Below are 57,229 nucleotides of genomic sequence, written 5' to 3' on the forward strand. Positions count from 1 at the left end.
GTCTTCTGCGAGCACAAGTTCGCCCAGCAGGGTCGCCAGATCCTCGCCCAGGCAGGCATCGACGTCGGCAGCCACGGCGGCTTCGGAAGCGCGCCCGTCACCCCGCCGCCGAGCGCCTCGGTGCCTCCAGCGCCCCCGCTGCCACCGGCGCGCCAGGCGCCGCCGCCGTCGACCACCGACGAGCCTGGTCCGCCGCCGGCCGTCTGAGCGCACGCAACGAACGCCGTCGCTCACGTGTCCTTCCGGGTGACGGATCCCCGGCGAAGGAGTGCGTGATGCAGACCCGCAGGCCGATGTCGTATGCCGTGCGCCCCCTGCTCGTGGCGGCGCTCGGTGCCGCGGCCCTGACGGCGTGCGGCACCACCCCGTCACGGGTCCCGGGCGGTGACCCGGTGGGAACCGTGCGCCCGGTCGCGAGCCAACCCGTGTCGGCAGACGGCGCCCTCGCGTGCCCTGCGAGCCTCGCCTCGGCCGAGGCCATGAGCGTGCCGAAGAAGCCCGAGGGTGTGGTGGGTCAGGCGAGGCTGCTGCCCGACCGGCTGCCCAGCAGCCTCGTCGTCTGCGGCTACCCCGTCATGGCCGTGAGCTCGACCCAGCCGCTCACCGCGCCGTTCCGGATGCACGAGCGCACCGTGGTCACCGGCGCGCGCAGCGGCAGGACGTCGTGGACCTGCTCGCGTGGGCGCCGCGGTGGAACGGGCGGGAGCGTGCGTGCACCATGATGGCCGGGGACGAGACGGCATACCTCGTCGGCGCGGCCTACGGCGACGCGGTCGTGTGGGTGGCGGCCAAGGCGGACGCCAACGCGTGCTCGCGAGCGACCAACGGCGACTTCGTCTCCGGCGCACCGGTGGGAGTGACGCTGCGCGAGCTGCTCGCCCACATCCCGCAGCCCGACCGGGGAGTGGCCGCGTGCGGCACCCGCACGTGGGGACGGCTCGGCGACGACACCACGCTCGCGCCGCCCGGTGACCCCGCCGTCACTGTGTGCCGGTCGGCCACCGACGGGACGACCAGGCCCACGCCCCTCGACGCGGACCGGTCACGTCAGGTGGTCGCCGCCCTGCGCGCCCTCGACACGAGAGCCACCGACGGGGCCTGTCAAGGGTCGGGGAAGGCGTCGGATGCGCGGTTCGGCCTCGTGCTCGCGTATGCGGTGGGGCCGGCCGTGCGGGTCGGCGTCGATCCGGAGTGCGCTCCCTCCGTGCTCGGCTCGAACCTCGAGGCGGACGATGCAGCCCCGCTGGTCGACCTCGTCGAGAGGTGGAGCCCACCCGTCCCTGCACCCGACCCGAACGGCTCGGTCTCCTCGCCGTAGCAGGGTGACTCCGCCGGGAGACCCGTCGGGGACTGCGCGGTCGAGGGGTGACAGTCGAGTGCCCACCCTCCGACGTCGGAGAGTGGGCACTCGAGGTGCGGAGGCGGTGGCGTCAGGCGCGAGCGGCCCAGATGCCGGCGATCCACTGCTCGACCTCGGAGGAGCTGCGCGGCATCGCGGCCGAGAGGTTCTCGCAGCCGTCCTCGGTGATGAGGACGTCGTCCTCGATGCGCACGCCGTTGCCGCGGAGCTCGACGGGGACCAGCTCGTCGTCGGCCTTGAAGTAGAGGCCCGGCTCGACGGTGATGATCATGCCCGGCTCGAGCTCGGCGTCGGAGTACTGCTCGCGGGTCGCGAGCGCGCAGTCGTGCACGTCGATCCCGAGGTGGTGGCTCGTGCCGTGCACCATCCAGCGGCGGTGGTACTGCCCGTGGTCGGCGTCGAGGGTGCCCTCGACGTCGACGCCCTCGGGGAGCAGGCCCCACTCGTGGAGGTGCTCGGCGATGACGCGGATGGCAGCGGCGTGGACGTCGCTGAACTTGTTGCCCGGCTTGCAGGCGGCGATGCCCGCCTCCTGCGCGGCGTACACGGCGTCGTAGATCCTGCGCTGCGCGTCGGTGAAGGTGCCGCTCACCGGCAGGGTTCGGGTGATGTCGGCGGTGAAGAGGGAGTCGACCTCGACGCCCGCGTCGAGCAGCAGCAGGTCGCCGTCCTTGATGTCACCGGTGTTCTTGATCCAGTGGAGGGTGTTGGCGTGGTCGCCGCTCGCGCAGATCGAGTCGTAGCCGACCCCGTTGCCGTGGTGGCGGGCGTGCAGGCCGAAGACGCCCTCGACCCAGCGCTCGCCGCGGCCCCGGCGGACCGCCTCGGGCAGGTCGGCGATGACGGCGTCGAAGCCCTTGTGGGTGCCGTCGACGGCGTCCCGCATCTGCTCGACCTCCCACTCGTCCTTGACGAAGCGGAGCGTCGAGAGGAAGGCCGCGAGCTGCTCGTCGGCCTCGCGCTGGCGGTCGACGCGCGTCTCGGCCTCGGCGGCCTCCTGCGTCCCGGCTGCGGCGGCGCGGGCCTTGTCGACCCCTGCGGCGATCTCGGCGTCGGCGTCGCGCACCACGCGGATGGTGACGTCGCCGGCGTCCTTGCCGACGGCCTCGCCGAACTCGTCGATGTGGCGGGCGGTGAGGCCGAGCTCGGACTCGATGTCGGCGAGGGTCGGGCGGGCCCCGACCCAGAACTCGCCGTAGCGCGAGTCGCCGAAGAACTCCTCGGTGTCACGGTCGGCGAGCGGGCGGAAGTAGAGGACGGCCTCGTGGCCGGTGCCCTCGGCTCCGTCGCTCTCGCCATCGGTGGGGCGGCGCGGCTCGAGGACGAGGACGGCATCGGGCTCGCGGTCGCTGCCCAGGCCCGTCAGGTGTGCGAAGGCGCTGTGCGGCCGGAAGACGTAGTCGCAGTCGTTGCTGCGCACCTTGAGGCCGCCGGCAGGGACGACGAGGCGCTCACCGGGGAAGGCGGCGCTCAGCGCGTCGCGACGCCGGGCGGCGTGGTCGGCGGCCTCGGACCGAGGGGTCACCTCGGTGCTGCGTGGCGCCCAGCCGCTCGCGACGAACGCCCGGAACTCGTCGGTCGTCGGGGGCTTGCGGCTCGGTGAGGTCTTCTGCTCTTCACTCATCACCGCGACATCGTGACACGGCATTGCACCACCGTCACAACCAGATTGCTCGTACCTTCTCCTCATGGGTCCCTCAGCCACGGTCAGTCGCCGCGCCCTGCTCCTCGGCGGGACGTCCCTCGCCGTTCCGACCGCCTCACTCGTGGCGGCCGGCCCCGCGACCGCCTCGGGCATCGACACGCCGGCCGCCCTCAAGGCTGCGCTCACGAACTACCTCCACGGCCGGGTCGGCACCGTGGGGCTGCTGCTCCACGACCACCACACCGGACGCGAGGTGGCCTACAACACCTTCCGCAACGAGACGCTCAGCACGATCAAGGTGCTCGTGCTGGTCACCCTCCTGCGGCGCAGCCAGGAGCGCGGGGTGGCCCTGACATCGACCCAGAGGACGCTGGCCAGCAGGATGATCCGCTACAGCGACAACGCGGCCACCGACTCGCTCATCGCGCAGGTCGGCCGGACCTCGATCCTCCGGGTGGCCCGCGACGTCGGGATGAGCTCGACCACGGTGCAGACCGGCTCGTACGGCGCCTCGTGGTGGGGCTACTCGACGACGGTCCCGACCGACCTCGTGCGCGTGCTGCGCAGCATCGTGCTTCCCACCGGCTACCTCACGACGGCCAGCCGGACCTACGCCCGCGACCTCATGGCCACCGTCACGGCGAGCCAGCGCTGGGGCGTCTGCGACCCACCGCTGCCGACGTCCGTCTTCACCGCCGTCAAGAACGGCTGGGGGCCGCGCACGGGTGGCTACCGAGTCAACTCGCTCGGATACGTCCACGGCAACGGCCGCTGGTACTCCCTCGCGATCCTCTCCCGGAGCCCCAACGGGTTCACCTACGGTCGCGCGACCGTGAACGCCGTCTCGACGCTCGTCTACTCGGCCCTGGACGTGCCGCTGACCTGAGGGCAGCAGAGCCCCCCGCGCAGGGGGCGTGCGGGCCCGGTGGCATACGGTCTGGGGGTGGCCCGCACCGACCGAACCGCCCGGCCGACCACCGCCCACCGGAGCCTGCCCTCGCTGAGGGCGAGCACCCGGCGGGCCATGAGACCGAGCGGGCCGCCGACCGACGAGATCCCGATCTGGACGGCGCCCGACGGGGTCGACTCGGTCACGGCTCAGGCCGTCATCGACCTGGCCATGCGAGCCGGCGTCGCGATGATCGCCACGGGCGCCGCGGCCGCGGACGTCACTGCGACCGTGCTCACCCTGACGAAGGCGTACGGCCTCAGCGGGGTGCACGTCGACGTCACCTACACCTCGGTCACCGTCTCCTACCACCGCGGCCCGAACGCCGACCCCATCACGGTCATGCGCATCGTGCGCTTCCGCGTGCAGGACTACACCCGCCTCGAGCGCCTGCGGGGGCTCATCGTGGAGCTGTCCCAGGAACCGGTGCCCGTCGACGAGGCGCGGGTCCGCTTCGACTCGGTCATCACCGCGCCCCACCCCTACCGTCGTTGGCTGGTCACGGTCGCGGGCGGCGCGCTGGCGGCGGGCGCCGCGGGGCTCGTCGGCGCCGGCCCGTTCATCATCCTGATCAGCTTCCTGACCGCGACCGTGGTCGGGCGCGTCCTGACGTGGCTCACCGGCGCCGGCGTCGCCGCCTTCTTCGCCCAGTGCGTCGGCGCGGCGATCCCGACAGCCGTCGCGACCCTCGTCGTGGTGGCCCAGCCGGCCGGCCTCACGTACGTCGGCGACGTCTCGCCGTCGTTGGTGGTGGCTTCCGGGATCGTGCTGCTGCTGTCGGGGCTCTCGGTGGTCGGCGCCGCGGAGGACGCCCTGGAGGGCTACTACGTCACGGCGGGTGCGCGCGCCTTCGAGGTCATCGTGCTCTCGCTCGGCATCGCGGTCGGCATCTCCGTCGTGCTCTCGCTCGGCAAGCGGCTGGACTACCCGATCGCGATCAGCTCCCAGACGCTGCTCAGCGACGACGTGGTCGTGCAGGTCGTCTGTGCCCTCATCATCTCCGTCGCCTTCGCCGTCATGTCCTACGCGACCGGGACGGCGGTGGTCGTCGCTGGCCTGGCGGGCGGCGCGGGCTGGGTCGTGCTCGCACTGGCCGAGCGGACCCTCCAGCTCGGGGCGGTCACGGCCTCGGCGACCGCGGCCCTCGTCATCGGCTTCGCGGCCCGGCTCGTCGCGCGCCGGCTGGCCATCTCGCCGCTCGCCGTCACGACCGCGGCGATCGTGCCCCTGCTGCCCGGCCGGATGGCCTACGAGGGCATCTCGCAGCTCGTGACGAACCCCGACGGCAACGGTTTCGCGGTCGGCGTGCCGACGCTGCTGCAGGCGTTCGGGCTCGGGCTGGGCCTCGCCGCCGGGGTGTCCCTCGGCACGTACTTCGCCGGCCTGCTCGTCGCCAAGAGCCAGGGCGTCCGGCCGCGTCCGGCTGCCGGCGCCACCCTGCCCACCGACCCCGACCCGGCGGCCACGGGCAGCACCGCGCCCGTGCTGTCCGAGACGCGCGACCTGCCCGTCGTGCCGGACGACGCGGTCGGGCTCCGGGCACCGTGAGCAAGCACACGGCATACGACCATGGGCGTATGCCGCGTGCTCGGGCAGGCTGGTAGCCGCTCGTCCCAGCGGGGCCGGGCGATCACTCTCGACGAGGAGCGGCAATGCAGTTCGGACGCAGCTACGAGGAGTTCGAGGTCGGTGCGGTCTACCGGCACTGGCCGGGCAAGACGGTCACCGAGTACGACGACCACCTCTTCTGCCTGCTGACGATGAACCACCACCCGCTGCACCTCGACACGCACTACGCCGCGGGGTCGACCCAGTTCGGCCAGAACGTCGTCGTCGGCAACTACGTCTACTCGCTGCTGCTCGGCATGTCGGTGCCGGACGTGTCGGGCAAGGCCATCGCCAACCTCGAGATCGAGTCGCTGCGCCACGTCGCGCCGACCTTCCACGGCGACACGATCTACGGCGAGACGACCGTTCTCGACAAGTGGGAGTCGACCTCCAAGGACGACCGCGGCGTCGTGCACGTCGAGACGATCGGCTACAAGCAGGACGGCACGGTCGTGTGCATCTTCCGCCGCAAGGTCATGGTGCCCAAGGACAACTACCTCGAGGCGCGCGGTGGCGAGCAGCCCGGCCGCCCGGTCCCCGTGCCTGACAAGAACTGGCCCGGCCACGACGCCCCGGCTCCCGAGTCCACCCCGTCCTGACCCACCACTCCCCGCCCCCCTGCCTGACCCCGCAACACACCGAGCAGTCGCCAACCGCTGCGGTTGCAGCCGTCCCATCCGGCGGTTGCTCGGTGTGTTGCCGGGTGTCCACATCCCCCGCCGCGGGGTCAACGCCGTCCACAGTCGTGGCACTGGACGTGGTGGCCGTGCCCCGGTTGATCCGACGATCACGCCATGGACGCACGCATCCGGGCCCTGGCCGACGCGCAGGACGGCGCCTTCTCGGCGGCGGAGGCCGCAGCTCGCGGCATCGACGCCACGGCGTTGCGCAGCGCCTCCCGCGCGGGCCAGATCGTGCGCGTCCGGCGGGCGGCCTACGTCGACCGGGCGGCGATGCTCGCCGGTGACCCCGATGAGCGGTTTCGACTCGTCGCGATGGCCGTGATCCGCACGAGGCCGGGGGACGCCCTCAGCCACCACGCGGCGCTGGCCCTGCACGGGCTTCCGCTCTGGGGTCATGACCGGGCGCGCATCGATGTCCTGGGCGATGCCCGCCAAGTCGTCCACAGGGCCGGTGTCAGTGTGCGGCCGCGCGACGGGGCTCACGTCGAGCAGGTTCGCGGCCTACCCGTCGTGAGCGTGGCCCGCGCCGTCGTGAGCACGGCACTGACGATGGGCCCCACGTGCGCGGTCGTCGCCGGCGATGCCGCGCTCCACCACGGGCGTGTGCGGCTCGACGACCTGCTGCACGAGGTCGCGCGGGTCTCGCCGCACGAGGGACGGCAGCGCGCTCTCGATGCGGTTCTGCGGATGGATGCCAAGGCCGAGTCCGTCGGCGAGTCGCGCACGCGCCTGATCCTGCAGGACTTCGGACTCCCTCACGAGAGCCAGCACGTCATTCGGGACGAGTTCGGCTTCGTCGCCCGAGTCGACTTCCTCGTCGACGGTGTCGTGCTGGAGTTCGACGGGAAGCTGAAGTACCAGCGCTGCCGCGACCGGGAGGACGGGCCCGAGGTGGAGCCCGGAGAGGTCGTGTGGCTCGAGAAGCGGCGCGAGGATCGGGTGCGCCGGCTGGGCCACCCGTTCGAACGCGTCGTCTGGGAGGAGCTCGCCCGACCGCTGGTCCTTGCCCGACGGCTTCGAGAGGCGAGTCGGAACGTGCGCAGCGCCTGAGCCCCGCAACACACCGAGCACTCGTCGATGCCGGCGGCTGGAACCGCAGGGGTTGGCGGCTGCTCGGTGTGTTGCGGGGGGGCGGCCGCTGAGGGTCGCGCGCTGGAGCCGGAGAGATGGCCCATCACGGGGTGGGCGGACCCCAGCCGGCCAGGGTCTGGGTCTCTCCGCCGCCCGTGACGGTGACCGTGCCCCTGACAGACGGGTTCGTGGCCCGGGCGACGAAGGGGGTGCGGCCACCTTCCGGCTTGCCGTAGGTGACGGTGAACGCGTCGGCAGGATCGGTCGAGGTCAGCTCCACGAGGCCGGACGAGACCCACCCGACCGCGAGATCGTTCTCCCGACCCGGGCCGGTGCCGGTCCGCGGGGCGACGGCGACCTGGAGGTCGCCCGGGTCCGTCTCCACCGGTCCGCCCGGGACCCCGAACGTCCGACCGGACGGGTCGCGCCAGAGCATGACCGAGGTGCGCGGGCTCAGCGTGACCACCGTGGCAGTGACCCCTCCGGCGCGGCCGAGCCGAAGAGCCGCGCCCTCGCCGAGCGAGGTGCCGGCCAGGGGTGTGACCTTCTCGCGGCTCCACGTCACCCCGATGACCGTCTCCGCGTCGACACCGCGGATCTCCCAGACGAACACCGAGCCGACGACCCGCCTCGTGCGGACGTCCCGAAGCGCGGCCAGGGTGCCGGACCCAGGTTCGGTGCTCGGCGCCGTGACGACTCTCGTCAACACGTGAACATCCTGCTCGTCTTCCGGGCCGGTGAGTGCGTATCCCTAGACGACGCCCTTCTGACCCGACTCCACCGGCATCAGGAAGCTCACCTGCCCCGCACCGGAGGCGGCTGCGAGGCGCGTGATGGTTCGGCGGACCGTCGCCCCGTCGTACAGGGTCCAGGTCTCTCGCACCCTGCCGTCACTGTCTGGTGTGACCGTGACGTCGACGCCCAGCCCATCCCGTATGCCGTCGCTCGACGTCGTTCCGGTGAGCGGGCCGGTGGCGACAGGGGCCGTGATCTGCGTGGCGCCGGGAGGCAGTGCTGGGAGGGCCCGGGGCTGGTCCGTGCCGAGCCGGACCGCGACGACGGCGATCACGGCCGTCGCGGCCGCGACGAGACCCGTCGCGGCTGCGCGACGACGGCGGACGACACGGTGCCCTTCCGACAGCACGGCCTCGGTGCTGAACGTCAGACCGGCGACGTCGCTCGCGTCGGCGAGCGCCGCCCTGATGTCCGTGTCCGGTGTGGCATTCATCGGGCGCTCCTTCCAGCGTCGGTGCGTGTCCGGTCCGGGCGCGGGCCGTCTGGCTGCGTCGCCGACTCCTGCTCGGCGACGGCCTCGGCTCGCTGCGCGGTGGAGAGGGCGGCTCGCAGGGCGGCCAGGCCGCGCGAGCCTGCACTCTTGACGGCCCCGACGGAGATGCCGAGCGCCTCGGCCGTGGCCTGCTCGGACAGGTCGGTGTAGTAGCGCAGCACCACGACGGTGCGCTGCTGCTGTGGCAGGGTGCGCAGCAGTCGGACGACCTGGTCGCGGTCGTCGCTCGTGCCCTCGGCGTCTCGCTGCCGCCCACTCGAGGGCCTGCGCCCGGGCAGCTCCGGTGGGTCGTCCGTCGACACCTCGCGCCGGGTCGCGCGCCACACGTCGGTTCGGTGGTTGACCAGCACGCGTCGTGCGTAGGCCAGCGCCTCGCCTTCGCGGACGCGTGGCCATGCGACGTAGGTCTTGACGAGCGCGGCCTGGTCAGCTCCTGAGCCCGGTGGTGGTCGCCGGTCAGGAGCCACGCGGTGCGCAGCAGGGCCGGGCCGGCCTGCTCCATGAACATCGTGAAGTCGGCATCTCGCGCCTCGCTGCGACGGCTCACGTCGTCCCCCTGGTCTCAAGCCTCATGCCGGTGTCTACGGACCGGACGGCCCAAAGGTTGCCACGCCCCGCAACACACCGAGCACTCGTCGATGCCGGCGGCTACAACCGCAGGGGTTGGCGGCTGCTCGGTGTGTTGCGGGACTTGGGGCTGGGTGGGGAGCGGGGCAGCCCTAGTGTGGGGGCGTGGGAGCGACCGGGACAGGAGCGGGTCCGGTCATCGACCTGCACACCCACTCGACGGTCAGCGACGGCACCGAGACGCCGACCGAGCTCGTCGCGGCGGCGGCCGAGGCAGGCGTCGACGTGCTGGCCATCACCGACCACGACACGGTCGCCGGCTGGGCCGAGGCGACGGAGGCGGCTCGGCTGCACGGGGTCGGGCTGGTGCGCGGCATCGAGATCTCGTGCGCGTGGCGCCACTCCTCGATCCACCTCCTGGGCTACCTCACCGACGCCGAGAACGCGTCCCTGGGGGAGGAGCTCGCCCGCGCCCGGGACTCCCGCACGACCCGGCTGGAGCGGATGGTGGCGCGCATGGCGGCGGACGGCATACCCCTCGGCTACGACGAGGTGCTCGCCCAGGTTGGCCCCGGCGCCACGCCCGGACGTCCGCACATCGCAGACGCCCTCATCGCCAACGGCACGATCAGGCACCGGGACGAGGCCTTCCGATCGTGGCTCGGTGACGACTCGCCCTACTACGTCGGCCACTACGCACCCGACCCCGTCCGGGCCGTCGAGCTGGTGCGCGCCGCGGGCGGCGTGCCGGTCATCGCCCACCCGTTCACCCGCACCCGTTCGGGGGCGCTGGACGACTCGCTCGTCGAGCGGATGCGCGAGGCCGGTCTCGTGGGCCTCGAGGCCTACCACCGTGACCACGGGCCTGCGGAGGTAGCTCGGGCGACGGCGCTCGCCGAACGGCTCGGGCTGCTCCTCACGGGATCGAGCGACTACCACGGTGAGGGCAAGCTCAACCGGCTCGCGGAGAACACCACCGCACCGGACGTGCTCGACGCGATCGAAGCCGCGTCGAGCGGGGTCACCCAGGTACTGAGGCCGTGACGTTTTCGAGTCGCCGGAGAGGGCTGAGAACGGTCTCGTCGCTCCCCGGAGTGACTCTGTCAGCTGTAGTACCGTGCCGGTGAAGGCAAGCTGGGCACCGGCGGCAGCGTCGGGAGCGGAGGCAGACATGAGGGCCGGCAGCCCGAACACGCCCCGGACTGGAGTCTGGGTGCTCGGAGGGTTCCAGACGGACTTCGCGCGCAACCTGACCCGTGAGGGGCGCGACGTGTCCCACCTCGTGGCGCAGGTCGTCGACGGCACGCTGGAGGCGAGCCACACCGCCTCATCGGACGTCGAGGTCATCCACGTCGGCAACGCGTTCGGGCAGCTCTTCACCGGGCAGGGACACCTCGGCGCCATGCCGGCGACCGTCCGCCCGGAGCTGTGGGGCCTGCCCGCGGCCCGCCACGAGGCCGCCTGCGCGTCCGGCGGCGTGGCCGTGCTCGCCGCGATGGCCGACCTGCGGGCCGGCAACTACGGCTGCGCCCTCGTCCTCGGCGTGGAGCTGGAGAAGACCGTGCCGGGCGACGAGGCCGCCACGCACCTCGGCGCCGCAGCCTGGGTCGGGCACGACGGTGAGGGCGCTCGGTTCATGTGGCCCCATGTCTTCAGTGCCGTCGCCGACGAGTACGACCGACGCCACGGCATCGACGCCGCCCACCTGAGGGCCATCGCGTCCCTCAACCTCGCCAACGCGCGCCGCAACCCCAACGCCCAGACCCGCACGTGGGACGTGCCCGACCTCACCGGCCCGGACGCGATCGACGACGCGTTGAACCCCGTCGTCGACGGTCGCCTGCGACGCTACGACTGCAGCCAGGTCACCGACGGCGCTGCCGGGGTCGTCCTCGTCTCGGACGCGTGGCTGCGTGACCACCCCGGCCGTCGACCCGTCGCCCGCATCGACGGGTGGGGGCACCGCACCGTAGGGCTCGGACTGCGCCAGAAGCTCGAGCGCGACCGGGACGAGCTCTACGTCATGCCGCACGTGCGTCAGGCGGTCACCGACGCCTTCGACCGGGCCCACGTCACCCTCGATGACCTCGACGGCTTCGAGGTGCACGACTGCTTCACGCCGACCGAGTACCTCGCCATCGACCACATCGGCCTCACCGGCCCCGGTGAGTCCTGGAAGGCCGTCGAGGACGGGTCCATCGCGCCCGGAGGCCGCCTGCCGATCAACCCCGGCGGCGGTCTCATCGGCGGCGGCCACCCGGTGGGGGCCACCGGCATACGCATGCTCGTCGATGCGGCCAAGCAGGTCAGCGGCGCCGCGGGTGACTACCAGGTCGACGGCGCGCGCACCTTCGGCACGCTCAACTTCGGTGGCAGCACCGCCACCACCGTCAGCCTCGTCGTCGGCGCCGTCGACGACTGAACCAGCACCTGCGAAACCCACTGCGAGGCAAGGAGAACCGAATGGATGTCGACATCGTCGGTCGGATGCTCTCGACCCTGCCGGCAGACGACGACCACCCCTACCGCACCGGCCCGTGGCAGCCACAGACCACCGAGTGGCGGGCGGACGACCTCGACGTCGTCGAGGGGGAGGTGCCGACCGACCTCGACGGCGTCTACCTGCGCAACACCGAGAACCCCGTGCACCCGTCGCTCAAGCACTACCACCCCTTCGACGGTGACGGCATGGTCCACGTCGTCGGTTTCCGCGACGGAAAAGCCTTCTACCGCAACAGGTTCGTGCGCACCGACGGCCTCCTCGCCGAGCAGGAGGCGGGGCAGTCGCTGTGGGCCGGTCTGGCCGAGCCGCCCTACCTGTCGCTTCGCGATGACGGCTGGGGCGCCAGACGGCAGATGAAGGACGCGTCCTCGACCGACGTCGTCGTGCACCGGGGGACGGCGCTGACGAGCTTCTACCAGTGCGGCGACCTCTACCGCCTCGACCCGATGTCGGCCGAGACCCTCGGCAAGGCGACCTGGCACGGCCGGTTCCCCTTCGACTGGGGCGTGTCGGCCCACCCCAAGGTCGACGACCGCACCGGTGAGCTGCTCTTCTTCAACTACAGCAAAGAGGCGCCGTACATGCACTACGGCGTCGTCGACGGGTCCGACGACCTCGTCCACTACATCGACGTCCCGCTGCCCGGACCCCGCCTGCCGCACGACATGGCCTTCACCGAGAACTACGTCGTCCTGAACGACTTCCCGCTCTTCTGGGAGCCCGAGGCGCTCGCCAAGGGCGCGCACGTCGCGCGCTTCCACCGCGACATGCCGAGCCGGTTCGCCGTCATCCCGCGCCGCGGGCAGACGGGCGACATCCGCTGGTTCGAGGCCGACCCGACGTACGTCCTCCACTTCGTCAACGCCTACGAGGACGGCGACGAGATCGTGCTGGACGGCTTCTACCAGGGCGACCCGGAACCGAAGGACAACGGCATGGGCAACCGGTGGGAGCGGGCCTTCCGCTTCCTGGCCCTGGACCGCATGCAGGCCCGCCTGCACCGCTGGCGGCTCGACCTGCGCACCGGGCTCGTCAGGGAGTCGCCGCTGTCCGACAGCATCACCGAGTTCGGCATGATGAACGGCGCCTACGCCGGCGGGAAGTACCGCTACGCCTATGCGGCCACCGGCAAGCCTGCCTGGTTCCTCTTCGACGGCCTCGTCAAGCACGACCTCCACACCGGCACCGAGGAGCGATATGCGTTCGGCGACAACGTCTACGGCAGCGAGACCGCGATGGCTCCACGAGTGGGGAGCGCCGGCGAGGACGACGGCTATCTCGTGACCCTGACGACCGACATGAACGAGGACGCCTCCTACTGCGTCGTCTTCGACGCAGCACGGGTCTCCGACGGACCGGTCTGCAAGCTGCGGCTGCCCGAGCGGATCTCGAGCGGCACCCACTCGACGTGGGCCCCGGGGGCCGAGCTGCGTCGTTGGAGCACGGCCGAGACGGCAGCCGATGCCATCGGTCTCTGAGCCGACGGTCGACGACGTCGACCTCGGCACCGTGCCCACGCAGCTCGACCCTGGGTCGACGAACGCCATCGGACGCATGCTCGGTCTGCTCGGCGACGAGTGGACCCTCCTCATCCTCCAGCGGGCGCTGCGCGGCACGACCCGCTACGGCCAGTTCCTCGACGAGGTCGCCATCTCCAACGCGGTGCTCACCTCCCGCCTCGCCACCATGGAGCGCGAGGGCGTGCTGCACCGCGTCGTCTACCAGGAACGCCCCGTGCGCGCCGAGTACGTCCTGACCGCGCGCGGCCGTGGCCTGTGGCCGGTCACCATCGCCATCTGGGACTGGGAGCGTCGGTGGGTGCCGGGCCATGCACAGACGCTGCCGGCGATGCGGCACGCGCTGTGCGGTCAGGACTTCGCCCCGGTCCTGACGTGCCGGAGCTGCCGTGAGGCCGTGCGGTCCGGCACCGTGCACGCCGAGTGGGGGCCCAGCGGCTCGTGGGAGCGCTCCGTGCCCGAGTCGGCGACCCGGCGTCGGTCGGACCCCCGCGCGGCCGACCGGTCGTTCGCGGGCCTCTTCCCGGAGACGATGTCGATCTTCGGCAACCGCTGGTCCTCGGCCCTCATCGGAGCCTCCCTCCGTGGCCTCACCCGCTTCGGCGACTTCGTGGACGCCCTCGGCGCGCCGCCCAGTCTCGTCGCCGAGCGGCTGCGGGCCTTCTGCGACATCGGCGTGCTCGAGGCGCGTGGGCGCCGCGGGCCCGGACGCGTGGGTCGGGCGGAGTACCACCTCACCGAGAAGGGGCACGCCTTCTACCCCGTCGTCGCCGTCGCCATCGACTGGGCCCAGCACTGGTATGCCGCCGACGAGGGGCCCGCGCTCGTCCAGGAGCACGTGCCGTGCGGGGCCCCGCTCGTCGTGGCTCTCGCCTGCGACCAGTGCTCGGCAGACCTCCACGGCAGCGACATCGAGATCGTGCCGCGCACGGCGCGTCGAGCGGCAAGGTAGGCCGCCGTGGTCGACGCACAGGGACACGCGCACGGACACGCGCACGGACACGCGCACGGAGACTCCCGGGGACGGGCCCGCGGCCTGCACCCGCCGGAGAAGGTGGCGGACTACCGGTCGAAGGGATGGTGGGGCGAGCAGACGCTCGACGGCCTCTTCGCCGACCAGGTGACGGCGCGCGGCGACGCCCTCGCCGTCGTCGACCCGGCCAACCGGGCGGCGCTGCTCGGCTCGTCACCGCGCCGGCTGACCTGGCGCGAGCTCGACTCCGAGGTCACCGCCCTCGCGGCCCGCCTCCTGTCGCTCGGCCTCGGCCGGGGCGACGTGCTCGGCGTGCAGCTGGCCAACAGCGTCGAGCTCGTCGAGGTCTACCTCGCGGCCTGGCGTCTGGGCGTCGTCGTCTCGCCGCTGCCCGTGCAGCTGCGGGAGCGCGAGGTGGCCGCGATGTGCGCCCGAGCCGACGTGACGGCATACATCAGCTGTGCACGGTTCGGCGACCGCAGCCTCGCAGCGGAGGCCGCCACGGCGCTCGCCGACGTGGACTCGGTACGCGCGGTCGTCGCGTACGGCCCCGAGGACGAGACGGCCGACGTGCCCATCGGCGTCCGCGTGTGGCAGCCGGAACGGGCGACGCAGGCCGACCGCGAGGTCGTGCGGGCGTATGCCGTGGCCGACCCCAACGAGGCCAACGACGCCGTGACGATCTGCTGGACCTCGGGGACCGAGAGCGCACCGAAGGGCGTCCCGCGCTGCCACATGGACTGGCTCGCGGTCGGCGTCGCGACCACCGAGGCGCCCCAGGTGACGGTCGACGACGTGCTGCTCAACCCCTTCCCGATGATCAACATGGCCGGCATCAGCGGGATGTTCCTGCCGTGGCTGCTCACCGGATGCGTCCTCGTGCAGCACCACCCCTTCGACCTGCCGACCTTCCTCGGGCAGGTGGCCGGCGAGCGCGTCACCTACACCTGCGCGCCGCCCGCGCTGCTGTGGATGCTGCTCGGCAACGAGCAGCTCATGGCCTCCGTCGACGTCAGCAGCCTGACCCGGATCGGCTCCGGTTCGGCGCCCCTGCAGCCGGCCATGGTGCGCGGCTGGCAGGAGGGTCACGGCATCAGCGTCATCAACTTCTTCGGCTCCAACGAGGGGATCGGGCTGCTGTCGAGCCCGGTCGACTTCCCCGACCCGGACGAGCGCGCGCAGTTCTTCCCACGGTTCGGGGCGCCCGGGGTCACGTGGTCGACGCGGGCGGGCGAGTGGACCGACACCCGGCTCGTCGACATCGTGACGGGCGAGGACGTGACCGAGCCGGGCCGCCCGGGGGAGCTGCACATCAGCGGGCCGAGCGTGTTCGCCGGCTACCTCCACGGCGAGGAGCTGCCGAGCCCGTTCGACGACCGGGGCTACCTCCGCACGGGCGACCTCTTCGAGATCGCCGGTGAGCGCGGGCAGTACCTCCGCTACCTCGACCGCGCCCGGGACCAGGTGATCCGGGGCGGGATGAACATCGCCCCGGCCGAGCTCGAGGGACTCATCGCCGACCACCCGGCCGTCGCCGACGTGGCCGTCATCGGGGACCCCGACGAGCGGCTCGGGGAGCGCGTCGCCGCCGTCGTCGTGCTGCGGCCGGGGCAGGCACTGACGCTCGAGGAGCTCGTCGCGTGGTTGCGTGAGCGCAGCATCGCCTCGTTCAAGCTGCCCGAGCGCCTCGAGGTGCGTGACGAGCTGCCCCGCAACGCCGTCGGCAAGGTGCTGAAGCGGATGCTGCGCCGCCCCGGGACGGCCGAGTGACGCCGGACGAGCTGCTCCGCTCGCTGCGCCTGCCCGTCGTCGCCGCCCCGATGTTCCTCGTGTCGGGGCCCGAGCTCGTCGTCGCCGCAGCCCGCGCCGGCATCCTCGGCGCCTTCCCCACCCAGAACTGCCGGACGGCCGAGCAGCTCGACGAGTGGCTGGGGACGATCGCCTCGGGTGCGGGCACGGCGCCCTGGGCGGTCAACCTCATCACCCACCGGACCAACCGCAGACTCGCCGACGACCTCGCCCTCGTCGCGGAGCACCGGCCGCCGGTCGTCATCACCGCGCTCGGTTCACCGCGACCGGTCATGGAGGTCGTCAAGGGGTACGGCGGCCTCGTCGTGGCCGACGTCATCGACCTCGTGCTCGCCCGCAAGGCGGTCGAGGCCGGGGTCGACGGGCTCGCCTGCATCAGCGCCGGGGCCGGTGGTCACACCGGGCACCTGTCGCCCTTCGCGTTCGTCTCCGCCGTGCGCGAGCTCTTCGACGGGCTCGTCACCGTCGGTGGCGGCATCGCGGACGGGGCCGGTGTCGCAGGGGCCGTGGCCGCGGGCGCCGACCTCGTCTACATGGGGACGCGGTTCCTGGCCACCACCGAGAGCCGGGCGGCCGACGCCTACAAGCAGATGGTCGTCGAGCACGGACCGGACGACCTCGTCGTCAGCGACGGCATCACCGGCGCGGACGCGTCGTGGCTGCGCCCGAGCCTCATCGCGCACGGTCTCGACCCCGACCGTCTCAGCGGGGACGCGGTGCGCGACTACGACGTCGCCGTCTCCGAGGCCAAGCGCTGGTCGCAGCTGTGGGCAGCCGGGCAGGGACTGCAGAGCATCCGCTCGGTGTCCCCGGTGGCCGAGGTCGTGGACGAGCTGGAGCGCGAGTTCCGTACGGCCGCAGACCGGCTCGGGCGCATCGCGCACCGCTCCCACTGAGTGGGTGGGGACGTCGCAGGGCGGGTGTCGGTGAGGGGTCGTAGGGTGTCGGCGTGACGACGGGACCGGCTGAGCAGACGACCTTCACGGGCATGCCGACGCCCCTCTACTCCGGCTCGCCGTCGCGGCTGCTCGCCTGGCTCGACTGCCCGCGCCGCTACCGCATGCAGTACCTCGACCGTCCCCGGCCGCAAGCCCGCCCGCAACGCGCCCACACGTCCGTCGGCATCGCGACCCACAACGCGCTCCGCGACTTCTGGGACCTCCCGGCGGCCCAGCGCACGCCGGCCGGGGTGGCCGAGCTCGTCCGCTCGTCGTGGATCGACGTCGGCTTCCGCGACCCCGAGCAGTCCGCGGCGTGGCGCCTGCGGGTGCGCGACGCCGTGACCGAGTACCTCCGGGTCAGTGACCGCGACAACCAGCCGGTCGGCATCGAGCGCAGCGTGTCGCTCAAGACCGACGAGGTCGCCATCACCGGACGCATCGACCGCCTCGACGACCGGCAGGGCGAGCTCGTCGTCGTCGACTACAAGACCGGCCGCCAGGTGCCCACCGACGACGACGCGCGCACGTCGCTGCCGCTCGCGTTGTATGCCGTCGCGGCCGCCCGCATGTTCCGCCGGCCCTGCCACCGGGTCGAGCTGCACCACGTGCCGTCGGGCACGGTCGCGTCGCACGAGCACACCGACGAGTCGCTCGCGCGCAAGATCGCCGAGGCCGAGTCCATCGCCTCGGACCTGCGCCGCGCCGACGCCGAGTTCAAGGAGGTCGGTGTCGAGTCGACCCGCTTCGCCCCGCGCACCTCGGCGATCTGCTCGTGGTGCGACTTCCGCGCACACTGCCCCGAGGGCCAGCAGATGGGGCCCGAGAAGTCCGACTGGGCCGGCCTCGAGGCCGCCGGCTACGACACCACACCACCGGAGCGCGACCTTGCCTGACCCCGACCTGCGGCCCGCGTTCCTGGCCGCGACCGACCACGTCATCTCGATCGTGTCGCGCGACGACGTCGCCGCAGCATGGCGCCAGCCGAGCGCCCTGCCAGAGTGGAGCGTCGGAGGACTCGTCGCCCACCTGGCCAGCCAGCCGCCCACGGTGGTGCGCCTGCTCGGCGCAGAGCCGGCGGTCGAGGCCATCCCGCTCGACGAGCACTACGCGCGGTCCCTCTGGGTGTCGGCGGCCGTCGACGACGACATCAACGTCGAGATCCGGGCGAGCTCCGACGAGCAGGCGGCGGGCGGTCATGCCGAGGTGCTCGCCCGCCTGCTCGAGGCGCGCGAGGCGCTTCCCACCGTGCTCGAGGCGCAGGCTCCTGACCGGGCGGTGCTCATCCCGTGGGCCGGGTGGGCGCTGCGCCGTGACGACTTCCTGACCGGCCGGATGATGGAGGTCGTCGTCCACGGCGAGGACGTCGCCGCCAGCGTCGGCTTCACCTCGCCGCCGCTGCCGCAGGACGTGCTCACCCCCGTCCTGGCGCTGCTGACCCGCCTGGCCGTCCGGCGGCACGGGCAGGGCGCCCTCGTGTCGGCTCTGTCACGCTCCGAGCGTGCCCCGCGGACGATCTCCGCGTTCTGACCGTCGGACCTGACAGACTGGGCGACATGGCGCCCCGCACCCGCACGAGCGACCGTTCCACGGCGTCGCGGCCCAGCTCCCAGGGCTCCTCGCAGGGCCCGGTTCCAGACACCGGCGTCACGACGATCGCGCTGGCGAACCAGAAGGGCGGCGTCGCCAAGACGACGTCGGTCGCCAGCATCGGTGCCGCGCTCGCCGAGCTCGGGCAGCGCGTCCTGCTCGTCGACCTCGACCCCCAGGCCTGCCTCACCTTCTCCCTCGGTGTCGACCCCGACACGGTCGAGCGGTCGATCCACGACGTGCTGACCGGCTCGGCCGAGATCGCGGACGTCGTCGTCACGTGCGAGGAGGGCGTCGACCTCGTGCCGTCGGCCATCGACCTCGCCGGAGCCGAGGCCATGCTCCTGCCCCGACCCGGCCGCGAGTACGTCCTGCGCTCGGCGCTGGAAGGCGTCGACCCGGCATACGACGTCGTGCTGCTCGACTGCTCGCCCAGCCTCGGGGTGCTGACGCTCAACGCGCTCACCGCCGCTGATGCGCTCATCATCCCGATGCCGTGCGAGATGCTCAGCCACCGCGGCGTCGGGCAGCTGCTCGACACCGTCGCCGACGTGCAGAAGATCCTCAACCGCGACCTCGAGGTCTGGGGCATCCTGCCGACGCTCTTCGACGGGCGCAGCAACCACGCGCGCGAGGTGCTCGCCGACGTGGGGGAGCGCTACGACCTGCCCGTGCTCGAGCCGCCGATCCCCAAGACGGTGCGCTTCGCGGAGGCCCCGGCCGTGGGCCGGTCGATCCTCTCGACGGCCCGCTCGTCCAAGGGCGCGCAGGCCTACCGAGACGTGGCCACCTCGCTGCTCGCGAGGTTGTGAGCCGGGTCGCACCCGTTCGACGCGACCCACCGACGGGGAATGAACCCGGGTGAGGCGGCGCTGCACCTGAGAGCGTCGCCACCCACCACGAAGGAGACATCCCGTTGATTTCCACCCCCGCCCTGGTCGCCCCGAGCGCCGGAGCCGCCTTCGAGGCCCGGACCGTCGAGCACCGCGACCTGCGTGACGACGACGTCCTCATCGACGTCAAGTTCGCCGGCATCTGCCACAGCGACATCCACCAGGTCCGTGAGGAGTGGGGCAGCGCCATCTTCCCCATGGTCCCGGGCCACGAGATCGCCGGCGTCGTGTCGGCCGTCGGTGACGGCGTCACGAAGTACAAGGTCGGCGACCGCGTCGGCGTCGGCTGCATGGTCGACTCGTGCGGCGAGTGCGAGTTCTGCAAGGACGGCGAGGAGCAGTTCTGCTCCAAGGGCGCCGTCATGACCTACAACGGCACGGGCTCCGACGGCGAGCCGACCAAGGGCGGCTACGCCCAGCAGGTCGTCGTCTCCGAGCGCTTCGCCGTCGGCATCCCCGACGGCATCGAGCTCGACGTCGCCGCCCCGCTCCTCTGCGCCGGCATCACCGTGTGGTCGCCCCTCAAGCGCTGGGGCGCCGGTCCCGGCAAGAAGGTCGCCGTCATCGGTCTCGGTGGCCTCGGCCACATGGCCGTGAAGCTCGCCGCCGCCATGGGCGCCGAGGTCAGCGTGCTGAGCCGCAGCGACGCCAAGAAGGACGACGGTCTCGCGCTCGGCGCGACGAGCTACCACGCCACCGGCGACGAGGGGGTGCTGAAGGGCCTCAAGGGCACCTTCGACATCATCATCAACACCGTCAGTGCCGACCTGCCGATGCAGACCTACATCGGTCTGCTGCGTCCCCTCGGTGTCATCGCCAACGTCGGACTGCCCACGGGCAACTACGACTTCGCACCGGGCGCCGTCGTCGGCGGCAGCCGTGTCGTGGCCGGCTCCAACATCGGCGGCATCCCCGCCACCGCCGAGATGCTCGCCTTCTGCGCCGAGCACGGCATCGGCGCGACGGTGGAGACGATCTCGGCCGACGAGGTCGACGCGGCCTACGACCGTGTCGTGGCCGGCGACGTGCGCTACCGCTTCGTCATCGACACCGCGACGATCAACGCCTGACCTCCGGTTCGCCCCACCGAGGGCGTATGCGTTCGGCCGGGTCCTTCGGGACCCGGCCGTTCGTGCTGTCGGGGGACAGGCCCGCGAGGGTGCGGTGGCGGTCGGTACCGGGCACTCGACGAGCCGGCGGTGCCGCGAGAGTCAGCCGGGGTCGGTCTCCGCGCCCGGGTCGAGGGCGGGCAGGCCGTCGATGGACGTGGCGTTCTTCGTGGCCCGGTAGGCCGTGAGCCCGTCGTCGCCACGGTTGTCGGCCCACCGGGTCAGCAGGTCGCGGTCACCGTCGTGCGTCATCAGCGGGACGGCATACCCGCACGAGTCGGAGACCCGCTGAACGTCGACCACCACGATACCGCGGGCGCCAGGGAGGTCGGCGAACAACCCACGGTACGAGGCGAACTCGGCGTCCTGGAGTGCGACGTAGCGGCCCGTCCCATGCAGCCGGACGATGTTGGGCGCACCCTCGAAGGCGCAGAACATGACCGTGATGCGACCGTTCTCCCTCAGGTGCGCCACCGTCTCGGAGCCGCTCCCGGTGAGGTCGAGGTAGGCCACGGAGTGCTCGTCCAGCACGGCGAAGGTCCCGTCGAGGCCCTTGGGGGAGAGGTTGACGTGCCCGTCCCCCGACAGCGGAGCGGTGGCGACGAAGAAGAGGGGCTGCCTCTCGATGAAGGCGCGCAACCGCCCGTCGATGGACTCGTGCAGCTTCATCGCACCCACCCTCCTCGGCTCACTTCGGGACGACGGGATCCAGCGTAGGAGTCTCCGCGCCCGGGTGCCGCCACGAGACCACGGGTCGGACCCGGCGGGTGGCCTGCACATCGGGGTGCGCAACTGCTTGTGCGGCCCCCGGCCCGGCCCTAGGATCGGCGCGCTCGTGGGTGTGATCCACGACTGACAGGGGGTCGGATCATGTCTGCGTTCTCACTGCGCGCTCGCGTCTTCGTCGCCGTCGCCGGCGTCGTGCTGGCGGCCGTCGCCGGGGCGGTCGCCTCGCCCGCGTCGGCCGGCGCACTCGCGACCAACCCGGCGGGCGCCGCCACGGCTGCCGTCTCGGCGCTCCCGGCGGTTTCGGCCGGCTCGTCGATGCCCGGCGGGGTGGTGCTCGTGCACCCGGCCCGGATCCTCGACACCAGAGTCGGCCGCGGCGCGCCGTCCGGGGCCGTCGCCGGAGGACAGTCGCGCAGCGTCGCGGTCGTCGGGGTGGCGGGCGTCCCCGGCACGGGGGTCGGTGCCGTCCTCGTCAGCATCACGGTGACCGGGGCGACCGGCGCCGGACGCGTCACGGCATACGCCTCCGGCGAGCAGGTGCCCGGGACCTCCAACGTCAACTACGTCGCCGGGCAGACCGTCACGAACCTCGCCCTGGTCCCGGTCGGACCCGACGGTCGCGTCGCCCTGTCGGTCAGTGGCGGCACGACCCAGCTGATCGCCGACGTGTCGGGCTGGGTGGCCGACGGGACTGCGACGGATCCCGGCGCCGTCATGCCGCTGGTTCCCGCCCGGCTGCTCGACACGAGGTCCGGCGTCGGGGCGCCGACCTCTCGGGTCGTGGGACCGGCGGTCGTCAGGCTCACCGTGGCGGGCCGCGGCGGGGTCCCGGCGACCGGAGCCTCCGCCGTCCTGATGAACGTCACGGCGGTGTCACCCACCCGAGCCGGCAACGTCAGCGTCACGCCGGTGGACTCCGGATCCGCGTCGACGTCGGCCCTGAACTTCACGGCGGGCCGGACCGTGTCCAACCTCGTCGTGGCGCGCCTGTCTCCGACGGGGACGGTGGACATCCGGGTGTCGAGCGGGGTCACGGTCGACCTGCTCGCAGACGCGTTCGGCAGCGTCGTGGCCGGTGACCCGGCCGCGGACGGGGGGCTCGTGACGACCGCCCCGAAGCGCGTCCTCGACACGAGGGGCGGGAGCCCGGTCGAGCCGGGCACGGCCTTCCCCCTCTACACGCCGGTGCCGTCCGGCTCCGCGGCGGCGGTCGTCAACGTCACGGTCGTCGGTGCCACCGGCAACGGCTTCCTCACGGTGTCGGCGCCCGGGACGGGCACGCCCAAGGTGTCCCAGCTCAGCTATGCGCGCGGCTCGACGGTGGCCGCCCAGGTCGTGGCGCCGGTGGACGACACCGGCTGGGTCCGGCTCACGGTCGCCCCCTCGAGCAAGGTCCACCTCGTCGTGGACCTCGCCGGATGGGTCCTCGGGCCCCGTGACACGACGAGCGTGCCCGACCGCATCACCGACGCCACCGTCTCGACGTCAGGCTCGTCGGTCGCGCTCAGGTGGACGGCTCCGGACGGGGTCAACGCCGGTTACGTCGTGCGCCGGCGGGTGGGGGACACGGCGCCGTCCTCTCCCTACGAGGGGGTGGCCATCGGGGCACCCTTCCAGGCCTCGTTCACGGACGCGCGGGTCGCCCCCGGAGTCACGTACTCGTATGCCGTTTTCGCCCGTGACCCGGCCGGCAACCTCTCCGAGGCGGTGCCCGTCACCGGCTCAGTGCCGGCGCAGTCCTGGGGCGGCCGCAGCGCCCTGACCGCACGTCAAGGGTCCCCGACCGCGGTCTCGTGCCCCACCACGACGTGGTGCATGGTCGGCGACCAGGGTGGAGCCGCCCTGAGCTACAACGGCACAGCCTGGAGCGCCAAGACGCAGGTCCTGCCGCAGAACGGCGACGAGGTCCGCGGCTTCTCCGACGTGTCGTGCCCGTCCACCACCTTCTGCCTCGGGGCCCTCACCATCGGCGGCTACGCCGTCTACCGTTCCGGCACGTGGACCGTCGTGAGCGGCGGCCCGACGTGGTACGCCGTCGACTGTGCCGGTGCGACCCGCTGTGCCCTCGTGGGGGACCACGAGGGGTCGGCGCGTGCCGGCTTCTGGAACGGCACGACGGTCGGCTCGATGAGCGGGCCGTCGGGCTTCGACCGGCTGCAGTCCGTCTCGTGCCCCACCGCGACGCTGTGCTGGGCGGCCGGGACGACCTCGAGCGGCGCGGTGCGGGTCATGCGGGCCAACGGCACGACGTGGAGCGCCTCCACCTTCGCGTCGGGCTCGGGCTACAACGTCGTGGAGGTGTCGTGCACGTCCGGGACGTTCTGCATGGTCACCAGCACGGACGGCAGCCGGGCGTGGCGCTGGAACGGCACGTCCTGGGCGCGCGTCGCCGACACGACGAGCAACCTCATCGTCAACGTCGAGTCCCTGTCCTGCTCGTCGCCGTCGTCGTGCCAGGGAGTCGGCATCGACGGTCGGGTGGCCCGGTGGAACGGGTCGACCTGGTCGGTCACCGAGCTGACCCGCTACGTCACCCCGTCGATGGGGGCGCGCAACCGCGTCATCGACTGCGCCTCGGCGTCCATGTGTCTCGTCATCGACACCAAGGGCCGCTTCAACCGCTGGAACGGGTCGAAGTGGGGGCCGATGACGCTCTTCGACCGCACCTTCGGCGTGCTCGGTGAGCTGACCTGTGGCAGTCGGAGCCGCTGCATGGTGCCGGACAGCCTCGGCAGCGTCCTGACGTGGAACGGCAGCACGTGGTCGGCGCCGACGGTCATCAGCGAGTCCGGCTCGCTCCTGTCGTGCGTGTCCGCCACGTGGTGCCTGGCCGTCGACCGCCAGTCGGGCACGTTCCGGAGGTGGACGGGCTCCTGGGGGCCCACGACCACCTTCGACCTCGTCAACTCCTACTCGAGCCTGGCCTGCGCGTCGCCGACCGCCTGCTTCGTGTTCCAGGGCGGTGAGCTCCGGCGCTTCAACGGCACCTCGTGGTCGTCGATGACCACGCTCTTCGCCAACACGGACGGCACCACGACCGTGCGGGCCGTCTGTCCGTCGGCGACGAGCTGTCTGGCCGTGGACACGTGGACCGGCCGCTACGCGAGGTGGAACGGCTCGTCGTGGTCCAAGCCCGCCTCGAGCGGCTTGCGGGCGATCTTCGACCTGTCCTGCGTCTCGGCCTCCATGTGCATGGGGCTGGGGGAGTCCTCGACCGGCGAGGCCGTGACCGCACGGTTCGACGGCTCCACCTGGCGCCTGACGTCGACCCCGTGGAGCCCGAGCCGGCTGGCCTGCCAGAGCTCGACTCGCTGCGTCGCCACCGGCTACGACGGCCGCTCCCTCTGGATGTGGGACGGGCTGGAATGGGGACAGACGGCGACGACGATCCCGGTGGCGGCGAGCGACGTCGTCTGTCGCAGCACGTGGTGCATGGCGACGGGTGACGGTGGGGCGGCCTGGACGTCGTGACGCGCACCCTCGACCGCGGCCGCTAGTCGTCGACCCCGGTCTCGCTGGACGCACGAGGGCCCGGGTCGGGACACACCATGTGCGTCCCGACCCGGGCCCGTGACGTGCTGGTTGCGGCGCCGGACGATCCTGCCGGGCGCCGCGAGGTCACTCGGCCGCGCTCGTGGCCGTGGCGGCCTCGCCACGACCGGCACCGCCACGACCGGCACCGCCACGACGGCGTCGGCGGGGCGGGCGCGAGGCGCCCTCGGCGTCGGACGAGCCCTCGGCCGGAGCCGGCGCCCCCGGGCCTTCGTCGGCGCCCGTCGCCGCAGCGCCGGCGGCCGCGGCCCCGGCACCACGCGTACGACGACGGTTGCGGCTGCGGCGGGGACGGCTCTCGCCACCCTCGTCGGAAGCCGACGGCTGGGCCGAGTCGGCGGGCTCCTGCGACCCCGACGCGTCGGCGTCGTCGTCGCGCTGGGAACGCGAGCGTCCCCGGTCGCCACGCTCACCGCGGCCACCTCGCTCGCCACGGTCTCCACGCTCACCACGGCCCGAGCCCGCGCCGGACTTGCCGTGCCGCTTGCCCGTCTCGCCGAGGTCCTCGATCTCCTCGGCGCCGAGGCCGGCGAGCTTCTGCTCCGAGCGGCGCAGCCGGCCCTTGGCATCGGTGGGGATGTCGAGGTCGGAGAAGAGGTGGTCGGAGCTCGAGTAGGTCTCCTGCGGCTCGGGGATGCCGAGGTCGAGCGTCTTGTTGATCAGGGCCCAGCGGTGCAGGTCGTCCCAGTCGACGAACGTCACCGCGACACCGGTGTTGCCGGCGCGCGCCGTGCGGCCGATGCGGTGCAGGTAGGTCTTCTCGTCCTCGGGGCACTGGTAGTTGATGACGTGCGTGACGTTCTCGACGTCGATGCCGCGGGCGGCGACGTCGGTCGCGACGAGGATGTCGACCTTGCCGTTGCGGAACGCGCGCAGGGCCTGCTCGCGGGCTCCCTGGCCGAGGTCGCCGTGGATCGCAGCGGCCGCGAAGCCGCGCTCGACGAGCTCGTCGGCGACCTTGGCGGCAGTGCGCTTCGTGCGGCTGAAGATGATCGTCAGGCCGCGGCCGTTGGCCTGCAGCATGCGCGAGAGCATCTCGACCTTGTCCATGGCGTGGGCACGGTAGACGAACTGCTCGACGGCCTTGACCGTGTGGGCGTTCTCGTTCTCGTCGCCCATCGCGCGGATGTGCGTCGGCTGGGACATGTAGCGGCGGGCCAGCGCCACGATGGCACCCGGCATGGTCGCGGAGAAGAGCATCGTCTGGCGCGAGGACGGCGTCAGCGACATGAGCGTCTCGACGTCGGGCAGGAAGCCGAGGTCGAGCATCTCGTCAGCCTCGTCCAGCACGACGGTGCGCGCCTGCGAGAGGTCGAGGTGGCCCTGCTTGGCGAGGTCGATGAGGCGGCCGGGCGTGCCGACGACGACCTCGACACCGTTCTTGAGGGCCTCGATCTGCGGCTCGTAGGCACGGCCGCCGTAGACGGTGAGCACGCGGACGCCGCGCTTGCGGCCAGCACGCTCGAGGTCGCTCGCGACCTGGACCGCGAGCTCGCGCGTCGGGGCGACGGCGAGGGCCTGCGGCTTGCCGGGACGGGCCTGGTCGTCGTAGCCGGCGTCGCCGCGGGTGAGGACGCGGTTGAGGATCGGCACGCCGAACCCGAGCGTCTTGCCGGTGCCGGTCTTGGCCTGGCCGATGATGTCGTGGCCGGCGAGGGCCACGGGCAGCGTCATCGCCTGGATGGGGAAGGGGTGGACGATTCCGTGCTCGGCCAGCGACTCGACGATGTCGGGGTGGACGTCGAAGTCCGCGAAGGTCAGCTCGGGAGCAGGAGCGGCGTCGGCCGTCTCGACGGCGGCGTTCTCGACAGCCGCGGTCTCGGGCGCGTCCGTGGTGACCCCCGCGTCGGCGGGGGTCTCGTGGGGCTGGGTCATGGGCATCTCTCGATCGGCACGAGCACCCCGGCGTTGCGGGAGCTCAGTGGCGCGTGACGGGCCGATCGGAGACTGTCAGGGACGGTGGGTGGCTCTCGCTGTGAGCGGGCTCCACCGGTGCGCGGGGACTCCGCGAGCACCATCTGGGCAAACCATCGGGCCGACCGGGCACCGAGTTGTCCGACCCAGTCTACCGGCATGTGCGCAGAACGCCCGAACCCGTTCACTAGATTGGGCCCATGAGCGAGGACGCGACGCCCGAGGCCACCGGACCCGACCCCGACGAGCAGGGTCGCGAGCCCGGCTACCTCGCAGCCGTCACCGACCTGCTCGGAGCGCTGGCCTACGGGGAGCTGCGTGCCTTCAGCCAGCTGGCCAAAGACGCCGAGCTGGCGCCGACGCTGCGGCACAAGTCGGCGCTCGCGGTGCTGGCCGCGCACGAGCTGAAGAACTACTCGGTGCTGACCGAGCGGCTGCAGTCCCTCGGTGTCGAGCCGGAGACGGCGATGGAGCCGTTCGTGGCCGCCGTCGATGCCTTCCACGAGCGTACGAGCCCCTCGGACTGGCTCGAGGGCCTCGTCAAGGCCTACGTCGGCGAGGGCATCGCGCAGGACTTCTACCGTGAGATCTCGCGCTACGTCGACGAGGACACCCGCACCCTCGTCGTCAGTGTCCTCGAGGACACGGGCCAGGCCGACTTCGCGGTCACGGTCGTGCGTGAGGCGATCGCCGCCGAACCGCGGCTCGCGGGTCGCCTCGCCCTGTGGGGTCGTCGCCTCGTGGGCGAGGCCATCACGCAGGCCCAGAGGGTCGGTGTCGAGCGCGACGCACTCGCCAGCATCCTCGTCGGTGCGCCTGGTCGCGCCGGCGCCGACCTGGCCGAGCTCGGGCGCATGTTCGCGCGCCTCACCGACGAGCACTCCCGCCGCATGGAGCGACTCGGCCTGTCGGCCTGACGTCGTCGGTGCGGCCCCGTCGGACGAACCGCGGGACATGCCGCCGGACATGCCGCCGGACATGCCGAAGGGCCCGACCAGATGGTCGGGCCCTTCGAGACGGTCAGGTCAGGCGTTGACCGACTTGTGGCTCATCCGGCCGTAGACGACGATCAGGATCGCTGCGACGACGGCGCCGAGGAGCAGCGGGATCCAGGCGATGCCGCCGCTGCTGTTGGAGTAGCCGAGCTGGCGCACGATGAGGGTGACGATGACGTTGGCGACGATGCCGATGAGGATCGTCATGACGATGGAGATGTTCTGCTTGCCGGGGAGGAGGAGGCGACCGAGGGCGCCGATGATGGCTCCGACGACGATGGCCGCGATGATGGTTCCGAGCATGTGACGCTCCTTCTTGGCCGCCTTGTCGGCGACCGATTGGTCCGCGAGGGGTGCGGACGACTTCTGCGACGGGATCAATCTCCCACCGCTGGGGGCTGGTGTGGTGGATGTGGCGGGTGCCATTTCCACAGGACTTCGTCCTCGAGGGACGAAGGTGACGAGTCGGGCCGAGCCAGACCGGTCAGGTGCTCAGCGCGTCTGGCGGTTGCCGCTGATCATGCCGTAGCCGACGATGAGGGCGGCCGCGACGACGACGCCGATGAGGCCGGAGATCCAGTCGATCCCCTTGGTGTCGCTGACGCCCGTGGCCTTGTAGTAGATGAAGGCGCCGATGAGCGATCCGACGGCGCCGAGCACGACGGTGAGCAGGACGCTGATGTGCTGGCGACCGGGCAGCACCAGCCGGGCGAGCGGTCCCACGATCGCACCCGCCACGAGGGCGGCAAGGATGGTTCCGATCATGTCGACGCTTCCTCCTTCGAGCCCGCACCGCGGGCGGGGACGACCCGGCGGGCCCGGCTCGTTCACCCACCCTGTACCCGCCCGACGCCAGTTCGCCACACCCCAGCACGGCTGAGCACCGATCCGGTGGCGACCGAGCACGACGAAGGCCGCCGACCCGGACGGGTCAGCGGCCTTCGTGGCTGCGTCGATCTCGGTGCTCACCTCGTGGTGAGGCGCGTGATCGCTTGCAGGAGAAATGCGTTCGTATGCGTTCAGTGAGCGCCGAACCCGACGCCAGCCTTGCGCTCGGCGCCCGTCGTCACGTAACCGATCGAGGCAGAGGGGACGATGACGCGCCCACCCTTGTCGTCGACCAGCTCGAGGACGTCTGACCCGAGTGCTGCCTTGACGGCGGCGTGGATCTCGTCGGACGACTGCGCCGTCTCGAAGCTGATCTCGCGTGCCACGTTCTGCACGCCGATGCGGACCTCCACGTCAAACCTGCTTTCTCAGTTCTGGTGGCCGCGGTCGACCGCGGCCTGTCGTCACCTTAACCAGCGGGCGTGCCGACCGATTCCCTGGCCGTGCCGGCGGACCGGTCACCTTCGGCGCGCCCCACGAGGGGGAAGGCGCCGAACCCGCGGCGGATCAGCGCTGCCGTGATGCGCACGGCCGTCTCCTTGGACAGCGTCGCCTCGTGGGTCAGCCAGTGGCGGGCCGAGGTCTGGGCCAGGCCCACGAAGGCCACGCCGACGAGCACCGCCTCCTCCTGGTCCATCGAGGTCTCGGTGCGGATGATCGCGGCCATGGCCTCGGCGCAGGTGAGGTCGATCTGGTCGAGGCGCTTGCGCACCTCCGGCTCGTTGGCGAGGTCGGACTCGAAGATGAGGCGGAAGGCCGCACCCTCCTGGCCGACGAAGTCGAAGTACGCCCGCGTCATCGTGTTGATGCGCGCCTTGTTGTCCGAGAGGGCGAGGGCGTCGCGAACGAGCTGCTCGAGCTCACCGGTGTGCTGGTCGATGAGCGCGAGATAGAGCTCGAGCTTGCCCGGGAAGTGCTGGTAGAGCACCGGTTTGGACACTCCCGCCCGAGCGGCGATGTCGTCCATCGCCGCGGCGTGGTAGCCGTTCTCGACGAACACTCCGAGCGCGGCGTCGAGCAGCTGGGCGCGCCGCTCGGATCGGGGCAGCCGCTGGCCGCGGCCCGGCGGGGTGGTCTCGTCTGCCATGCGGATCCTCTTCGGTTCTGGGCGCGTCGCTCGCGGTCGTGTCGTCCGCCCCCGCAGACGACCGTGTCCGTCTCACCATACCGAGCAGTACGGTGAGGGCATGCCGACGGATCCGCTGGTCAAGACGGGTCGAGCCCTCAGCGCGGCCGAGACGACGAGGTACGCCCGACACCTGCTGCTGCCCGATGTCGGCCGGGACGGGCAGGAACGGCTCGCCGCCGCCCGCGTGCTCGTCGTCGGTGCCGGTGGGCTCGGCTCGCCCGCCCTGCTCTACCTCGCCGCGGCCGGGGTCGGCACCATCGGTGTCGTCGATGCCGACGTCGTCGAGCTGACCAACCTGCACCGTCAGGTCATCCACTCCGACGCCGACATCGGTCGTCCCAAGACGGAGTCGGCCGAGGCCGCGGTCCACCGCGTCAACCCGCACGTCGAGGTCATCCGCCACGACGTAGCCCTCGACTCGTCCAACGCCCTCGAAATCATCGGCGGCTACGACCTCGTCGTCGACGGCACCGACAACTTCCCGACTCGTTACCTCGTCAACGACGCCTGCGTCATGCTCGGGAAGCCGCACGTCTGGGGCTCGATCCTGCGGTTCGACGGGCAGGTCTCGGTGTGGTGGGCGGGCCACGGTCCCTGCTACCGCTGCGTCTTCCCCGAGCCGCCGCCGCCCGGGTCGGTCCCGAGCTGCGCCGAGGGTGGCGTGCTGGGCGTGCTGTGCGCGGCGATCGGCTCGGTCCAGTCCACCGAAGCGATCAAGCTCCTGCTCGGGATCGGCGAGCCGCTCACGGGACGGCTGCTCGTGCATGACGCGCTGCGTCAGAGCTGGGACACCCTCACGGTCCGCGCCGACCCCGGCTGCCCGGTGTGCGGCACGGACCCGACCGTGACCGAGCTCATCGACTACGTCGAGTTCTGCGGGGTGCCCGGCGCCGCCGCCCCCGACGAGGACGACCTGCCGACCGTCACCGTCCACCAGATGGTCGGCGAGCTCGCCGCTGCCGACCCGCCCCTTCTCGTCGACGTCCGCGGCGCCCAGGAGCGTGCCATCGCGAGCATCCCGGGAGCCGTCGCGATCCATCTCGACGCCTTCCGCTCCGGCGAAGCGTTCGACGAGCTTCCTTCCGACCGAAGGGTGCTCATCCACTGCAAGGTCGGCGGCCGGTCGGCCGAGGCGACGCGTCTGGCGCTCCGTGCGGGGCTCACCGACGTCGCGAACGTCGAGGGCGGCATACTCGCCTACCTCCGGGAGATCGACCCGAGCCAACCCGAGTACTGAGAGGACGCCCGTGCCGCTGGAGGACCATGCCGAGCGTGTGCTCGACCTCGTCGCGACGATTCCCGAGGGGCGGGTGCTCGCCTACGGCGACATCAGCAAGCGCCTCGGCGGTATGGGTCCGCGTACCGTCGGCACCGTGATGAGCCGCTACGGCTCCGACCTGCCGTGGTGGCGTGTCATCCGCTCCGACGGACGGCCTCCTCAGGGCCTCGAGGACGAGGCGCTCGAGCACTGGCGCGCCGAGGGCACGCCGATGGTGCGGGGACTGCTCGACGGTGGTCGCGCCGACATGGCGAGGGCGAGGTGGGACTTCGGGGGAGCGGGCACCGGAAGCAGTGCCGCGGCGCGGGCAGGAGTGCGCGGGGGCCTGCACCACGTCGAGATCTGGGTCGAGGACATCGCCGCCGCGGGCCGCGAGTGGGGCTGGCTGCTCGACCGGCTGGGCTACCACCTCGGTGACGACTGGGGTCACGGCCAGGCCTGGGAGCTCGGATCGCTCTACGTCGTCGTCGAGTCGGGTCCCGACGTCGAGCGCGGTCGTCACGAGCGCAAGCGCGCCGGAGTGAACCACCTTGCCTTCCATGGCGGCTCGCGTGAGGACGTCGACGCGGTCGCAGCGGACTGCGCCGCGGGAGGGTGGACGCTGATGTTCGCCGACCGTCACCCGTACGCGGGTGGACCGCAGCACTATGCCGCATACCTCGAGAGCGGCGAGGGCTTCGAGGTCGAGCTCGTCGCCGACTGACCGCTCCGGGCCCGTCCACCGCACGCGGACCTGCCGGTGGCGCTAGGGTGGCGCACAGCCTCCAGCACGCCTCGAAAAGGCCTCGACAAGGATGACGACAGCGATGCTCTGCCGGATCACCGTGTGGACCCCCGTGACGGACAAGGACGTCGCCGCCTCGACGTCGCTGGTGCGACACCTGGACAGCCAGACGTCGGCGGTCAGCGAGTGGGAGCTCGTCCTGGCCACCCCCGGTGGCGGCCACGTCGCCGCACTGGAGCGGATGGCGGCGCGCCGTCCCAACGTGCGGGTGCTCGTGGACGACGTCGACCGGGCCGGTGCCGAGGGCGAGTGGGTGCTGGACCTGGCGGCCGACGACCGGCTGGAGCCCACCGCGCTGAGCAGACTGGCAGCCCTGACGTCCGACGCGGCCACCGAGGACGTGCTCGTCGTGAGACCGGAACGCGCCGGACCGGACGGGACGGCCACGCCGTTGGTGCTCACACGCCGCGGCGGTTCTGGGGCTCGTCGCGCTCGGGGCGTCGAGGATGAACGCGGCGCCGAGGTCGTCGTGCCCGTGCCGTTGCGAGGGCGGCGCGGCCCGTGGGCCCCGGACCCGGCGAAAGTGGTCCCGGACGTCACAGCGCGGGCCCGTTGGGTCGACGGAATGCTCGAGCTCGACGGCCGGGCGCCACTGCACGCAGGTGGAGCGGCGCGGGCGGAGCTGGTGCTCGTCGGTCGCCACCACCACACCGTTCGCTCGGTGCCGGTCGACGCCTTCACCGTCTCGGGCGACGACGAGGACACCGAGCCAGGTCTGGAGTGGTCGGCCCGGATCGGCGTCACGCCGGACGACGTCGACGACGAGCTCGAGGTCTGGCTGCAGGTGGAGCCGACCGACACCGACGACGAGGAGGGCGAGGGCGCGCCGGCGTCGCACCGGTCGCCGCTCGTGGGTCGGGTCGGCGCACCCGCGGGACTCGCGACGGAAGCACCGGCCGTGGTCGACGGGAGGCTCGTCTGTGCACGAGCAGACCAGGACGCGCTCGTCATCGACGTCGGTGCGACCGGTCGCTCGCTCCTGGGTCCCCTCGACCCGCGTCAGACCTCGGTCGTCGAGGACGCCACAGGCTCACTGCTGACCATCAGGCTGCCCCAGCTGGCTCGCCACGGTCACGCCCGCGTCGTCCGAGGCGCCCTGCTGCTGGACGGGCACACCCTGCCCGCACGGCTCGTCGTCGACGATGACCCCCGGGTCGAGTGCCGCCTCGCAGGCCTCCCCGGCAGCGCCGTCCTCGAGTGCAGCTTCGGTCGCGGCCCGGCGGCGGCCACGGGGTGTGCGGTGCTGGTCTCGCGCACGGGTGAGTTCACCGTGGTGGCGATGCGAGCGTCGGACCTGTCGGCCGTGGCCGACGACGAGGGACCGGGCACGAGGCCACGCGCGTCCGGTCCGGTGGCAGCCCTGCGGCGGCACCTCCCGCACGGTGTCGACCCGGTCGTCTCGAAGCTCTCGAAGGTTCCGGCGTTCCGAGTCGCCTACCGCCGGGTCACCGGCCTGCGGTGACCCGGCCCGGAGAGGTCAGTCCGCGAGGGTTGCGCGGAGGTCGTCCGCGAACCGGTCGAGCTCGAAGGTGAAGCCGGAGTGGAAGGCCTCGTTGGTCCAGCCGCCTTCCGGGTGCTGGATGTCGCTGGGAGACCAGAAGTAGTGCAGGTCGAGCCCCACGACGGAACCGATGAGGTACTCGTTGTTGGCCGTGTTGGCATTGCCTGAGAGCAGGACGCACCGGGCGCCGGGGGCGAACATGAGGCTGAACATGCCGCTGCCACCGAAGCCCGCGATCCGGCGGGCCTGGCGGAACATGCTGATCTGGTCGCCGAAGGAGTGGTCCTCCGGGTAGACCACGGTGTAGCCCTCGCGGCGGAACCACTCCTCGACCTCGGGCAGGTTGTGGCAGGTGCGCCAGCCGCCGGGGCGGCGGGACACGAAGAGTCGCTCCGGCGTCTCGAGGTGCGGAGTGTGCAACCGGCGCCCGATCTCCGCGTAGAGGGCACCCAGCCCGAGGTCGACGTAGTGCGGCATCGAGAAGCCCGGCGTCACGGCATACAGCACCTCGGGCCGCACGGCCGCGTCGTGCGGGACGTAGGCCACCTCGTCGGCGGGGATGCCGAGGGCGTCGAGGAGCCGGCGCTGGTAGTCGGGCACCTCGGTCTGCCCCTCGCGGAGGCTGATGAGCGGGCGGACGTCCGGGTCGAGACGACGCGCCTCGGTCCAGCCGTGGTAGCGCGAGATCACCTCCGTCATCACGTGGCCGTAGTGACCGGGGTACTCCGTGTCGAGGTAGACGTAGCTGCCGGGGAGGTCGGTCGGGGTGGGCTCCCACCGCGACAGGAGCCGGTCGAGGGCGGCGTTGCCGCCCACCATGGTGTGGTGCACGAGTCGGCGACCGAGGTGGTGTCGGAAGGTGTCGGGGAGGTAGAAGTCGCCCGTCATCACTCGTTGGCGCGGGAGGACGGTGGGGGCGCAGTAGCGGCGCAGCGACTGCTCGGGCACGTTGACGGTGCCCGGCCCGTGGACCGGGCCCTCGCCGTGCACGGTGACCGTGGCGCGGCTGGGATAGGAGTAGGCGGGCCGGGTCTCGACGACGCGGCCCCAGGTGTCGCCGTAGCGGCGGGTGAGCATCTCGGACGCGCGCGCGTCCCGGAGCTTGAAGCGGTGCCGGTTCGTCTTGCGGACGAATGCCGCGTCGCCGGAACGCACGATGGCAGAGGAGGACTCGCGGAGCTCGGCATCGGCCGCATCGAGGGTCTCCGCCTCGCTGGCCGCGCCGGCCGGGCCGGAGGTGGTGGCCCCGGAGGTGGTGGAGCCGTCGGAGGTGTCGGGGGTGGCGAGGCGGTCGAGCAGGTCGAGCACCGTCTCACCCGGCACGTCGTGCAGGGCCGGGTCGGCGACGTCGGACAGACGGTCCACGACGTACCACCCACCAGGCTCGAGCAGCAGGAACATCTCCCGGAAGCAGGCCAGCTTCTGCCCCTTGCGCCCGTTGCCGGACTCGACGACGAGCTGAGGGCGCGGCAGGGTGGCGACGTGGTGGACGCGGTCCCAGATGGTCAGGCACGTCGTGACCCGAACGTTCGCCGGCAGCGCCGCGGTGCGGGCCGGGTCGTCCGCCGAGACGGTGAGCACGTGGATGGTGACCTCCCCGAGGCGCCGGCCCAGCTCGGTCGCGACCTCGACGGTGTCGTGACCGAGGACGAGCACGATGTCGCGCACGGCGGGAGCACCGAGTGGCGAGGCCTGCTCCGCAGCGCCGGTCCCGTCGTGGGGAGGAGCGCCCGTCTGGACGAGGTCGAGGACCGTCTGCGCGAGTCCGTTCACGCGGTGGCTCACGACTCGTCCCCGACGTAGGCCGGACCGGCGCAGGCGAGCACCGCGCGGTCCACGCGGTCGCGCCAGGCTCGGGCGTCGCCCGACCGGTCGGCGAGGGCGTCGAGGAGGTCCGACTGGAGCAGGCGGCGCCCCGGCACGGCGTCGATGCGGTCGAGGATCTCGGCGGGCACGAGCTGAGGGTCCGGCCGGCGGTACTCCGCCAGGATGGCGTCGTAGGCGTCTGGCAGGACCGTGCTCTGGGGATCGAGCCCCGCGACGAGGACCATCCCGGTCGGCTCGGTGTCCAGCGGGAGCACGACGAGGTCGGGCCGGTAGCGTCGCAGCACCTCGGTGAGACGGAAGACGTCGCCCGCCCAGTCGCGGCTGTGGCGGCTGCGGGCTGCCTCCTCGGCGTCACGGGGGAGCATGTCGTCCAGGACGACGACCGAGCGAGGGCCGCTGTGGCGTTCGGCGTTGACGAAGTCGCGCAGGGCGGCCTCGACGAGGTGCAGCCCGTCGATGAACGTGAGGTCGACAGGCAGCCCCCGCGTGAGGTCGGCGAGGTCGCGGTGGGCGAAGAAGTCGTCACTGGTCGTCCTGACCAGGGCGATGTCCGCGTCGACCGGGTGGGTCAGGGAGAACGCGGGGTCGATCCCGATGGAGCGGCACCGTGCGAGCGACAGGCTGTGCCCGTCGCTGACGCCGATCTCGAGGTAGGTGCTCGGCGACAACCGCTCGTGCAGTGCCCTCAGCACCTCGGTGTACCACACGGTTCGTCGTCCTCCGTCAGAGCATGGGTCGGGCGCCTCCCGACGCTCGCGCCAGCATAGTGTTCGGCATCGGCCGGGACGGGGAGCGAGGCGGCGCGTGTGGCGCCACGACCTCCACGACGCCCGCCCTGTCAAGACTTGATTTGTTCCAGAAAGCGGACCAGACTCGAACCATGTCCGGAGCCCAGGTCGAGCAGCAGCTGCGCGAGGCCGGACTCCGCGTCACGCGCCAGCGGCTCGCCGTGCTCACGGTTCTGCACGACCACCCGCACACCGACACCGACACCGTCATCCGACGTGTCCGCGAGGCCACCGGGGACGTGTCCCACCAGGCCGTCTACGACGTGCTGCGGGCCCTGACCGACGCCGGGCTCGTGCGCCGCATCCAGCCGACGGGCTCCGTGGCCCGCTACGAGGTGCGCGTGGGCGACAACCACCACCACGTCGTGTGCCGGTCGTGCGCGGCGATCGCCGACGTCGACTGCGCCGTCGGCGAGGCCCCGTGCCTCACGGCATCCGACAGCCATGGCTTCCTCATCGACCAGGCCGAGGTGACGTACTGGGGACTTTGTCCCTCGTGCGCTGCCGCGGCCGCCTCCTGAATGCCCACCCGAAGAAGAGAAGGACGTCCCGTGTCTGAGCAGCAGCACACCGCCAAGCCTGACGCCGAAGTCGGCGAGATGAACGAGCCGGAGGCCGCCAAGTGCCCCGTGGCCCACGACCGGGCGACCCGTCCCGGTGGCACGAGCAACGAGGAGTGGTGGCCCAACCGCCTCAACCTCAAGGTGCTCGCCAAGAACCCCGCCGTCGCCAACCCGCTCGGTGACGACTTCGACTACGCCGCGGCCTTCAACAGCCTCGACCTCGCCGCCGTCAAGGCCGACATCGCGGCCGTGCTCACCGACTCTCAGGACTGGTGGCCCGCGGACTTCGGCCACTACGGCCCCTTCATGATCCGCATGGCCTGGCACAGCGCCGGCACCTACCGCGTGCACGACGGGCGCGGCGGCGCCGGAGCCGGCCAGCAGCGCTTCGCGCCGCTCAACTCCTGGCCCGACAACGGCAACCTCGACAAGGCCCGCCGCCTGCTGTGGCCGGTGAAGAAGAAGTACGGCCAGAAGCTCTCGTGGGCCGACCTCATCGTGCTCACCGGCAACGTCGCCCTCGAGTCGATGGGCTTCACGACCTTCGGCTTCGGTGGCGGACGCGCGGACGTCTGGGAGCCGGACGACGACGTCTACTGGGGCTCGGAGGCCGAGTGGCTGGGCGACGAGCGCTACACCGGCGACCGCGACCTCGAGAGCCCCCTCGCGGCGGTCCAGATGGGCCTGATCTACGTCAACCCGGAGGGTCCCAACGGCAACCCGGACCCGCTCTCCTCGGCGCGCGACATCCGCGAGACGTTCGGCCGCATGGCGATGAACGACGAGGAGACCGTGGCTCTCATCGCCGGTGGCCACACCTTCGGCAAGACCCACGGTGCGGCGGACCCGCTCACGTACGTCGGCCCCGAGCCCGAGGGAGCCCCGCTCGAGCAACAGGGGCTGGGCTGGAAGCAGTCCTACGGCACCGGCAAGCTCCAGGACGCCATCACCTCGGGCCTCGAGGTGACGTGGACCCCGACGCCGACGCAGTGGGACAACACCTTCTTCGACGTGCTCTTCGGCCACGAGTGGGAGCTGTCCCACAGCCCGGCCGGGGCCAACCAGTGGGTGGCCAAGGACGCCGAGGCGATCATCCCGGCCCCCAACGAGGGCGGCGAGAAGCGGCTGCCCACGATGCTGACGACCGACCTCGCGCTGCGGGTCGACCCGGCCTACGAGAAGATCTCGCGGCGCTTCCACGAGAACCCCGCCGAGTTCGCCGACGCCTTCGCCCGCGCGTGGTTCAAGCTGACCCACCGAGACATGGGCCCCATCGAGCGCTACCTCGGCCCCGAGGTCCCGCAGGAGGAGTTGCTCTGGCAGGACCCGCTGCCGACCGCCTCGGGCGACCCGGTCGGCGCCGACGACGTCGCGGCCCTCAAGCAGGCCATCGCGGGCGCGGGCCTGTCCACGACCCAGCTCGTGAAGGCGGCGTGGGCCTCGGCCTCGACGTTCCGCAGCAGCGACAAGCGCGGCGGTGCCAACGGTGCCCGCGTGCGCCTCGAGCCGCAGAGCGGCTGGGACGTCAACGACCCCGCCGAGCTCGCCGCGACCCTGCGGGCGCTCGAGGGCATCCAGGCCGACTTCAACGGCCGCGGCGGCGCGACCGTCTCCCTCGCCGACCTCATCGTCCTCGGCGGCAACGTCGCGGTCGAGCAGGCCGCTGCCGCAGGGGGCGTCACCGTCGAGGTGCCCTTCCGCGCCGGTCGGGTCGACGCCTCCCAGGAGCAGACCGACGTCGAGTCGTTCGGCTACCTCGAGCCGAAGCACGACGGCTTCCGCAACTACCTCGGCAAGTCGGGTCGCGTGCCGGCCGAGTACCTCCTCGTCGACCGCGCCAACCTGCTCGGCCTCTCGGCCCCGCAGATGACGGTCCTCGTCGGAGGTCTGCGCGTCCTCGGTGCCAACACCGGCGGCTCGACGACCGGTGTGTTCACCGACCGTCCCGGCACGCTGAGCAACGACTTCTTCGTCAACCTGCTCGAGCTCGGCACGACGTGGACCCCGACCAACGAGGCCGCCGACGAGTTCACCGCGACCAACGCCGCGGGTCAGCAGACGTGGACCGGCAGCCGCGTCGACCTGCTCTTCGGCTCCAACTCCGAGCTGCGCGCCCTCGCCGAGGTCTACGCCAGCGACGACGCCGCTGAGAAGTTCGTCAACGACTTCGTCGCCGCCTGGTCCCACGTCATGGAGGCCGACCGCTTCGACGTGTCATGACGTCCTGACGCACGCGGGGTCCGGGACGGCGCTCGCCGTCCCGGGCCCTTCGCGTTCCCGGTGCGTGTCTCGAGGACGTATGCCGTGTGCCGGCTAGGGCTGGACGGTGCCCGTCGCCCGGGCCGTGCGCCCGTCGGGGGACTCCAGGACGGTCTCGAGGGTGATCGGTGCCTGCGCGGGGATCCACACGGCATACCTCCTCGTGCCGGCGGCGCCCTCGACCCGCACCGCGTGGACCTGTCCGTCGTCCGGGAAGAAGGGCAGCCCGGTCGGGATGTCGGCGAGCACGAGGTCCGCCGCCGCGACCGTGACGAGCGGGAAGATCGGCCCGACGGGTGGTCGGACGACGGGCGGCAGGGGGACGACCGGGGGCCCGCCGAAAACCGCCGAGACCGGTGCGGACGGGGCGACACCCCGGACCGGGCAGGTGTCCCCGCGACGTGATGGAATCCTCCGGTGGTCATCCTCCGTCGAGCTCCTGCTCTCGCACCGGCCCAGGTGCGGCTCGACGAGCGGCAGCAAGCCGCCCTCGACTCGACCGCCCGGGTGCTGCGCGTCCTCGGCGGCCCGGGCACCGGGAAGTCGACCCTCGCGGTCGAGCTCGTCGTCGACGCGGTGCGGCGGCAGGGGCTGCGCGCCGACGCGTGCCTCGTGCTCACCTCGAGCCGGAGCGCGGCCGCCCGGCTGCGCCAGCAGGTCACCGTGCGTCTCGGGGGCACCTCGACCGAGTCGCTCGCGCGCACGTGGCAGGCGTTCGGCTTCGGCGTGCTGCGCATCGAGGCGGCCCTGCGCGGCGACCCGCCGCCGCGGCTGCTCAACGGCCCCGAGCAGGACGTCATCCTGCGCGACCTGTTGGCCGGGCACCGCTCCGGGGAGGTGGCCGGACCGGTCTGGCCCGAGGAGCTGCGCGAGGCACTGACGACCCGCGGGTTCCGCAATGAACTGCGTGACCTGCTGATGCGTGCCGTCGAGCTCGGGCAGGGGCCGGACGAGCTGGCGCAGCTCGCGATCGAGCACGACCGGCCCGAGTGGGCCGCGGCCGCGCACGTGCTGCGCGAGTACGACCAGGTCACCTCCTTCAGCCGCCACGGGTCCTACGACCCCGCGTGGGTGCTCACGGCCGTCGCCGAGCTCCTCGACGACGACGCATCGGCCCTCGACCGCCTCCACGAGCGCATCCGCCTCGTCGTCGTGGACGACGCCCAGGAGCTGACCTCGGCGGCGGCCCGGCTGCTGCGCGTCGTCGCGCGACCGGGCGGGCCGCGCGTGGTGCTGCTCGGCGACCCCGACTGCGCGGTCCAGACCTTCCGCGGCGCCGACCCGCGCTTCCTCGCCGACGGCTGGACCGACCTCGCAGGGTCGGGGCGCGACCCGCGTTTCGTCGGGGGACTCTTCGACCTGATCGACGACCTGGACGAGGGCGCGAGCGAGACCGTCGTCCTCGACCGGACGCACCGGCTGGGCGCCGCGATGGCCGGCACCGCCGACCGCGTGTCCCGACGCATCGGCGCCCTCGGCGGTGGCGAGCAGCGTCGGATGACGCCGGCGACCACCGACCCGACGCGGGGCTCCGTCGAGGTGGCGCTCCTGCGGTCCGCCGCGCAGGAGACCGCCCACGTCGCCGCCCTGCTGCGACGTGCCCACCTCGTCGAGGGCGTGCCCTGGACCGACATGGCCGTCGTGGTCCGTGGGTCGGGACGCGCCGACACGATGCGCCGCCTGCTGGGGCAGGCCGGGGTGCCGATCGAGGCCGGGAGCGCGGAGACCCCGGTCCGCGACGAGAGTGCGGTGCGGCCACTGCTCCACCTGCTCGAGGAGAGCATCGAGATCGCTCGTGCCGAGCACCGGGGTGAGGCCCACGTCATCGACCCGGTCCGGGCCGCCGACCTCGTCCTGTCGCCCGTCGGAGGCTCCGACACCGTGGGCCTGCGACGGCTGCGTCGGCTGCTGCGACAGGACGAGCTCGCTTCCGGCGGTGGACGCTCGAGCGACGAGCTGCTGGCAGAGCTGCTCCAGGCGCCGCCGCGGGCCCGCCTGCTCGGCTCGACCGGCCGGCCGGCCGAACGCATCGCGACGGCACTCGCGGCAGGTGCCGCCGCGGCACGCGTGGGCGACGACGGTCGCTGGGCCCAAGGAGTCAGCGCGGAGTCGGTGCTGTGGGCGATCTGGGAGGGCGCGGGCGTCGCCGAGGGGTGGCGTCGGCAGGCGTTGGCGGGAGGCACATCGGGGGAGCGGGCCGACCGTGACCTCGACGCCGTGCTCGCCCTCTTCGACGCCGCCGGGGCCTTCGTCGACCGGCTGCCCACCGCTGGTCCCGACAAGTTCCTCGAGCACATCCAGGGACAGGACGTGCCGGGCGACACCCTGCTCGTCGGCGGCCAGTCCGGTGGCCGCGTCGCCCTGCTGACTCCACAGACGGCCGCCGGTCGGCAGTGGCGCATCGTCGTCGTCGCCGGGGTCCAGGAGGGGGTGTGGCCCGACCTGCGCCTGCGTGGCTCGGTGCTCGGTTCCGAGGACCTCGTCAACGTCGTGGCGCAGCGACCGCTCGGCTTCCGCGCCGCTCAGGCTGCGGTGCGCTACGACGAGACACGCCTCTTCCTCGTCGCCGTCACCCGGGCCACGGAGCGACTCCTCGTCACTGCCGTCGGCAACGAGGACGAGCAGCCTTCGGTCTACCTCGACCTCGTCGACCCGCCGGCCACGACTCGCCTCGCCGACGAGGTGCGCCCCCACTCCGAGGTGGCCCGCACGATGACCCTGCCCGGGCTCGTCGGCGAGCTGCGACGCGAGGCGGTCAGCCCCGACCCCGGCGTCGCCGAGCCCGCCCTCAACCTGCTCGCTGCTGCCGCCCGCGAAGGCGTTCGGGGCGCCGACCCCCGCTCGTGGTGGGCGCTGCGGTCCGTCACGAGCGAGCGACCGGTCCGCCGGCCCGACGAGCCCGTCCCGGTCTCGCCGTCCAAGGTGACCTACTTCGCGGAGTGCGGCCTGCGCTGGTTCCTCACGTCCGTCGGCGGCGAGGGGGTGTCTCTCGGCGCCGCGTCCGTCGGCACCTTCGTCCACGACATCGTCGCCGAGCTGCCCGACGCGCCGCTCGAGCAGCTGAAGCACGAGGTCGACGAACGCTGGGGGCGGCTCGGGCTCAAGCCCGGCTGGGTCACCGACCGCACCCACCAGGAGGCGCACGACATGGTGGCCCGGTTCGCCGCCTACCGCGACGGTGCCGAGCGTGACTGGGAGCGCGTCGGGATCGAGACCGACTTCCGGGTCGAGGTCGGCCGGGCCGTCGTGGCCGGTCGGGTCGACCGCATCGAGCGCGACGCCGAGGGTCGCCTGCGGATCATCGACCTCAAGACCGGCAAGTCCAAGCCGACCAGGGCCGAGCTGGCCGAGCACGGCCAGCTCGGGGCCTACCAGGTGGCGGTCGAGGAGGGGGGCTTCCCGGGTCTCGGTGAGCGCAGCGCCGGGGCCGCGCTCGTCTTCATCGGCAAGGGCGGCCTGTCCGGACTCAAGCCGAGCGTGCTGCCCCAACCGCCGCTCACGAGCAGCGAGGACCCCACCTGGGCGCGCAGGCTCGTCCAGGAGACCGCCGAGGGCATGGGCGGCGCCGAGTTCCGCGCCACTCAGGGCAAGGCCTGCGAGACCTGCCCCGTCCGGTCGGCGTGCCCCGTCCAGCCCGAGGGGGACGCGCTGTGACCTCCACCGAGACGCGACCCGCCACCGCCGTGCAGCACAGCGCCCTCGACATCGCGACGGCCCTGGAGATGCCGCCGCCCACCCAGGAGCAGGCCGCCGTCATCGAGGCAGGGGCCCGTCCGCTGCTCGTCGTGGCCGGCGCGGGCTCGGGCAAGACCGAGACGATGGCCGCGCGCGTCGTGTGGCTCGTCGCCAACGGCCTCGTCGACCCCGACCAGGTGCTCGGACTCACCTTCACCCGCAAGGCTGCAGCCGAGCTCTCCCAGCGCATCGCCAAGCGGCTGCGCGGTCTCGAGCGCGCGGGCATCTGGACCCCGCCCGCCGACGACGGCACGGGCGCCGAGGTGCTCGGCGGCACCCCGACCGTCTCGACCTACCACGCGTATGCCGGCCGTCTGGTCCGCGAGCACGCCCTCCGCGTCGGCATCGAGCCGGAGTTCCGCATCCTCACCGAGGCCGGTGCGTGGCAGCTCGCCGCCGAGGCCGTGTCCCGGTGGGACGGCCCGATGGACGATGTCGTCAAGAGCGAGGCCACCGTCATCCAGGCCGTCATGGCGCTCGCCGGTGAGATGGCCGAGCACGTTCGCACGCCGGGCGAGGTGATCGACCACCTCGATGCCGTGTTGGCCCGGCTCGACGCGCTCCCGGACGGTGAGGGCCGCGGTTCGCTCACCGCGGCCCGGGATGCCGTCGCCGTGCTGCGCGAGCGACGCACGGTGCTGCCGATCGTCGAGGCGTTCCTCGCCCTCAAGCGTGAGCGGGAGTCGCTCGACTTCGCCGACCAGATGGCCATCGCCGCCCGGCTGACGCGGTCGGTCCCGGCCGTCGGCGAGATCGAGCGCCAGCGCTTCCGGGCCGTGCTGCTCGACGAGTTCCAGGACACCTCCGAGGCGCAGCTGGAGCTGCTGCGATCGCTCTTCCACCACCCCGGGGTGGCGCTCACCGCAGTCGGCGACCCCAACCAGTCCATCTACGGCTGGCGCGGGGCGAGCGCGACGACCCTGCTGCGTTTCCCCTCCGAGTTCGCGAGCGACGCCGGGCCCGCCGACGTGCTGCCGCTCTCGACGAGCTGGCGCAACGACTCGCTCATCCTCGACGCCGCCAACGCCGTCGCGGCGCCGCTCGCGACCGAGCACGTGCAGCCGCTCCGGCCCCGCCCGGGCGCCGGTGTCGGCTCGATCGAGGTGGCCCGCCTGGAGACCGCGGAGGAGGAGGCCGACCACCTGGCCGGCTGGATCGCCTCGCACTGGTTCAGCCCCAGCGGGCGACGCACGGGGCGCAGCGCCGCGGTGCTGTGCCGTCGGCGCTCGACCTTCCCGCTGGTCCTCGAGGCGCTGCGGCGCCGGCAGCTCCCGGTCGAGGTCGTCGGCCTCGGTGGGCTGCTCGTGACCCCTGAGGTGAGCGACCTCGTGGCAGCACTCTGGGTCGTGCAGGACCCGACGCGCGGTGACCAGCTGATGCGCCTGCTCACCGGGCCGGTCGTGCGCCTCGGGGCAGCCGACCTGGCCGGGCTCTGGGCCTGGGCGCGCGAGCTGCACTCCCGCACGCCCCGACCCGGGGCTTCTCCGGTCGTCGACGACGGCCCCGAGCTGCGCCAGGCCCCGCAGACGCCACCGCCGACGCCGCCGACGGACCCTGCAGCCGCAGGGGATCCGGGGACGGCGCCGGGGGCCCCAGCCCCCGACGAGGAAGCCGTCATCGACCGCCGGGGCTCGGACCTCGCCGCCGACAGCGCCGACACGGCCACGCTCGTCGAGGCCCTCGACGACCTGCCCCGACCCGGCTGGACGGGACGAGACGGCGCCCGCATCGGCGACGAGGCCCTGGCGCGCCTGCACGACCTCGGGGCCGTCGTCCGGCGCCTGCGCCGGCTCACGGCACTGCCGCTCGTCGACCTGGTCGCCGAGGCCGAGGTCGCGATCGGGCTCGACATCGAGGTGCTGTCCCGGCCCGAGCACACCGCGTCGACGGCGCGAGTCCACCTCGACGCGTTCGCCGACGTCGCCGCGCGCTATGCCACGACCGCAGACCGCCCGACCCTCTCCGGCTTCCTCAGCTGGCTCGACGCCGCCCGGGACCAGGAGCGTGGCCTCGACGCCGGGCACACCGAGTCCGACGCCGACGCCGTCCAGGTCCTCACCGTCCACGCCGCCAAGGGTCTCGAGTGGGACGTCGTCGCCGTCCCCACCCTCGTCGAGGGAGTCTTCCCCGCCCACGGCGCGACCGCGGTGTCACCGGTCGTCGACAGCGACCCCACGGCATACGCCTGCTCCGGCGACGTCAAGGACAAGGGCTGGCTCATCGGGCTCGACTCGCTTCCCTACGACCTTCGCGGTGACCGCGCCGGACTGCCACACCTCGACTGGCGGGGGGTCCCGGACCGCAAGGCGCTGAGCGCCGCCATCGACGCGTTCGTCCTCGACGGAGGCCGCCACGCCGTTGCCGAGGAGCGCCGCCTCGCCTACGTGGCGCTGACCCGCGCCCGCTCCTCGATGCTCCTGACGACGCATCTCTGGGGCGCCGCCAAGAAGACCCTGTCGGTGCCGTCCCGCTTCCTGACCGAGGTCGAGGACACGCTGCCGGGCGCCGTTGCCCGGAGGGCCTGGGCCGCCGACCCAGAGCCGGTCGTCGACGACAAGGGCAAGGCCGCGGCCCCGACGAACCCGCACCTTGCGGTCCCGGTCTCGCAGCTCTGGCCTCACGACCCGATGGGTGTTCGACGCGCCGGCCTGCTCGATGCCCATCGTCGGATCGCCTCGCTCGTCGACGCGGGTCCTGTGGTGCCGCACGGGGACCCGCGGGTCGACAATCTGCGGATCCTCTTGGCGGAGCAGGCTGCCCGTCGATCGAGGGGCGAGCCCGTCGTGGACGTCCCGCGCCACCTGTCGGCGTCCGCGGTCGTGTCGCTGGCCCGTGACGCCGAGGCCTTCGCCATGTCGCTGCGCCGGCCGATGCCCAGCCCGCCGGCCGTGGCTGCCCGTCAGGGCACCGCCTTCCACGCGTGGATCGAGGAGCACTACTCCCGGGCCGCGTTCGTCGACGTGCTCGACCTGCCCGGTAGCGCCGACGAGGGCGCGGCCGACGACAGCGACCTCGACGCGATGAAGGACCGGTTCCTCGCCAGCGAGTGGGCCGACCGCATCCCGGAGGAGATCGAGATGTCGATCGAGACCATCATCGACGGCATCGCCGTCCGCGGCCGGGTCGACGCGGTGTTCCCCCGCGACGACGGCGGTTGGACCGTCGTCGACTGGAAGACGGGTGCCCGGCCCACCGGGCGGGACGCCACAGTCCGCGCCCTCCAGCTCGGGGCGTATGCCGTCGCCTTCGCCCGTCTGCGCGGCGTCGACCCGTCGCTCGTCGATGCGGCGTTCTACTACGCCGGCCAGGGCATCACCGTCCGCCCCGACCTCCCCGGCGAGGCCGCGCTCGTCGACCTCCTGCGCACCCTGCCCGACTAGCTCGACCCCTACTCGAGTGAGCGCCCCGTCCCACTCTGGTGGGCCGGTGCAGAATGCGTCATTGCTCGCCTGGTGTTGAACGCTCACTCGACTGGGGCTGAGCGCTCACTCGACTGGGGTCAGGCGGGGGCGTCGCGGGTGGGGCGCTCGGTGCGCTCTGAGTGGTGCTCGACCGGGACGAAGTCGGAGGCGCCCTCGTGGAGGTCGAGCACTCCGTCGATGTCCTCGGGCAGGGCCTCGACCTCGTCGATCTCGAAGGTCGACGCGTCGGCGTCCGCCGCCAGGACGGGCACCGGCTGCGACTCCTCGACGGCGGCGTAGGCCTCGTTGGCCTCGTCGGCCCGCGCCGAGCCCACGAGGCCGGAGGCGTCCGCTGCTGCCGGTGCCAGCGCCTCGGCCGGCTCCGGGGCGGGCGACGCCGTCGAGGCGTGGGCCGCCTCCGAGTCCCGTTCGTGCGGCTCGGACGTCTGGAACGGCTCGGCGTGTGGCGCTGCGGGCTCGGACAGGTCGGCTGCCGGCCCGGTCTCCCCGGCCGCAGGCTCGTGCTGCCCGTCCAGCAGCGAGGTCATCGAGATGGCCTGGGTCTCGCCGAGCATGGGGAACGGCACGTGCGGCTGGGTCGCGTCCCACTCGGGCTCGGGGCGCTCGGGGTCGTCGGGGTCGAGCACGGCAGCGGCGTTCTCGTGCGACTGCCGGGTGCGCTCGCTCCGCTCGGCGTCCTCGAGCGCGTGGCGACGATCGTCCGCCTCGACCTGCGCGTCGAGGGCCCGGAGGTCGTCGGCGGTGCGTTCCACGACGTCGAGCTGTCCCGAGGCGAGCGCCTGGAGCAGGGCGCGCAGCGGCGCCATCTCGGCGGCGAGACGAGCACGACGGACGAGGTGGACGTCGGGGCGTTCGATCCTGGACGCCGCGTAGGCCTCGAGCACGGCGTCGAGCGTCGCGGGCAGGGCGACGCTGGCGAGCTCGGCGAAGTCGTCGGCGGGATCGCCGACGCGGCTCTCCTCCCACGCCAGGACCCCGCGGACGTGACCCGTCGACGAGTCGTCGTCGTCGTCGAACGAGGCGAGGATGTTGTGTCCGACGAAGGTGCCGTGGACCGGTGTCGGGGCGAACCGCCACAACGACACCTCCTCGAGGGCGTGCTCCCAGCGCGTGAGCAGACCGGTCGGCACGTGCCCGGTGGCAGCGGCCCGGTCGAGCTCGGAGAGCTGACGACGACGGTGGGCCTCCGCGTCGTATGCAGGCCGCCCCGCCTCCTCGAACAGCAGGTGCTCGACGTTGTGGATGTGGGCGAGCGTGCGTCCGACCTCGGCCGTCAGCGGACCGGGCTCCAGCCCGGCGAGGTCGAGCGGGCGGCCCGGGACGCGCAGGTACACGGCCGCGCGGCCCTCGGGCACCGCGGCGAAGCCCCGCACCATCGGCATGGCCACGTCGAGCCGCCGCCCGAGCAGCCCGGAGAGGGCGGAGATGTCGTCGAGCATCGCGCCGGCGGCCTGAGTAGACGGCGCCTTGACGACCCACCGGCGGTCCTGGCTGTCCTGCACGTAGGCGATCTCGAACAGGTCGCCGGGCTCGCTGGGCACGCCCTCCACGGTCACCGGGTCGAGGCCCGGCACGGCCGAGCTCGCCAGGGCGGCGAGGAAGAGCGGGCTGCGCGTCACGAGACCACCGTAGGTCGAGCGGCGCGCTGAGCGTGGGAGGCGACGCCCGGGCCGGTGGTTCGCGGGAGTCGAGGCGAACGCCGGTGTGACCGCACGGGAGTGATGGCACGGGTGGGAGGTGCAGGTGGGCGCAGGTGGGAGGGCACGAGCCAGCCGCCCTAGGGTGGGCCGTGTGGCACTGACCGAGGAGACCCTGGCCGACCTTGCGCTCTCGCGCAGCGCACTGGACCGGGTGGCGCTCGAGCGCCGTCGCCCCGAGATCCTCACCGAGCTGCTCGACGACCCGCGGACGAGGGTCGTCGAGGTCCGAGGCGACCGGATGCACGTCGCGCCCGGTGGTGGCACCGCCGGGAGCGCAGGGAGCGCCACCGATGACGGCCTCCGGCTCGTCCTGCGTGCGCCGGAGCCCGCGGATCACGCGCGGCTGGGACTGCTCCTCGGGCGCGACGGCGACCGGACGGCATACGTCGGCGTCGTGACGCAGGCCGCAGACGGTGAGGTCGACCCCGCACAGGATGGATGGCTGACCCTTCGGCAGGCCGGCGAAGCCCTGGCCCCGCTCGACGCCGGCGTCTTCACGACGGCCCTGGCGCTCGCCAACTGGCACGCCACCCACCGCTTCTGCCCCCGCTGCGGCGCCCCGACCGGGCCCGCCCAGGCAGGCTGGGTGCGGCGGTGCGAACGGGAGGGGAGCGAGCACTACCCGCGCACCGACCCGGCCGTCATCATGTCGGTCGTCGACCCGGACGGCCGCCTGCTCCTGGGTCGCGGGGCCCACTGGCCCGAGGGACGCTTCTCGGTACTGGCCGGCTTCGTCGAGCCCGGGGAGTCGTTCGAGGCAGCGGTCGCCCGCGAGGTGGCCGAGGAGGTCGGTGTCAGCGTCGACGGCGCGCGCTACCTCGGCAACCAGCCGTGGCCCTTCCCGTCGTCGGTCATGATCGGCTTCGAGGCGACGACCCGCGAGACGGCGCTGACGATCGACCCCGTCGAGATGGCCGAGGCACGCTGGGTGAGCCGCGATGAGTATCGCGACCTGCTGCGCAGCGGCACGATCCGCACGCCGAGCGGCATCTCGATCGCCAAGCGCATCATCGAGCACTGGCTCGGCCAGACGGTCGAGTCCGTCGTCCCGCCGGGGCTGGCCACCGGCTTCTGAGCCGAGCCTGAGGTCAGCGGGCGAGCCAGCGGGTGAGTCAGCGGGTGAGTCAGCCGGCGAGGCGGGAGCGCACCTCGGCGAGTGACGGGTTGGTCGCAGCCGAGCCGTCGGGGAAGACGACGGTCGGGACCGTGCGGTTGCCGCCGTTGACCTGCTCGACGAGGTCGACGTGCTCGGGGTTGGCTTCGAGGTCGATCTCGGTGAACGGGACACCCTCTCGGGACAGCTGGCCCTTGAGGCGGGTGCAGTAGCCGCACCACGTCGTCGTGAACATCGTGACCGAGCCCTGCTCGGGGGTGACCTGGCTGGTGTCGGGCATGGCTTCCCTTGTTCGGCGTCGGCTCGTCGCCGGCGTGTCGTCGACTCGTGGTGCGGAGGTGGGGACGGGCGCCACGGCCGTCGTCCCTCGATGCAAGGATGACCCCATGGCCAAGCGCGGCGCAAAACGACCCCGGAAGATGGACCTCCACGTCTACGAGACCGAGGTCCGTCGCCTGCAGGCCGAGCTCGTCGCCTTCCAGGAGTGGGTGCGCGCCACGGGGCAGCGCGTCGTCGTCGTCTTCGAGGGCCGCGACGCCGCCGGCAAGGGCTCGGCGATCAAACGGATCACCGAGTACCTCAGCCCCCGCGTCGCCCGCATCGCGGCGCTCCCGGCGCCGACCGACCGCGAGAAGTCGCAGTGGTACTTCCAGCGCTACATCGCCCATCTGCCGGCTGCCGGCGAGATCGTGCTGTTCGACCGGTCCTGGTACAACCGGGCCGGCGTCGAGCGGGTCATGGGCTTCTGCACCGACGAGCAGTACTCCCGCTTCCTCGAGCAGGCGCCGGTCTTCGAGCAGATGCTCGTCGACGACGGGATCATCCTGCGCAAGTACTGGTTCAGCGTCTCCGACGTCGAGCAGGAGCGCCGCTTCCGCTCCCGCGCCAAGGACCCCATGCGCCAGTGGAAGCTCTCGCCGATGGACCTCGAGTCGATCACCCGGTGGGAGGACTACTCCGAGGCGAAGGACATCATGATGGCCCGGACGAGCAGCGACCACGCTCCGTGGTACGTCGTCGAGTCCGAGGACAAGCGCCGCTCGAGGGTCAACGTGATGCACCACCTGCTCAGCTCCATCCCGCACGCGGAGGTCGCCCCCGACGTGCCCCCCGTCCCGAGGCGGCCGGCCCCGCGCGGCTACGAGCGACCGCCGCAGCACGAGCAGAACTACGTGCCGGACCACGCCGCGAGCGTGCTGGCCACCTTGAAGGGTGATCACTCCTGAGCGCCGTACCCTCCGCCGACCAGATCCTCGACGGGCTGGACCCCGAGCAGCGTGAGGTCGCGATGGCCCCGCCGGGCCCGTTGTGCATCCTCGCGGGCGCCGGCACGGGCAAGACCCGCGCCATCACCCACCGCATCGCGTATGCCGTGCACTCCGGCGCGCAGCAGCCGCAACGGGTGCTGGCGCTGACCTTCACGGCCCGCGCCGCTGGTGAGATGCGCACGCGCCTGCGCGGCCTCGGCGTCCAGGGCGTGCAGGCCCGCACGTTCCATGCCGCTGCCCTGCGCCAGCTGCACTTCTTCTGGCCGCAGGCCATCGGCGGAGCGGCCCCCGAGGTGATGAGCCACAAGGCGGCTGCCGTCGCGGAGGCGGCGAGCCGCCTGCGCATGCAGTTCGACCGCACCACCGTCCGCGACCTGGCCGCGGAGATCGAGTGGGCCAAGGTCAACCTGCTGACGCCGCAGTCGTATGCCGCCCGCGCCCGAGAGCAGCGCCGTGAGCCTCCCGGCCTCGATCTCACGGCCATGGCGAGGCTCTTCGAGGCCTATGAGGACGTCAAGCAGCGCCGAGGGGTCATCGACTTCGAGGACGTCCTGCTCCTGACGGTCGGCATCCTCGACGAGCGCGAGGACATCGCGCGCACGGTTCGGGGCCAGTACCGCCAGTTCGTCGTCGACGAGTACCAGGACGTCAACGACCTGCAGCAGCGGCTCCTCGACCAGTGGCTGGGGGAGCGCAAGGACCTCTGCGTCGTCGGCGACCCCGCCCAGACGATCTACTCCTTCACGGGAGCCAGCCCCCGCCACCTCGTCGGCTTCCCCCAGCGCTTCCCCGGAGCCCAGGTCGTGCGGCTCGTCCGCAACTACCGCTCGACCCCGCAGATCGTCGGCCTCGCCAACACGATCGTCGCGTCCGGCACGCAGGCCGCCCGCGACGGTGCGGTGCGTCTGCTCGCCCAGTCCGAGCCCGGACCGGTGCCCGAGCTGACGAACCACCCCGACGACCCGGCCGAGGCCGCTGCCGTCGCCCAGCGCATCCGCACCCTGGTCGACGGCGGTCACCCGGCGGCCGAGATCGCGATCCTCTTCCGCACCAACGCCCAGTCCGAGGCCTTCGAGTCGGCCCTCACCGATGCCGGGGTGGCCTACCTCGTGCGCGGGGGTGACCGCTTCTTCGCGCGCAAGGAGGTGCGTGACGCGATCCTGCTGCTGCGCGGTGCCGCACGCAGCGACGACGGCGACAAGCCGCTCGGCCAGATCGCGCGCGACGTGATCACCGGGGCCGGCTGGTCGCACGAGCCCCCTTCGGGCAGCGGCGCGACGCGTGAGCGCTGGGAGTCGTTGACGGCCCTGGCCACGCTCGCCGACGACATGGCGGCAGCGGCCCCCGAGGCCCGACTGCCCGAGCTGGTCGCCGAGCTGGACCGTCGTGCGGCCGAGCAGCACGCGCCCGCAGTGCAGGGTGTGACCCTCGCCAGCCTCCACGCCGCCAAGGGGCTCGAGTGGGACACCGTCTTCCTCGTCGGCGCCTCCGACGGGCTCATGCCGATCTCGATGGCCGACGGCCCCGACGCCATCGAGGAGGAGCGCCGGCTGCTCTACGTCGGGCTGACCCGCGCGCGAAGGCAGCTGTTCCTGTCGTGGTCCGGCGCCCGCACACCGGGGGCGCGCGCCACCCGCCGTGTCTCCCGCTTCCTCGCGCCCGCGGCCGACATCCTGGGCCAGGGCGCCCGCAGCGAGGCCCGCTCCGGAGGGTCCAAGCGCTCCGCTCCCAAGGTCGCGCGACTCGCACACTGTCGCGGCTGCGGCGCCGAGCTGGTCTCCGCAGCGCAGCGCAAGACCGGCCGGTGCGACGACTGCCCGCCCACCTACGACGAGGCGACGTTCGAGCGGTTGCGGACGTGGCGACTGGCCGTCGCGCGCGAGGCGAGCGTGCCGGCGTTCGTCGTGTTCACCGACGCGACGCTCACCGCGATCGCCGAGGACTCGCCGACGGATGAGGGTGGACTGTCGGTCATCAGCGGTGTGGGGGCTGCGAAGCTCGAGCGCTACGGCAGCGACGTCCTGGCGATCCTCGCCGGCGCCGACCCAGAAGAATTGATCGAAAACCGTTCTGCCGCAGAGGAATCCGCGGGATAGCGTTGCCCTGCAAAAATAAGTTCCGAAAACTTCGTTAAATCAGTTGTTCGCCCGAGAGGCGCACGCGTACCCTTGACGAAGTCAAGCCCAGTGGTCTCGGTGGCCAGCTGGGGCCCGTGAGCAGAAGTGAGGAGGTCGGCCTGATGGACAACACCACGATGACGATGAACGCAGTCTCCTGCGTCCTTTCCGTGCGTCTGCGACCGACCACCGGCGATGTCCGCCTGGCGGCCACGCGTGCTCCGGAGCAGGGGACCACTGTGTCCATCGCCGCCGTCATGGGCGGCCGCGTCGCCGACTTCCGCGCTCCGATCCAGGGAGACGTCTCGGTTTCCGGCCTCACGTTCGCCCCCGCCTACAAGACCCTCGATGTCGTTCGCTCCCGCTCTGGGAGGCCCCCGGTCTGAACAGACCCGAAGCCTCACCTCCAGGCCGCGAACCCGACATCACCGGGTCCGCGGCCTTCGTGTTTCCCGGGGGAGTTCCCCGGCCGAATGCCGCTCCCACACCGCACCACCGACACCGCCAGAGAGAGCACCCGACCGGGTGCCTGACAGATCAGGGACACAGATGACTCCCCGGATGCCGAGCAGCAGGACCGAGACGCGCACCACCGGTGCAGGTCTGCGGACCAAGCCAGACACGAGTGAGCAGGGGCACCCCACCACGGGCGCCCAGGAGACGGAGGTGAGAACGATGCAGCTGAGCGAGTTGATCGACATGAGAACCGAGGCGGAGCAGGTCGGCGAGACCATTCCGTGCCGCGACTACGACGCGGAGCTCTGGTTCGCCGAGCGACCCGAGGACGTCGAGTTCGCCAAGACGCTCTGCGGGCTCTGCCCCGCGCGCGTCCAGTGCCTCGCCGGCGCCCTCGAGCGTCAGGAGCCGTGGGGAGTCTGGGGCGGGCAGCTGCTCGTCCAGGGCGCCATCGTGGCTCGCAAGCGGCCCCGTGGCCGTCCGCGCAAGCACCCCGTGGCCGCCTGAGCCTGCGTGACGACGCATGTCCCAGGCGCCGACGACCATCGAACACAACCCTTTTCACAGACCAGGAGAACGTCATGAACCAGCTCGAGATGCTGGCTCGCGACCGGATCAACCAGCGCAGTCAGCGCCAGGAACGCAGCGGCATCCGTCGCAGCGCCCGGCTGATCGCCCAGGAGATCCGCGCCAGTCGACGCCACAACGAGAAGTGAACGACCGCGCCACGAGGCGCGTTGCAGGACAAGTGAATCAAGCGAGCGAGCCGCGGGTGACGCGCACGTCACCCGCGGTTCCGCACGTCCGGGGCCGAACGCCCCGCACCTGAGGCGCCTGCTCGGCCCACCGCCTCGAGCTGGACGGCCACCGGTTCCCGCGTGGCGCCGCACCGTGCCCCCGCATCGGCGGATACTGGAGCCAGGAGAAGGGAGAAGCCCATGAACACTCCTGCCGGTGAGACCGCGAACGACCAGCAGCTCGTCTGCTCCAGCTGCGGGACGTCTCCGCCGCCCGACGAGCAGTCCGCGGCCCGGCTCACGTGGAGCCGCGGCTCCGACGGCGGCCGCACGACCTGGACGTGCGAGCGGTGCAGCCGGGTGAACCTCCGCTCGATCGAGGGCAAGCTCGACCCCGTCTGGTGGTGACGACCGCGACCTCACGGTCGACCAGGGAGGCGTGAGGGCGCCGGGAGCTCAGTCCGAGCCATCGACCGGCGGCAGGTCGGCGCCCGGCAGCAGCTCGTCGACGATGGCCCGTCCGTGGACGGTGCCCCCGAGCTGGCTGAGCACGCCGATGCCCCCACCCCACACCCGGTGGATGAGGAGGTACTCCGGCGGGAGGTTGAGCTTGTAGGCGACGGCGTAGTTGGGCTGGCGCGGGTCGTTGATGTGGGCGAAGACGCCACGCAGCCAGTCCCTGCTGAACGTGAAGGTGTCACTGCGGAACGGCGCCATGAACGGCTCGAGGTAGTCGAGGAGCCGCTCCGGGTCGAGATCGATGCGCTGCTTGACGAAGCCGATCTCCCGCAGACCCTCGAGCACGTCGTCGGCGCTGCCCCGGAGACCGGTCGTCAGCAGAGGCCCGATCTCGGGCGGCATGCCGTCGGGCAGTCGGTTGACGGCGCCGAAGTCGATGACGCCGAGGCGCCCGTCGGGGGTGATCCGGAAGTTGCCCGGGTGCGGGTCTGCATGCAGCAGCCCCGCGCGCGCCGGCCCGGCCAGCAGGAAGCGCAGGTAGAGCTGCGAGGCGACGTCACGCTGCTCCTGGGTGCCCTCGGCGATGATCCGCGACAGCGGCACGCCGTCGAGCCACTCCGAGACGATGACGTGCTCGCGGCCGTCGACGACGTGCGGCACGGCGAAGTCGGGGTCGTCCTCGAACGCGGCCGCGAAGGTCGACTGGGACTCGGCCTCGAGGCGGTAGTCGAGCTCCTCGGCCATCCGGTCGCGCAGCTCGTCGAGGATCGGGCCGAGCTCGATGCCGGGGACCCAGCTCGCCGCGACCCTGGCCACCCGACTGAGCTGCTTGATGTCGCTCATGAGCGCGGCGCCGGCGCCGGGGTACTGGATCTTCACCGCGACGTCCCGGCCGTCCTTCCAGACGGCGCGGTGGACCTGGCCGATGGAGGCCGAGGCCACGGGGTGGTCGTCGAACGAGACGAACTTGCTGCGCCACCGCGTGCCGAGCTCGGCGCGCAGGACGCCGTGGACCGAGCTCGTCGGCATCGGCGGTGCGCTGTCCTGCAGCTTGGTCAGGGTGGCGCGGTAGTGCACCGCCAGGTCCTCCGGGAGGGCCGCCTCGAAGATCGAGAGGGCCTGCCCGAACTTCATCGCGCCGCCCTTGAGCTCGCCGAGCACCTGGAAGAGCTGCTGGGCGGTGCGGGCCTGCAGCTCTGCGGCCACGAGCTCGGCGGGCCGGCCGCCGAGGCGCTTGCCGAGGCCGAGGGCGGTGCGGCCGGCGAAACCGAGCGGCACCGAGGCCAGCTTGGCCGAGCGCACGACGGCCTTGCGGGGCAGGTCCGTCACGTCGCACCTCCTCGGGCGGTCGTCGGTCTCGGGTCGGTCGGTCTGGGGTCGTCGGTCTCGGGCGGACACCGGCGCCGGGCCGACGCCGGTGACGCAACGACAGCACCCGGCGGCGGGTCGGCGCCCACCCTCGACTCTATGTGTACCCGCCCGAGACGGTGCAGGGCGCACCAGCGTGTACAGCCTTGGCCCAGGTCGCCGGACCGGGCTGCTCGGTCGAGCCTCCGGTCAGGCCCCGCGCGGAATCGACCCGTCCACAGCACGACCTCTGGCGGTGAGCTCGTCGCGGCGAGCTGTCGTCGCCCAGGGGCGAGCCGCGTGCCCAGGGCAGAGCGGGTGCGTCGGCCATCGCCGGTGGTCCATGCGCGGCCACGGGAGGCTGACCTCGACCGACACGCCCGGTGGGGGCGGATGGCCCTCGAGGACGCCCGTGACGAGGAGCGTGACACTGCCGACCACGAGGTGGGCCAGGCCGGGACTGAGGGCGTCGTGCCGTCCCTCCGCCGGGCCGGCGAGCGCGAGCGTGCGAGGCGGCGCCGCCTGGCTCATCACGGCAGGCCAGGCCTCGTCGCGGTCGGCCCGGTGTCGTTCGAGGCACCAGAGGCACGGTGCGCCGGGGGAGTCGTCGACGAGCGGGCCGATCACGGTGCGTGGGCCGGCGGGTGCCACGGGCAGGTGCGGCACTCCGTGGCTCAGCCACAGCTCGCCGCGACGGGGATCGACGACCGGCGACCCGACGAGGATGACGAGGTCGGGCCGGGGTCGTCCGGGCGAGGCCACCGCCCGGTCGACGCCAGCCCGGCCGTGCACGACCGTCGTCCCGGCCTGGGCCAGGGCCGCGGCGATGCCGGAGGCGACCTCGCCGCAGCCGTCGACGACCACGCGTCCCGTCGGGGCAGACTCCGAGGTGCCGACGGGCGCCGTGCGGTCGGTGAGCAGACCCAGCTCGCTCGTGAGCTGGAGCAGGGCGCGCCAGCGAGCCGGTCGGACGCCGGCATCGGCTGCCACGCGATCGGTCGACGTGAGCGGGAGGGCACCGTCGAGGCGGGCGAGCAGGCCGACCTCGACGTCGGTCACGCCCGTGACGACGGGTCCACCGGGCAACACGCCGAACTGGACCTCGCCGGGTCTGCGGGTCAGCGGTCGCAGCCAGGCCGGCAGGCGTGGGTGCGACGGGACGGCAGCAGCGGACATGGGACCTCCAGACCCGGTGGCTCCTCCAGCGGCCGCCACCCTCGGTCGACAGGCTCGCAGCCGCTCCCGTGGGCGCGTGGGCGTCGTCCACAGCCGGATACCCAACGCACCCACCGATGCGCACCACCGACGCGGCCCCGGGCATGCGCGAGGGGGCGGGACCGTGTGGTCCCGCCCCCTCGATCTGCGGCGTCAGTGACGCCGCCGCGACCCGGTCAGGCCTTGCCCAGAATGCGGTTGAGGTTGGTACCGCAGACGGGGCACTGTCCCTTGGCCATCCGGCGACCGTTGTCGGAAACGACAACCTTGCCCTCGGCCTCGCGCTTCTCCTTGCACTTCACGCAGTAGAACTCGCCCTTGTAGGTCTCGTCAGCCATTGATGTCTCCTTGTTGACGGCACCCATCCGACGGGTGCCTCGACTCGTTCAACCCTAAGGCACGCTGAGCACGAAATCATGCTCATCCCCGCTTGGCGCGCCCGTGCGGGGTGCGGTATGGCGCGCGGGCGCGGCCGTGCGTGGACCGTGTCGGGGCCGTGCTCCGGGCCGTTGTCACCGCCCTGACCTACCCTGCCCTCATGACGACGGTGCGACGCGAGGTGGTGCACACGGTGGTCGACGGGGTGACCGTCGAGGTCCGTCGCAGTGCCAAGCGCCGGCGCACCGTCTCGGCCTACCGCCAGGAGGGGCGCCTCGTCGTGCTCGTGCCGGCGCGGATGAGCCGCGCCGAGGAGGGCGAGTGGGTGCGCACGATGGTGGCGCGCGTCGCCGCCTCCGAGCAGCGCCGCCAGCGCAGCGACAGCGACCTCGAGCAGCGCGCCCTCGCCCTGTCCCGCGAGCACCTCGGTGGCAGGGCCGTCCCGGCCAGCGTCCGTTGGGTGTCCAACCAGAACTCGCGCTGGGGCTCGTGCACACCCGCTGAGGGCTCGATTCGCTTGTCCGACAAGCTTCGTGGCATGCCGAGCTGGGTCGTCGACTACGTCCTGCT

General features: G+C 72.4%; 52 protein-coding genes (2 of these 52 cut by a window edge). 34 read left to right on the plus strand and 18 right to left on the minus strand.

Annotated elements, in window-relative coordinates:
* The 3 genes from ABD831_RS06260 to ABD831_RS06270 form a co-directional block, all read left to right on the plus strand.
* Positions 1-207 carry the end of a YflT domain-containing protein gene (locus ABD831_RS06260; RefSeq protein ID WP_344943182.1) on the plus strand. It extends 435 nt beyond the left edge of the window, so 207 of the gene's 642 nt are visible here — the last part of the coding sequence; its start codon lies off the left edge, out of view; its stop codon occupies positions 205-207.
* Positions 208-275: 68 nt separating this feature from the next.
* Positions 276-722, plus strand: a complete 447-nt coding sequence (locus ABD831_RS06265) for a hypothetical protein (RefSeq protein WP_344943185.1) — start codon at positions 276-278, stop codon at positions 720-722.
* On the plus strand, positions 719-1,318 hold the full coding sequence (locus ABD831_RS06270; RefSeq protein ID WP_344943188.1) for a hypothetical protein: 600 nt from the start codon (positions 719-721) through the stop codon (positions 1,316-1,318). The genes ABD831_RS06265 and ABD831_RS06270 overlap by 4 nt, the downstream gene beginning before the upstream one ends.
* A gap of 112 nt (positions 1,319-1,430) precedes the next feature.
* Here ABD831_RS06270 and ABD831_RS06275 read toward each other — a convergent pair whose 3' ends face one another.
* Positions 1,431-2,984, minus strand: coding sequence for an aminopeptidase P family protein (locus tag ABD831_RS06275; protein ID WP_344943191.1), 1,554 nt, complete (start codon positions 2,982-2,984; stop codon positions 1,431-1,433).
* 64 nt (positions 2,985-3,048) lie between these two features.
* Between ABD831_RS06275 and ABD831_RS06280 the strand changes: the two genes are divergently transcribed.
* The 4 genes from ABD831_RS06280 to ABD831_RS06295 all read left to right on the plus strand — a co-directional run bounded on the left by ABD831_RS06280 (position 3,049) and on the right by ABD831_RS06295 (position 7,295).
* Positions 3,049-3,891 carry a serine hydrolase gene (locus ABD831_RS06280; protein WP_344943194.1) on the plus strand — a complete coding sequence of 281 codons (843 nt, stop codon included), beginning with the start codon at positions 3,049-3,051 and terminating at the stop codon, positions 3,889-3,891.
* A 57-nt stretch (positions 3,892-3,948) separates the two neighbouring features.
* Positions 3,949-5,502: a threonine/serine exporter family protein gene (locus ABD831_RS06285; protein ID WP_344943197.1), complete on the plus strand. Its 1,554-nt coding sequence runs from the start codon at positions 3,949-3,951 to the stop codon at positions 5,500-5,502.
* A 104-nt stretch (positions 5,503-5,606) separates the two neighbouring features.
* Positions 5,607-6,161 carry a MaoC family dehydratase gene (locus tag ABD831_RS06290; RefSeq protein WP_344943200.1) on the plus strand — a complete coding sequence of 185 codons (555 nt, stop codon included), beginning with the start codon at positions 5,607-5,609 and terminating at the stop codon, positions 6,159-6,161.
* A gap of 195 nt (positions 6,162-6,356) precedes the next feature.
* The gene (locus ABD831_RS06295) at positions 6,357-7,295 is read left to right on the plus strand and encodes a type IV toxin-antitoxin system AbiEi family antitoxin domain-containing protein (protein WP_344943203.1); all 939 of its coding nucleotides are present in this window, start codon (positions 6,357-6,359) and stop codon (positions 7,293-7,295) included.
* A gap of 124 nt (positions 7,296-7,419) precedes the next feature.
* Here ABD831_RS06295 and ABD831_RS06300 read toward each other — a convergent pair whose 3' ends face one another.
* The 3 genes from ABD831_RS06300 to ABD831_RS06310 are packed head-to-tail and all read right to left on the minus strand — an operon-like array spanning position 7,420 to position 8,954.
* Entirely contained in the window at positions 7,420-8,025 is a 606-nt protein-coding gene (locus ABD831_RS06300; protein WP_344943206.1) for a hypothetical protein, read from the minus strand.
* Between the two features lie 42 nt (positions 8,026-8,067).
* Positions 8,068-8,544 (minus strand): hypothetical protein, encoded by a 477-nt coding sequence (locus tag ABD831_RS06305; protein WP_344943209.1) that lies wholly within the window; start codon positions 8,542-8,544, stop codon positions 8,068-8,070.
* A complete protein-coding gene (locus ABD831_RS06310; RefSeq protein WP_344943212.1) occupies positions 8,541-8,954 on the minus strand; it encodes a sigma-70 family RNA polymerase sigma factor in 414 nt (137 codons plus the stop codon). Before ABD831_RS06310 ends, ABD831_RS06305 begins: the two co-directional genes overlap by 4 nt.
* Positions 8,955-9,336: 382 nt before the next feature.
* On the opposite strand from ABD831_RS06310, the gene ABD831_RS06315 reads away from it, so the two are divergent.
* The 10 genes from ABD831_RS06315 to ABD831_RS06360 all read left to right on the plus strand — a co-directional run bounded on the left by ABD831_RS06315 (position 9,337) and on the right by ABD831_RS06360 (position 20,464).
* Positions 9,337-10,215 (plus strand): PHP domain-containing protein, encoded by an 879-nt coding sequence (locus tag ABD831_RS06315; RefSeq protein ID WP_344943215.1) that lies wholly within the window; start codon positions 9,337-9,339, stop codon positions 10,213-10,215.
* Between the two features lie 127 nt (positions 10,216-10,342).
* Positions 10,343-11,593, plus strand: a complete 1,251-nt coding sequence (locus ABD831_RS06320; protein ID WP_344943218.1) for an acetyl-CoA acetyltransferase — start codon at positions 10,343-10,345, stop codon at positions 11,591-11,593.
* A gap of 41 nt (positions 11,594-11,634) precedes the next feature.
* Positions 11,635-13,152, plus strand: a complete 1,518-nt coding sequence (locus ABD831_RS06325; protein WP_344943221.1) for a carotenoid oxygenase family protein — start codon at positions 11,635-11,637, stop codon at positions 13,150-13,152.
* Complete coding sequence (locus ABD831_RS06330) at positions 13,136-14,143, plus strand: winged helix-turn-helix transcriptional regulator (RefSeq protein ID WP_344943224.1); 1,008 nt, start codon at positions 13,136-13,138, stop codon at positions 14,141-14,143. The genes ABD831_RS06325 and ABD831_RS06330 overlap by 17 nt, the downstream gene beginning before the upstream one ends.
* A 6-nt stretch (positions 14,144-14,149) precedes the next feature.
* The gene (locus tag ABD831_RS06335) at positions 14,150-15,934 is read left to right on the plus strand and encodes a class I adenylate-forming enzyme family protein (protein WP_344943226.1); all 1,785 of its coding nucleotides are present in this window, start codon (positions 14,150-14,152) and stop codon (positions 15,932-15,934) included.
* Positions 15,931-16,869 (plus strand): NAD(P)H-dependent flavin oxidoreductase, encoded by a 939-nt coding sequence (locus tag ABD831_RS06340; RefSeq protein ID WP_344943229.1) that lies wholly within the window; start codon positions 15,931-15,933, stop codon positions 16,867-16,869. Before ABD831_RS06335 ends, ABD831_RS06340 begins: the two co-directional genes overlap by 4 nt.
* 53 nt (positions 16,870-16,922) lie before the next feature.
* Positions 16,923-17,807 (plus strand): RecB family exonuclease, encoded by an 885-nt coding sequence (locus ABD831_RS06345; protein WP_344943232.1) that lies wholly within the window; start codon positions 16,923-16,925, stop codon positions 17,805-17,807.
* Positions 17,800-18,441, plus strand: a complete 642-nt coding sequence (locus ABD831_RS06350; RefSeq protein WP_344943235.1) for a maleylpyruvate isomerase N-terminal domain-containing protein — start codon at positions 17,800-17,802, stop codon at positions 18,439-18,441. The genes ABD831_RS06345 and ABD831_RS06350 overlap by 8 nt, the downstream gene beginning before the upstream one ends.
* 26 nt (positions 18,442-18,467) lie before the next feature.
* A complete protein-coding gene (locus ABD831_RS06355) occupies positions 18,468-19,313 on the plus strand; it encodes a ParA family protein (RefSeq protein ID WP_344943238.1) in 846 nt (281 codons plus the stop codon).
* 104 nt (positions 19,314-19,417) lie between these two features.
* On the plus strand, positions 19,418-20,464 hold the full coding sequence (locus ABD831_RS06360; RefSeq protein ID WP_344943241.1) for an NAD(P)-dependent alcohol dehydrogenase: 1,047 nt from the start codon (positions 19,418-19,420) through the stop codon (positions 20,462-20,464).
* A 141-nt stretch (positions 20,465-20,605) separates the two neighbouring features.
* On the opposite strand, the gene ABD831_RS06365 is transcribed toward ABD831_RS06360, so the two are convergent.
* Positions 20,606-21,172 (minus strand): pyridoxamine 5'-phosphate oxidase family protein, encoded by a 567-nt coding sequence (locus ABD831_RS06365; protein WP_344943244.1) that lies wholly within the window; start codon positions 21,170-21,172, stop codon positions 20,606-20,608.
* Between the two features lie 201 nt (positions 21,173-21,373).
* On the opposite strand from ABD831_RS06365, the gene ABD831_RS06370 reads away from it, so the two are divergent.
* Positions 21,374-24,703 (plus strand): SaeA-related protein, encoded by a 3,330-nt coding sequence (locus ABD831_RS06370; protein ID WP_344943247.1) that lies wholly within the window; start codon positions 21,374-21,376, stop codon positions 24,701-24,703.
* A 147-nt stretch (positions 24,704-24,850) separates the two neighbouring features.
* On the opposite strand, the gene ABD831_RS06375 is transcribed toward ABD831_RS06370, so the two are convergent.
* Positions 24,851-26,659 carry a DEAD/DEAH box helicase gene (locus ABD831_RS06375; protein ID WP_344943250.1) on the minus strand — a complete coding sequence of 603 codons (1,809 nt, stop codon included), beginning with the start codon at positions 26,657-26,659 and terminating at the stop codon, positions 24,851-24,853.
* Positions 26,660-26,898: 239 nt separating this feature from the next.
* On the opposite strand from ABD831_RS06375, the gene ABD831_RS06380 reads away from it, so the two are divergent.
* Positions 26,899-27,615, plus strand: coding sequence for a ferritin-like fold-containing protein (locus ABD831_RS06380; protein ID WP_344943253.1), 717 nt, complete (start codon positions 26,899-26,901; stop codon positions 27,613-27,615).
* 108 nt (positions 27,616-27,723) lie between these two features.
* Here the strand turns inward: ABD831_RS06380 and ABD831_RS06385 are convergent, their stop codons facing one another.
* The 4 genes from ABD831_RS06385 to ABD831_RS06400 all read right to left on the minus strand — a co-directional run bounded on the left by ABD831_RS06385 (position 27,724) and on the right by ABD831_RS06400 (position 29,668).
* Entirely contained in the window at positions 27,724-27,996 is a 273-nt protein-coding gene (locus ABD831_RS06385; RefSeq protein WP_344943256.1) for a GlsB/YeaQ/YmgE family stress response membrane protein, read from the minus strand.
* A gap of 189 nt (positions 27,997-28,185) precedes the next feature.
* Positions 28,186-28,458, minus strand: a complete 273-nt coding sequence (locus ABD831_RS06390; RefSeq protein WP_344943259.1) for a GlsB/YeaQ/YmgE family stress response membrane protein — start codon at positions 28,456-28,458, stop codon at positions 28,186-28,188.
* Positions 28,459-28,712: 254 nt separating this feature from the next.
* On the minus strand, positions 28,713-28,934 hold the full coding sequence (locus ABD831_RS06395) for a DUF3107 family protein (RefSeq protein WP_142177081.1): 222 nt from the start codon (positions 28,932-28,934) through the stop codon (positions 28,713-28,715).
* A 56-nt stretch (positions 28,935-28,990) separates the two neighbouring features.
* Positions 28,991-29,668 carry a TetR/AcrR family transcriptional regulator gene (locus ABD831_RS06400; protein ID WP_344943263.1) on the minus strand — a complete coding sequence of 226 codons (678 nt, stop codon included), beginning with the start codon at positions 29,666-29,668 and terminating at the stop codon, positions 28,991-28,993.
* Between the two features lie 100 nt (positions 29,669-29,768).
* Here ABD831_RS06400 and moeB point away from each other — a divergent pair, with 100 nt between their 5' ends.
* The 3 genes from moeB (at position 29,769) to ABD831_RS06415 (ending at position 33,235) form a co-directional block, all read left to right on the plus strand.
* Positions 29,769-30,947, plus strand: a complete 1,179-nt coding sequence (moeB, locus tag ABD831_RS06405; RefSeq protein ID WP_344943266.1) for a molybdopterin-synthase adenylyltransferase MoeB — start codon at positions 29,769-29,771, stop codon at positions 30,945-30,947.
* A gap of 10 nt (positions 30,948-30,957) precedes the next feature.
* Entirely contained in the window at positions 30,958-31,692 is a 735-nt protein-coding gene (locus ABD831_RS06410; RefSeq protein WP_344943269.1) for an MGMT family protein, read from the plus strand.
* Between the two features lie 91 nt (positions 31,693-31,783).
* A complete protein-coding gene (locus tag ABD831_RS06415) occupies positions 31,784-33,235 on the plus strand; it encodes a hypothetical protein (RefSeq protein ID WP_344943272.1) in 1,452 nt (483 codons plus the stop codon).
* A gap of 15 nt (positions 33,236-33,250) precedes the next feature.
* On the opposite strand, the gene ABD831_RS06420 is transcribed toward ABD831_RS06415, so the two are convergent.
* Complete coding sequence (locus tag ABD831_RS06420) at positions 33,251-35,059, minus strand: glycosyltransferase family 61 protein (RefSeq protein ID WP_344943275.1); 1,809 nt, start codon at positions 35,057-35,059, stop codon at positions 33,251-33,253.
* Positions 35,056-35,808, minus strand: a complete 753-nt coding sequence (locus ABD831_RS06425; protein ID WP_344943278.1) for a class I SAM-dependent methyltransferase — start codon at positions 35,806-35,808, stop codon at positions 35,056-35,058. Before ABD831_RS06425 ends, ABD831_RS06420 begins: the two co-directional genes overlap by 4 nt.
* A 173-nt stretch (positions 35,809-35,981) precedes the next feature.
* Here ABD831_RS06425 and ABD831_RS06430 point away from each other — a divergent pair, with 173 nt between their 5' ends.
* A complete protein-coding gene (locus ABD831_RS06430) occupies positions 35,982-36,410 on the plus strand; it encodes a Fur family transcriptional regulator (protein ID WP_344943281.1) in 429 nt (142 codons plus the stop codon).
* A 78-nt stretch (positions 36,411-36,488) separates the two neighbouring features.
* Positions 36,489-38,672: a catalase/peroxidase HPI gene (gene katG, locus ABD831_RS06435; protein WP_344945343.1), complete on the plus strand. Its 2,184-nt coding sequence runs from the start codon at positions 36,489-36,491 to the stop codon at positions 38,670-38,672.
* A gap of 93 nt (positions 38,673-38,765) precedes the next feature.
* On the opposite strand, the gene ABD831_RS06440 is transcribed toward katG, so the two are convergent.
* Positions 38,766-38,960, minus strand: coding sequence for a hypothetical protein (locus tag ABD831_RS06440; RefSeq protein ID WP_344943283.1), 195 nt, complete (start codon positions 38,958-38,960; stop codon positions 38,766-38,768).
* A 168-nt stretch (positions 38,961-39,128) separates the two neighbouring features.
* Between ABD831_RS06440 and ABD831_RS06445 the strand changes: the two genes are divergently transcribed.
* Together ABD831_RS06445 and ABD831_RS06450 are read left to right on the plus strand one after the other, a co-directional pair.
* Complete coding sequence (locus tag ABD831_RS06445) at positions 39,129-42,365, plus strand: ATP-dependent helicase (protein ID WP_344943286.1); 3,237 nt, start codon at positions 39,129-39,131, stop codon at positions 42,363-42,365.
* Positions 42,362-45,826 carry an ATP-dependent helicase gene (locus tag ABD831_RS06450; RefSeq protein WP_344943289.1) on the plus strand — a complete coding sequence of 1,155 codons (3,465 nt, stop codon included), beginning with the start codon at positions 42,362-42,364 and terminating at the stop codon, positions 45,824-45,826. The genes ABD831_RS06445 and ABD831_RS06450 overlap by 4 nt, the downstream gene beginning before the upstream one ends.
* Before the next feature lie 119 nt (positions 45,827-45,945).
* Here the strand turns inward: ABD831_RS06450 and ABD831_RS06455 are convergent, their stop codons facing one another.
* The gene (locus tag ABD831_RS06455) at positions 45,946-47,487 is read right to left on the minus strand and encodes a phosphotransferase (RefSeq protein ID WP_344943292.1); all 1,542 of its coding nucleotides are present in this window, start codon (positions 47,485-47,487) and stop codon (positions 45,946-45,948) included.
* A 172-nt stretch (positions 47,488-47,659) separates the two neighbouring features.
* Here ABD831_RS06455 and nudC point away from each other — a divergent pair, with 172 nt between their 5' ends.
* Complete coding sequence (nudC, locus tag ABD831_RS06460; RefSeq protein WP_344943296.1) at positions 47,660-48,643, plus strand: NAD(+) diphosphatase; 984 nt, start codon at positions 47,660-47,662, stop codon at positions 48,641-48,643.
* Positions 48,644-48,692: 49 nt separating this feature from the next.
* On the opposite strand, the gene ABD831_RS06465 is transcribed toward nudC, so the two are convergent.
* Positions 48,693-48,962, minus strand: coding sequence for a mycoredoxin (locus ABD831_RS06465; RefSeq protein WP_344943299.1), 270 nt, complete (start codon positions 48,960-48,962; stop codon positions 48,693-48,695).
* Positions 48,963-49,068: 106 nt separating this feature from the next.
* Here ABD831_RS06465 and ppk2 point away from each other — a divergent pair, with 106 nt between their 5' ends.
* The 6 genes from ppk2 (at position 49,069) to ABD831_RS06495 (ending at position 53,668) form a co-directional block, all read left to right on the plus strand.
* On the plus strand, positions 49,069-49,908 hold the full coding sequence (ppk2, locus tag ABD831_RS06470; RefSeq protein WP_344943302.1) for a polyphosphate kinase 2: 840 nt from the start codon (positions 49,069-49,071) through the stop codon (positions 49,906-49,908).
* A gap of 23 nt (positions 49,909-49,931) precedes the next feature.
* Entirely contained in the window at positions 49,932-52,046 is a 2,115-nt protein-coding gene (locus ABD831_RS06475; RefSeq protein WP_344945346.1) for an ATP-dependent DNA helicase UvrD2, read from the plus strand.
* Positions 52,047-52,189: 143 nt separating this feature from the next.
* Positions 52,190-52,453 (plus strand): hypothetical protein, encoded by a 264-nt coding sequence (locus tag ABD831_RS06480; protein ID WP_142177099.1) that lies wholly within the window; start codon positions 52,190-52,192, stop codon positions 52,451-52,453.
* Between the two features lie 289 nt (positions 52,454-52,742).
* The gene (locus ABD831_RS06485; protein ID WP_020143058.1) at positions 52,743-53,030 is read left to right on the plus strand and encodes a WhiB family transcriptional regulator; all 288 of its coding nucleotides are present in this window, start codon (positions 52,743-52,745) and stop codon (positions 53,028-53,030) included.
* Between the two features lie 74 nt (positions 53,031-53,104).
* Complete coding sequence (locus ABD831_RS06490; protein ID WP_344943306.1) at positions 53,105-53,239, plus strand: hypothetical protein; 135 nt, start codon at positions 53,105-53,107, stop codon at positions 53,237-53,239.
* Positions 53,240-53,461: 222 nt separating this feature from the next.
* Positions 53,462-53,668, plus strand: a complete 207-nt coding sequence (locus ABD831_RS06495; RefSeq protein WP_344943309.1) for a hypothetical protein — start codon at positions 53,462-53,464, stop codon at positions 53,666-53,668.
* A gap of 48 nt (positions 53,669-53,716) precedes the next feature.
* Here ABD831_RS06495 and ABD831_RS06500 read toward each other — a convergent pair whose 3' ends face one another.
* From ABD831_RS06500 to ABD831_RS06510, 3 genes are all read right to left on the minus strand, one after another.
* Complete coding sequence (locus tag ABD831_RS06500; protein WP_344943313.1) at positions 53,717-55,048, minus strand: ABC1 kinase family protein; 1,332 nt, start codon at positions 55,046-55,048, stop codon at positions 53,717-53,719.
* 228 nt (positions 55,049-55,276) lie between these two features.
* Positions 55,277-56,242 carry a hypothetical protein gene (locus tag ABD831_RS06505; RefSeq protein WP_344943316.1) on the minus strand — a complete coding sequence of 322 codons (966 nt, stop codon included), beginning with the start codon at positions 56,240-56,242 and terminating at the stop codon, positions 55,277-55,279.
* A 215-nt stretch (positions 56,243-56,457) separates the two neighbouring features.
* Positions 56,458-56,619, minus strand: coding sequence for a DUF5679 domain-containing protein (locus ABD831_RS06510; protein WP_020143053.1), 162 nt, complete (start codon positions 56,617-56,619; stop codon positions 56,458-56,460).
* Between the two features lie 200 nt (positions 56,620-56,819).
* On the opposite strand from ABD831_RS06510, the gene ABD831_RS06515 reads away from it, so the two are divergent.
* Positions 56,820-57,229 carry the 5' portion of a YgjP-like metallopeptidase domain-containing protein gene (locus tag ABD831_RS06515; protein ID WP_142177103.1) on the plus strand. Its footprint extends 142 nt past the window's final position, so the window shows 410 of its 552 coding nt (coding positions 1-410); the start codon lies at positions 56,820-56,822; its stop codon lies off the right edge, out of view.

The sequence above is a fragment of the Terrabacter ginsenosidimutans genome, assembly GCF_039539425.1.
Classification (GTDB): domain Bacteria; phylum Actinomycetota; class Actinomycetes; order Actinomycetales; family Dermatophilaceae; genus Terrabacter; species Terrabacter ginsenosidimutans.

Coding starts and splice junctions, on each gene's coding strand:
- ABD831_RS06265 (WP_344943185.1), top strand. CDS start 276: ATGCAGACCCGCAGGCCGATGTCGTATGCCGTGCGCCCCCTGCTCGTG.
- ABD831_RS06270 (WP_344943188.1), top strand. CDS start 719: ATGATGGCCGGGGACGAGACGGCATACCTCGTCGGCGCGGCCTACGGC.
- ABD831_RS06275 (WP_344943191.1), bottom strand. CDS start 2,984: ATGAGTGAAGAGCAGAAGACCTCACCGAGCCGCAAGCCCCCGACGACC.
- ABD831_RS06280 (WP_344943194.1), top strand. CDS start 3,049: ATGGGTCCCTCAGCCACGGTCAGTCGCCGCGCCCTGCTCCTCGGCGGG.
- ABD831_RS06290 (WP_344943200.1), top strand. CDS start 5,607: ATGCAGTTCGGACGCAGCTACGAGGAGTTCGAGGTCGGTGCGGTCTAC.
- ABD831_RS06295 (WP_344943203.1), top strand. CDS start 6,357: ATGGACGCACGCATCCGGGCCCTGGCCGACGCGCAGGACGGCGCCTTC.
- ABD831_RS06305 (WP_344943209.1), bottom strand. CDS start 8,544: ATGAATGCCACACCGGACACGGACATCAGGGCGGCGCTCGCCGACGCG.
- ABD831_RS06320 (WP_344943218.1), top strand. CDS start 10,343: ATGAGGGCCGGCAGCCCGAACACGCCCCGGACTGGAGTCTGGGTGCTC.
- ABD831_RS06325 (WP_344943221.1), top strand. CDS start 11,635: ATGGATGTCGACATCGTCGGTCGGATGCTCTCGACCCTGCCGGCAGAC.
- ABD831_RS06330 (WP_344943224.1), top strand. CDS start 13,136: ATGCCATCGGTCTCTGAGCCGACGGTCGACGACGTCGACCTCGGCACC.
- ABD831_RS06355 (WP_344943238.1), top strand. CDS start 18,468: ATGGCGCCCCGCACCCGCACGAGCGACCGTTCCACGGCGTCGCGGCCC.
- ABD831_RS06365 (WP_344943244.1), bottom strand. CDS start 21,172: ATGAAGCTGCACGAGTCCATCGACGGGCGGTTGCGCGCCTTCATCGAG.
- ABD831_RS06370 (WP_344943247.1), top strand. CDS start 21,374: ATGTCTGCGTTCTCACTGCGCGCTCGCGTCTTCGTCGCCGTCGCCGGC.
- ABD831_RS06375 (WP_344943250.1), bottom strand. CDS start 26,659: ATGACCCAGCCCCACGAGACCCCCGCCGACGCGGGGGTCACCACGGAC.
- ABD831_RS06380 (WP_344943253.1), top strand. CDS start 26,899: ATGAGCGAGGACGCGACGCCCGAGGCCACCGGACCCGACCCCGACGAG.
- ABD831_RS06385 (WP_344943256.1), bottom strand. CDS start 27,996: ATGCTCGGAACCATCATCGCGGCCATCGTCGTCGGAGCCATCATCGGC.
- ABD831_RS06390 (WP_344943259.1), bottom strand. CDS start 28,458: ATGATCGGAACCATCCTTGCCGCCCTCGTGGCGGGTGCGATCGTGGGA.
- ABD831_RS06400 (WP_344943263.1), bottom strand. CDS start 29,668: ATGGCAGACGAGACCACCCCGCCGGGCCGCGGCCAGCGGCTGCCCCGA.
- moeB (WP_344943266.1), top strand. CDS start 29,769: ATGCCGACGGATCCGCTGGTCAAGACGGGTCGAGCCCTCAGCGCGGCC.
- ABD831_RS06415 (WP_344943272.1), top strand. CDS start 31,784: ATGACGACAGCGATGCTCTGCCGGATCACCGTGTGGACCCCCGTGACG.
- ABD831_RS06430 (WP_344943281.1), top strand. CDS start 35,982: ATGTCCGGAGCCCAGGTCGAGCAGCAGCTGCGCGAGGCCGGACTCCGC.
- katG (WP_344945343.1), top strand. CDS start 36,489: ATGAACGAGCCGGAGGCCGCCAAGTGCCCCGTGGCCCACGACCGGGCG.
- ABD831_RS06465 (WP_344943299.1), bottom strand. CDS start 48,962: ATGCCCGACACCAGCCAGGTCACCCCCGAGCAGGGCTCGGTCACGATG.
- ppk2 (WP_344943302.1), top strand. CDS start 49,069: ATGGCCAAGCGCGGCGCAAAACGACCCCGGAAGATGGACCTCCACGTC.
- ABD831_RS06480 (WP_142177099.1), top strand. CDS start 52,190: ATGGACAACACCACGATGACGATGAACGCAGTCTCCTGCGTCCTTTCC.
- ABD831_RS06485 (WP_020143058.1), top strand. CDS start 52,743: ATGCAGCTGAGCGAGTTGATCGACATGAGAACCGAGGCGGAGCAGGTC.
- ABD831_RS06490 (WP_344943306.1), top strand. CDS start 53,105: ATGAACCAGCTCGAGATGCTGGCTCGCGACCGGATCAACCAGCGCAGT.
- ABD831_RS06495 (WP_344943309.1), top strand. CDS start 53,462: ATGAACACTCCTGCCGGTGAGACCGCGAACGACCAGCAGCTCGTCTGC.
- ABD831_RS06505 (WP_344943316.1), bottom strand. CDS start 56,242: ATGTCCGCTGCTGCCGTCCCGTCGCACCCACGCCTGCCGGCCTGGCTG.
- ABD831_RS06510 (WP_020143053.1), bottom strand. CDS start 56,619: ATGGCTGACGAGACCTACAAGGGCGAGTTCTACTGCGTGAAGTGCAAG.